The sequence below is a fragment of the Nocardia sp. NPDC051463 genome (assembly GCF_040681975.1).
Taxonomy (GTDB): domain Bacteria; phylum Actinomycetota; class Actinomycetes; order Mycobacteriales; family Mycobacteriaceae; genus Nocardia.
Window position 1 is genome coordinate 1 of the sequence record NZ_JBFBAB010000006.1, and the last position, 57,671, is coordinate 57,671.

The window sequence follows — 57,671 nt, forward strand, 5'->3', positions numbered from 1 at the left end:
ACGCGCCGAAGGCGCAAGTCTCGACGGCTCGGAAGCGAGACCAAGGGGGCCGCGAACACGCAGCGCCGAAGGCGCTGCAAAGACAACACAGTAGGATTGCTGGGTGTCTCCGGCCGATCGTGCGAACAGTCGACGCCGCCAGCCTCGGCGCCGCGGTTCGGCCGCCAACGCGGCGAAACCTCGCATGCGCACGGTCCGAGAAACCTCGGCGGGCGGGCTGGTCGTCGATGGATTGGATGGTCCGCGGGAAAAACGGAGCGCGGCACTGATCGGGCGCACCGATCGCCGCGGCAGGTTGTTGTGGTCGCTGCCCAAGGGCCATATCGAAGAGGGCGAGACCTCTGAGCAGACGGCGATCCGTGAGGTGGCCGAGGAAACCGGAATCAACGGAATAGTGGTCGCCGAACTGGGCAGCATCGATTATTGGTTCGTCACGGAGGGTCGGCGGGTACACAAGACCGTGCATCATTATCTGCTGCGTTCGGTCGGTGGCGAACTTTCCGACGCCGATGTGGAGGTCACCCAGGTGGCGTGGGTTCCGTTGAGCGAGTTGGATTCTCGATTGGCATACGCCGACGAGCGGCGTCTTGCCGAGGTGGCGAATCGGATGATCGACCGGATGGAGACCGGCAAGCGATGACGCGTGGACTGTTCCGGATCATCGTGGCGGTCCTGACCATTCTCAGTTCGGCGACGGTGGCGCCGATGTTGCTCACACAGCATGCGGCGGCACAACCGACCGGGTCGAGCGGTTCGTCGGCACCGAAATTCTTGAAGCTGTCACTGGATTCGGTGACTCCGACTGCGGTGACCACGGTCAGCGATCCACTGCTGACGGTGTCGGGCACCATCACCAATATCGGTGACCGGGTTGTCGACAATGTCATCGTCCGCATTCAGCGCGCCGCCGCGGTGACCTCGCCGAGCGTGTTGCGCTCGACGCTGCGCCTCGATCAGGTCAATTACGACGTCACGGGCCCGTTCGAGGATGTGGCCGAGCGGTTGAGCCCGGGGCAGCGCAAGCAATTCACGTTGAGTATCGCGCTGCGCCCCGGCGGTCGTGATTCGACATCATCGCTGGATATCACCGCGCCCGGCGTATATCCCTTGTTGCTGAATGTGAATGGTGAACCGGCCTACGGCAGTCAGGCTCGGCTCGACGACGCCCGTTTCTTGCTACCGGTGCTGGGTGTTCCACCGACGACGGATGCCGAATCGGGCAGCGCTGGGGCACAGGCCGTGGCTGCCGCGACGGATGCGCCGGTGGCGACGACGCTGCTGTGGCCGCTGGCCGACCGCCCCCGGCTGGTCGCGGGCGTCCCTGGTTCGGTGAACGGGAAGGTGGAGTTGACCGACGACGAGTTGGCTGCCTCGCTCGGTAAGGGCGGCCGCCTCGATCAGTTGCTCGGTGCACTGGAATCGGCGGTGAGCACGAACATCGGCCGCGATCGGTCCTTGGCTAGTGCGGTGTGCGTCGCGGTCGATCCGGATCTGCTCGGCACCGTGCAGGCAATGACCAAGGGTTATCGCGTGCTGGCGAGTCCGTCCGACCCGGATGGTGCGACCAGGCCGGGCACCGGCGCGGAGCAGGCTCAGACCTGGCTGGACCGGTTGCGTGCGCTTGCCGCGTCGGTGTGCACGGTGGCTTTGCCTTTCGCCCAGGTCGATATCACGGCGCTGGCGGCGGTGAACGACCCCGATCTGTCGGCTCGCGCGCTGGACGCGCCTGCCGACATCGTCGACTCGATCCTGGCCACCCGATCGGTGCGCGGGGTGAGCCTGCCCGATTCCGGCAGTATCGACACCAGCGCCGGGATGTTGTTGCGCAGTCACGGTTTCGGAACTGCGGTGCTGGCGGATACCGCCGCTGCCACGGTCGGTTCCGCGAGCTCGAATGACTCCTCGCCCACAACCGGTGACACGGGGCGCACCACCAACGACCAGCCCAAGTCGACGCTGAGCTCGGCGAGCCAGACGATTCCGGATTCCGCGGCGCCGGATATCGTCCGATTGCCAGAGGTCACTGCGGCATCGCCCGGGGCGAACAGCACCGAGGTCTCGGTCCCGGAGCCCGCGCCGACCGTAAGCGTGGCGCCGACCGCTGCCGCGCCATCCACCAACGGCACGAACCCGAACAACCCTGCCCCACCGGCAGGCCTGGTGCCGGACCCGGTACTGCATGCCGCGACCTTCGATATCTGGTCCGCGACGGCGCTCGCCGCGGTCGGCTCCAATCCACCAACGCCGTCGTTCACGCCCGCGAAGGTGCGCTACGACGTCACCAACGACTCACGGATGGCTCGGCTACAGGACGCACTCGGCGCCGTCTCCTGGACCGCGCTGAACCCGCAGCCGAATCGGCCGCGCTCGTTGCTGCTCGTCCCACCGCAGCAGTGGGGCGCCAGCCGGGACGAGGCCACCGCGCTGCTGCGCCAAGTGGAACTGTTGATGCGCAATAACCTCGCCACACCACGCGCGTTCCACGAGCTGCTCGCCGAACCGCCCGACGGTGAGCCCTATGAGCTGGACTATCTGCCCCAAGCAGCGCAGGACGCAGTTCCTGCCCGCTTCGTGCTGCCCACCCGCGACCAAGGGCATCGGATCAGTGAGCTGATGCGCGCGCTGGTCGAGTTGCCAGAGGCGGAGCCGACCCCGCGCCAGTTCCTGACCCCGCTGCGCGATGACCTACTGCGGGTGCTGACCCTGTCCGATCGACGGACCGGCGATGCCACGCAGCCCGACACCTTCGCGCAGCGACGGCTCGACCAGACCACGCGGACACTGGACAGTCTGTACCGATCGGTCACCGTGCTGCCGCCGGGCGGGGTGTACACCCTCGCCTCCGAGCAGAGCCCGTTGTTGCTGGTTGCCCGCAACGAACTGCCGGTCGCCATTCGCATCAAATTCCGGATCGAGGCGCCCGCGGAGACGAAAATCACCGATATCGGAGAACAGGTGCTGCCGCCGACCGGGACTCGTTCGTTCCAGATCCCGACCGAGGTCAGCGACAGCCGCAACCTGGTCATTCCCATCTTCCTTACCACGCCCGACGGAATTTCGCTCGGCAATCCCACCTCGGTTTCGGTGCGCTCGAACGCCTACGGTCAGGCGTTGGCAATAATTACCGCGTGTGCCGGAATACTGCTGTTTCTGTTGGCCGGGCGTCGGTTGTGGCGTCGGTTCCGCGGCCAGCCGGATCCGGCGGACGAGGGTTTCGATCCGCCAACCCGGCGCCGGGTGAACAGGTATCGGCGCGCGCGGCAACGAGTACTTCGGCAACAGGAGCACCAGGAGGCACCGTGAGGGACCCGAACAAAGGGCCCTCACCTGCATCGATTGGCTGTCCCGCGGTGCGGGATGGCACAGTGGTGGACAATCACGTTGCGCCCTCGGCGCGGCCGATCGGCCGCGGGCGGTCGGTAGAACTGGGGAGTCACGGTGAGCGGAACAGTCGAAATGCTGCTCACCGAACCGCCGAGATTCAGCTGTTCCGGCGGGTACAGGAGGCATGATGAGCGACGATGACTTATCCGCTCATCGGTATCGACCTGGCGATAGGTACGACGGGCCACCGGCCCGCCGCGCCCCCGCGGCGCCGTGGGAACGTCGATTGCCACAGTCCGACGAGGCTCCGGAAATGAATTCCGGCGATCCCTACCGTGACCCGGGCAGGCCGATGCCGCGGATCAGCCAACCGGGAGGCCAGCCGCCGGGACAGCGGATGGCGCCACCACCGCCTTCCGCCCCTATTCCGCGACTGCCGGGCCCGCCCCCGCCTTCCGGCCCGATCCCGCGACAGCCAGGCCCGCCGCAGCGGCCTGCGCCACGCCCGCATCCGGGTCAGCGCCAGTACCCGGTACCGCCGGCCAACCCGGTGCCACCACCGGGGCCGAGTCAGGCCCGCCCGGTGCCGCCGAACCAGGGACGTCCAGGACCGGCCCAGCCCAACCGAGTGCCACCGGAACGCTTCGCGCCGCCGCCTGCGCGGCCGCAGCCGCAGCCGTACCCACCGCAACAGCGGCAACGGCCGCCTGCGCCGCCTCAGCGCATCCCGGCGGACAACCGCCCGACCACTCGTGAGATGGCGGCCCAGAGCACGCACGCGGCGGATGACCAGCAACCGAAGCAGAGCGCGAACTCACGCCTGCTGCGGGATTCCGGTTCGATCGCGATCGCCACGCTGGTCAGTCGCATCACCGGGTTCGGCAAGCAGTTGCTGCTGCTCACCGTGCTCGGCCCGGCCATCGCCAGCTCGTTCACCTCCGCGAGCCTGATCCCGAACATGATCACGGAGCTGGTGCTCGGCGCAGTGCTCACCGCCATGGTGGTGCCAACCCTGGTCCGTGCCGAACAGGAGGATGCCGACGGCGGCACCGCCTTTGTCCGGCGGCTGGTGACCGCCGCGTTCACGGTGCTCGCCACGGCCGCGCTACTGGCTACCGCGGCAGCACCGATTCTGGCGACCCACGTCTTCGTCTCCTCCGACGGCAAGGTCAACACCGCGCTGACGACAGCGCTGACCTTCCTGCTGCTACCCGCGATCCTGTTCTACGGCATGTCGGCGCTGTTCACCGCGATGCTGAACACCCGCCAGGTGTTCAAACCCGGTGCGTGGGCGCCGGTGCTGAACAACCTCGTGGTGCTCGTCGCCCTGGGGCTCTACGCGCTGACACCGGGGGAAATCACCCTGAACCCGGTGCGGATGAGCGATCCGAAACTGCTCGTGCTCGGTTGCGGTGTCACACTCGGCGTGATCACTCAGGCGGTGAGCCTGTTGCCCGCGATCCGCAGAGAAGGCATCGACCTGCGGCCACTGTGGGGCATCGACGCCAGGCTCAAGCAGTTCGGCACCATGGGCGGCGCGATCATCCTGTACGTCCTGATCAGCCAGGTCGGCCTGATTTTCGCCAACAACATCTCCTCGCACGCGGATGTGGCGGGTCCGGCGATCTACTCGCAGGCCTGGCTACTGCTGCAACTGCCCTACGGCATTCTGGGCGTCACGCTGCTCACCGCGATCATGCCGCGCTTGAGCCGCAACGCCGCCGCGAACGACACACCAGCTGTCGTGGACGACCTCTCGGTCGCCACCAGGCTGACAATGATCGCCCTGATTCCGGTGGTCACCTTCCTCACGCTGGCGGGCCCACAGGTGGGTGAGGGGCTTTTCGGCTACGCACGCTTCGCCGAGGATGCCTCCCGCCTCGGCCACGCGGTCAGCTGGTCGGCCTTCGCACTGATCCCGTATTCGCTGGTGTTGATTCACCTACGCGTGTTCTATGCCAGGGAACAGGCCTGGACGCCGACCTGGATCATCCTCGGCATCACCGGCGTGAAGATTCTGTTCTCGGCGCTGGCGCCGGTAGTAGCGAGCAGCAGCGACGAGGTCGTCATTGTGCTCGGTGTCGCCACCGGCCTCGGTTTCACCGCGGGCGCGGTGATCGGCGGCTATCTGCTGCACCGCAGCCTCGGTGATCTACGCATGGCCAATGTCAGCCGGACGGTGACCCGCGTAGTGCTGGCGTCGGTCGCGGGTGGTGCGGTCATGCTGATCGTGGACAAGGTGCTCGGGCTGGATCGGTTGTCGGGCGGTATCGGCTCGCTCCTGCGCGTCGCGGTGTCGGCGATCGTGATGTTCGCGGTGGCGTTCGGGTTGATGCGCCTGGCCGGGATTCCGGAAATCGTCGGAATCACCGTGGCGATCTCGCGGCGGCTCGGCCTCACGCCGCCTGCCCCGGACCTCGATCTGGACAGCCCGGTCGAGGACATCTACGCCACGCAGGTGTTCCGCAGGCCTGATCCGTATGCCTACCCGCAATTCGACCCGTATATGGATGCCCAGACCATGGTGCTACCCGTGATCAGAGGCGATGCTGTTGACATCACCGGCAAGGGCGAGTTCCCGTACCCTGTTCGGCAGAGAAGCACAAGTGGCGAATTCGCCGGAACCTCGACATATCAGGGCGAAGGAGGACCGAGGGTGAGCGACGACGCGGCAGCGGGCGGCGGCGTCCCGGCCGCCGATTCTTCTGCGGCCACGGCAGGCGGGCTCTCCACAGACGTCCCGCCGAATGCCGGGGATGCGTCGGATCCCGCATACGCGAACCAGGAGGCCGACACCGGTCCGCCTGATCGCGATTCGGGACCGGCACCGGGCGAAGGCAAGTTCCACGCGCCGGAACGTGATCCGATGTACGACACCGGCATGATTCCGATCCCGCCCCAATTGCCGCCCATGGGCGGCGATCCGAGCGGTCGTCGAATTCCGCGCGGCCCCAAGCTGATTCCCGGTGCCTCCGTCGCAGGCGGACGCTACCGGCTGCTGGCAGGCCACGGCGGTTCCCGCGGGCTCGAGTTCTGGCAGGCCCTCGACATCAAGCTCGATCGCGAGGTCGCGCTGACGTTCGTCGACGCCGATCAGAAGGCGAGCGAGAATTCCGGGCACGACGGCCCGCAGGCGATCCTTTCGCGCACGCTGCGGCTGGGCCGGATCAACTCACCCGGTCTGGCGCGGGTCCTCGACGTGGTTCGCGGCAGCTCCGGCGGCATCGTGGTGGCCGAGTGGACACCGGGCCGGTCACTACGTGAGATGGCCGAGACCGTGCCGTCGCCGATCGGCGCGGCCCGGGCGGTCCGGGCGCTCGCCTCGGCCGCCGAACTCGCCCATCGGGGCGGCGGCTCGCTATCGATCGATCATCCGGATCGGATTCGGATCAGCGCATCCGGCGACGCGGTGCTCGCATTCCCGGGCACCCTCGGCGATTCCGACGCGCAATCGGACGTGCGTGGTCTCGGCGCGATGCTCTATGCGCTGATCACGGCGCGCTGGCCGATCCGTTCCGGTGGCATCACCGGCGCCGCCGCGACGATCGGTGGCCTGCGGTTGGCCGATTTCGGCCCCGACGGCACTCCCATCGAACCGAGGCAGATCCGGCCCGAAGTGCCGTTCGAGATCTCGGCGGTCGCGGTGCGCTCGCTGGAATCGAACAAGGGTGTCCGTACTGCTGCGACCGTGCAGCACGTGCTCGAGCAGGCGTCGGTAGTCGATCAGAAGACCGACTTCATACCGGTGCTCCGGCTCGGTCAGCGCCCGCCGAGCAGTGTCGACGAATCGCTTGCCGATCCCGAGCTGCTCGCCGCGGAACGGGAACGTTCGCAGCGGATGATGTGGATCATGGTCGGGCTCGGCATCCTGGCCGCGCTCGTCGTCGGCATCGTGATCTGGTGGATGGTCAGCGTCTTCGCGCCCGGCGCGTCCGAGGCGCCGCTCAACGAGCAACGCAATATCGGTCTGACCACGAACAGTTCGCCCGCGCCCGCACCCACGCCAGGATCGAATCCGACCCCTGCGGGCGGCGTTCCACTCGCGGTCACCCGGGTGTCGGTGTTCTCTCCGGAAGGCACGCCCGACGGCATCGGCAGTGTGGGGGCGGTGCTCGATCACGATCCCGCCACCCTCTGGCGGACCGATCAGTACTTCCAGCAGTTTCCGGCCCTCAAGAAGGGGATCGGACTGATGGCCACGCTACCGAGCCCGGCGAAGTTGACGAATGTGTCGATCACTTCGCCGAGCCCGGGCACCGCCGTCGAAATCCGTACGTCGCCGACCGCGTCGCCGACGCTCGACCAGACCCAGCTGATCGGCTCTGCGCGATTATCCGACGGCGACACCGATATTCCGGTGCGCACCGACCAATCCGCTCGCTATGTGCTCGTCTGGATCACCGGACTCGGCAACACCGGGGCCCAGTTCCAGACCTCGATCGCCGAGATTCGTTTCGACGCCGCGCCCTAGCTACCCTCCGCCGCTCGCCGCATGTGTTCACACCGTGCCGCCGCTGAGTGGTGTTCCGGCCTTGTCGCCGTAGGGTTTTCGCGCCGCTGTCGCGTCCCGATCGGTCTGGTTGCTGCCGAATCGTGACTGACGATATGATCTATTCCGCGCTCTCAGCAGGGGAGCTTCCGGGGTTCTGGTGTTTCGATCCTGGATGCTGCGAAATTTTCGGTTAGCGGTCGCCTGTGTCCGTTTGCCATCGTGAGCGCTGTCCAAGGGGTTGGCCTTTGTCCGAACTGAACGACGAGTCCTGTGGGGGGAGATCGCGGCCGGTGACCTATCGCGAGCGCTCGTTCATACCCGACGAGCTCACCGACATCGAACTGCTCCACGCCCATGTCCGTGGTCAGCGGCATGCCTTCGCCGAACTACTGCGCAGGCACAACGACCATCTCTGGCAGACCGCGTTGCGCACGTCCTACACCCGCGAAGATGCCGCCGACTGCCTCCAGGACGCATTGCTCTCCGCCCACCGCACCGCTGCGTCGTTCCGCGCAGAGGCAGAGGTGCGCAGCTGGCTGCATGCGATCGTGGTCAACGCCTGCCTGGACCGGATCCGCCGCAACAAGACCCGGCGCGCGATCTCGCTGTCGCCGGAGACCATGCCGGAACCGCGCGATGAGCGCGACAATATGGCCGAACTGGAGATGTCGCTCGTCATCGACCGCGCGCTGTTCTCGCTACCACCTGACCAGCGGACGGCGCTCGTCGCGATCGACCTGGAGGGGTATAGCGTGGCGGAAGCGTCGGTGATGCTCGGGGTTCCGGAAGGCACGATCAAGAGCCGGTGTGCGCGCGCCAGGCAGCGACTACAAGAACGCTTGGAATTTCTGCGGGATCCGGGGAACCGGAAGTAGCCGAGATGCGTCATTAATAGTGACGAACCGCTAGACGATGTACTTGCAATCCCCCCGCGTGGGTGGTGGGATCCGACGTCAGACGAGAGAACCGGAGGTGCGATGGCGACCCGATCCGTACCGCAGCCTCCGTTCTCGACCGAGCTGCTCGCCGATCTCCATGCCGACAACATCGCGCCCGAGCTGGGGGAGCAGTTGTGGCCCGCGGTCCGGCGCGACCCCGATGCACTACGGTATCTGGACTCGCTCGACGAGGTGAGCGCGCAGCTGCGCACCTTCGGCGAGGACGATCGCATCATCCATGCCATGCCTGCCGATATCGCCGCTCGGCTGGAACAGTTCGTCGACGGACTCGACTTCGAGGAGGAGCCCGCCGAGCAGGTGGCGACCATCCACCAGCTGCCGTTCGCTGCCCCTCCTGAATCCGGTTACGCCCCAGTGGTTTCCGACCCGCAAACGCGACCACCCGGCATCGCCACCCCGGTCTCCCTGGATGAACGGCGCGGGCGCGGACTCCGCTGGCTCGCCGCCGCGGCGGCCGCGGTCGCGGTGGTCGCCTGCGCCGCCGTGGCGGTGTCGACGTTCGGCGGCCGTGAGGTCGCCCCGACCGCCCAGCCGACCACCGGCAACGTCGAACTCGGTGACGATCTGAACGCCACCGCCGCGCTCGCCGCGCTCGGTCGACACGATGTCACCGGCGCACTCGGCAACCAGGCCGCCCTGAACCGCTGCGTGCAGGCCAACGGCCTCGACCGCACCGTCCTCGGCGCGACCAACACCACGTTCCATGGCCAGGCCTCGGTGCTGATCCTGCTCACCGGACCGCGCCCGCACAAGATCACCGCACTGGTCGTCGGGATCGGTTGCACCACCGACGATCCGCAACAACTCGCGCTCACCGACATCGGGTGACACGGTCGAGGCGTCGACCACACCCTGGCCCGGGAACAACAACGTTTAGGCTGTTGTTGACCGACACGTCCCAAGATTTCTCCCTCGGAAGGGTCACATGAGCACGCCAGTTCGCGACTTGATCATCGTCGGCTCCGGACCCGCCGGCTACACGGCCGCCGTCTACGCCGCCCGCGCCGAACTCCAGCCGCTGCTGTTCGAGGGCACCCAGTTCGGCGGCGCACTGATGACGACCACCGAGGTCGAGAACTTCCCCGGCTTCCGTGACGGCATCATGGGCCCGGACCTCATGGAAGAGATGCGCGAGCAGGCCAAGCGGTTCGGTGCTGACATCCGCACCGAGGACGTGGACGCGATCGACCTGAGCGGCCCGATCAAGACCGTGACCGTGGGCGACGAGACGCACCAGGCCTACGCCGTGATCCTGGCCATGGGTTCGGCCGCGCGCTACCTCAACGTGCCTGGTGAGCAGAAGCTGCTCGGCCGTGGCGTGAGCGCCTGCGCCACCTGTGACGGCTTCTTCTTCAAGGGCCAGGACATCGTCGTAGTCGGCGGTGGCGACTCCGCGATGGAAGAGGCCACCTTCCTGACCAAGTTCGCCGCGAGCGTGACAATCGTGCACCGCCGCGAAGAGTTCCGTGCCTCACGCATCATGCTCGAGCGAGCCAAGGCCAACGAGAAGATCAAGTTCGTGCTCAACGCCGAGGTGGCCGCCGTCAACGGTGACACCAGTGTGACGAGTCTGACGCTGCGCGACACCCGCTCCGGTGAGACCTCGGAGCTCGCCGCGACCGGTCTGTTCGTGGCGATCGGTCACGACCCGCGCAGCGAACTGGTCAAGGACCAGGTCGAACTCGACGACGAGGGCTACGTCCAGGTGCTGCACCCGTCGACGGCAACCACGGTGCCCGGCGTTTTCGCCGCCGGCGACCTGGTCGACCACACCTACCGGCAGGCGATCACCGCAGCGGGCACCGGCTGCCGCGCGGCGATCGACGCCGAGCGCTGGCTGGCCGACCAGGGCGACATCACGTCCAACACGTTGGGCCATGCCGGCACTCCGGTCGCCGTGCCCGCCAACTGATCTTCATCACTTTTTTCATCTCGAGGAGTTAACCCATGTCCAAGAGTGCCAACACGGTCACCGTCACCGACGCGTCCTTCGCCGATGACGTGCTGCTCAGCGAGAAGCCTGTGCTCGTGGACTTCTGGGCCGACTGGTGCGGTCCGTGCAAGATGGTTGCCCCGGTGCTGGAGGAGATCGCGGGCGCGCACGCGGACAAGCTGACCATCGCCAAGTTGGACGTGGACGCCAACCCGGGCACCGCCCGCGATTATCAGATCCTTTCGCTCCCAACTATGATGCTGTTTTCCGGCGGAAAGCCGGTCAAGCAGATTGTGGGAGCCAAGGGCAAAGCCGCCCTGTTGCGCGAACTCGACGGCGTCATCTGACGCGAAATCGAGTCCCCAAAGGCCGCCGTTATCCAACGACGCGCCGTTAGGATGCCTGGACTCGGGAATTGTCGAATTCCCGTCCGGGTCTGAGACAATCGACCGACCTCCGGTCGTGCGAGAGGCGTAAGCCATCGCATGAGTGGGTACCCGGGTTGACGGAAGGAAAGGGCTCTCACGCATGCACCGACTTCGTCACGGCGATACCGGTCCAGCCGTCGCCGAGGTTCGGAGCACCCTGGCAAGTCTCGGGTTTCTGCACGCTCACGCCGTCGGCACCGATCACGCCGATGCGCGAGAGTATTGGAAGGACACCGACGCCTCCTTCGACCGTCAGCTGGATTCCGCGGTTCGCGCCTTTCAGCAGCACCGCGGACTTTTGGTCGATGGCATCGTCGGGCCGGCCACCTATCGAGCCCTCAAAGAGGCGTCCTACCGTCTCGGTGCCCGCACCCTGATCTATCAACTGTCCGCACCGCTCTACGGTGACGATGTGGCAACCCTGCAGCGCAGGCTGCAGGACCTCGGTTTCTACGTACATCGGGTCGACGGCTACTTCGGCCCGCACACCCACGAAGGCTTGACCGCGTTCCAGCGGGAGATCGGGCTGTCTTCCGACGGCATCTGCGGGCCGGACACGTTGCGGTCGCTGGAACTGCTCGGTGCCCGCGTCACCGGCGGCAATCCGCATCGCATCGCCGAGGAAGAAGTGGTACACCGAGCGGGGCCACAGCTCACCGGCAAGCGCATCGTCATCGATCCCGGCCTCGGTGGTCAGGACAAGGGGCACGCGGTCCCCACGGAGTACGGCGACGTCTACGAGTCGGAGATCCTGTGGGATCTGGCCAGTCGGCTGGAGGGTCGGATGGCCGCCACCGGCATGGAGACGTTCCTGTCCCGGCCGTGGGGCGCCAATCCTTCCGATGCCGAGCGGGCCGAGACCTCCAACGCTTTCGACGCGGATCTGATGATCTCGCTGCGCTGTGCGACCAACCCGAGTCCGTCGGCGAACGGGGTGGCGAGCTTCCATTTCGGTAACTCGCACGGCTCCGTATCGATGATCGGTCAGGTGCTGGCCGGCTTCATCCAGCGTGAGGTCGTCGCACGAACGTCGTTGCAGGACTGCCGACTTCACGCCCGAACCTGGGATCTATTGCGGCTGACCAAGATGCCGACCGTGCAGGTCGATATCGGCTATCTCACCAACGAATACGACGCGACGGTGCTGACGAACCCGCGGATGCGCGACGTGATCGCCGAAGCCATCCTGATTTCGGTGAAGCGGCTGTATTTGCTCGGTCAAGACGATCAGCCAACGGGCACATACACTTTCGCCGAACTGCTGGCCGAGGAATTGGCTGCGGCCGACCGCATGTAGGGCGACTCGAACTCCGAAACACCTACGCCCCCGCCGACTTCGGTCAGCGGGGGCGTAGTCGTCTGCGCTGTCGGCAGGCTAGGGCGCACCGATTCGAAAGGGGACCGTCAGCGCCGCCGCCGCGAGCAGTTGATCAAGGGCCCGCTCCACGTCTTCCTTCCAGCCGTGGTCGGAGTCGAGCTCGAGACGCAGTCGCGGGAACCGGTGGTGCGGCGCGATCACCTCGAAACCGACGTCCTCGAGGAAGTCCGCGTCGATCATGCACGTTTCCGGCGAGCACTTGGTGGCCGCGGTCGCCGAGCCCGAATCACGGACCGGGGAGCCGATCCGCTCCATCAAGGTCATCGAACCCAACGATCGATCCGACATCGCTTTGGTCGGGGGATCGGTGCGAATGCCGAAGGCCTCCAGCGCCCGAACACCGCGGCGCACCAGATCCGCCACCACGGCCGAGATGAGCTGGTGAGCTATGTCGGCATCAGAATAGGGGAATTCGGCGCTCAGCGTGGTCAGCAAGACCGCGTCCGGGCTTACTGGTGATGTGGGGAAGAGCGCGGCACGCGGCACAGCACTGGGTGGCGAATATAACGCGCAGCCCGCCACGTTGCCGCTCACGTTGGCCACCTGGCCGCACGAACCCCATTCCAGCATCACTGTCGAGAGCCAGGCCTCCTTCTCGAAGACCGGATCACTGAACTCTCGCGAGTTCTCCGCGACAGCGGGATCGATCTCCCAGAACACACAACGCCGAGCGTGTGTGGGGAGCTTGTCCAGTCCGCCGAGGGTAAGTGCTGTGACGCTGGTCGACACCGCTCTACTCAGCCTCCAGCTGTCCGATTCATCCACGCTCACGCCGCATCAGTACTTGCTCGCCAGCAAGAATAAGCGATCAACGAGATCCCGCCTCATTCCACGTCACTGTGCTATTGGTCAGGAGCGGTACGCCGGTCCCACCGAGGGTCACGCCGACGCCGCACCCCCTCTATTTTCCGCGCCGTCACTGTGACGTTTCGGCGCCAGGCCTGTACTTATCGGAAACACAAGGCCATTTTTGCCATTCTCGTCACGTGCCGAGCTGCTGTTGCTCCATCATGCCGACGATCCGCTCGAGATCTTCGACCGAACCGAACTCGACAACAATCTTGCCCTTGCGCTTGCCGAGACTCACCGTGACCCGAGTGTCGAACGATTCCGACAACCGTTCGGCAACGTCCTGCAGACCCGGCATGTGGATCGGTTTGCGTCGGGGAGCGGTCGGGGCGGCGGCGTCCGGATCACGGTTCGCCAAGGTGACGGCTTCTTCGGTGGCACGGACCGACAACCCCTCGGCGACGATGCGCGCGGCTAGAACCTCTTGGGCATCCGCTCCAGCCTCGAGACCTAGTAGGGCACGAGCATGTCCCGCCGACAGCACGCCGGCCGCCACCCGCCGCTGCACGGGGATCGGCAGCTTCAACAGACGGATCATATTTGTCACGACCGGTCGGGACCGGCCGATTCGCGATGCCAATTCCTCGTGGGTGACATCGAACTCTTCGAGCAGCTGCTGATAGGCCGCCGCCTCTTCGAGCGGGTTGAGCTGTACTCGATGGATGTTCTCCAACAGTGCGTCGCGCAGCATGGATTCGTCTGCGGTCTCGCGGACGATCGCCGGAATCGTCGTCAAGCCGGCCTCTTGGCAGGCCCGCCAGCGGCGCTCGCCCATGACGATCTGGTATCGGTCGACCGCAGGCTCGACCCGACGCACCACGATCGGCTGCATCAGACCGAACTCCCGAATGGAGTGCACCAGCTCGGCGAGTGCCTCTTCTTCGAAGACATGCCGCGGCTGCTTGGGATTCGGCTCGATCTGCTCCGGGCTGATCTCGCGATAGATCGCGCCGCCGGGGGAGGAGAGCTCCTCCTCGGTCGGATCGGGGACCCGGTGGAGGAATGCGGAAGCCGGTTGCGGGCCGATCGGATCGAGACCGATGACCACATTCGCCGCGGCACTGCCGAGACCCGGTGTGGCCGCCGGCCCTGTCGGGATCAATGCGGCAAGGCCGCGCCCGAGCCCACCCTTCTTCGCCTGAGTCATCGGTCTACCGATCCCTTCTCTGTTCGCCACCACGCCAGTCCAACCGACCGCTGCGGGTCATTGCGCGCCTTCTGCTGCCCCACGCCGGGGCACCGAACGCGCCGCCATCTCACGACCAGCATCGAGATAGCTCATCGCACCCCGGGAGCCTGGATCATAATCGAGCACCGTCATTCCGTAGCCCGGAGCTTCGGAGACCTTCACACTGCGGGGGATCACCGACCGCAACACCACGTCGCCGAAGTGCCCACGCACCTCCTCCGCGACCTGGTCGGCCAGCTTGGTCCGGCCGTCGTACATCGTGAGAACCACGGTGGAGACGTGCAATTCGGGATTGAGATGCGCCTGCACCAAGCCGATATTGCGCAGCAGCTGACCGACACCCTCCAGCGCGTAGTACTCGCACTGGATCGGGATCAGCACCTCCTTGGCCGCGACCATCGCATTGACGGTGAGCAGCCCGAGGGATGGCGGGCAGTCGATCATCACGTAGTCGATGTCGTAGCCCGCGATGTTGGCTTCCTGGATCGCGGCCTTGAGCCGACCCTCCCGAGCCACCATCGACACCAGTTCGATCTCCGCACCGGCGAGATCGATAGTGGCCGGAATGCAGAGCAGGCGCGGACTGTGGGGGCTCTGCTGAATCGCGTCCTTGACCGAGATCTCACCGATCAGCAGTTCGTAACTCGAGGGAACACCCGAGTGATGCTCGACGCCGAGGGCAGTGCTTGCGTTGCCCTGCGGATCGAGGTCGATCACGAGAACTGTCATCCCTTGGTGCGCAAGGGCGGCCGCGAGGTTGACCGCTGTCGTCGTTTTACCGACGCCACCCTTCTGATTGGCAATGGTGATGATGCGCTGCTCGTGCGGTTTCGGCACTGTCACCTTTCCTGGATGCAATATCTGACTGGCGCGTTGCGCTTCGGCCGCGATCGGGGTCTCACTGGCGGAGATGTGCCCGAACGGTGTGCTTCCGAAGGCCTCCGCATCGAGATTGCTGGAGTCCAGCATTCCCGGCACGCGCGACGTAGTTTCCCGTGAAACATTCGCCGGACCACCGCTCGACATAGACAGCTCCTAACGCGAGAACCTCAAATCACGACCCCCCGACATGCGTCGGCGCCGTGTCATCAATAGCTGTGTCGGATCGAACATGATGCTCAATCGGAACCGCGGCGCCCGATCGACCGAGCGGAGCTCTCGCCGCTGTGACACCCTCCGTGGCACCAACGCTCACGCCCGACGGTGACTAGCTTGCCAGCACCGAGCGTGATTAGAAAGCTGAATCGCGGCAACGCACGAAGGACACGCAAATCTGCGGCGATTGATCCTGGCGCGGTCGATATTTCGACCACCCGAGCCAATGTTTCACATGAAACGTCGTGCCGAATCCGAAGTTACGCAAAGTCGATCCGACGCCGCAACGCGTCGTCAGCCGAGATCGGATCGGCCTGCATCTCACTGACAATGTTGGCGACGTCCACCTCCGCACGTCACCACGACAGACCACGCGATGCGTCAGGCCGTTGCGCGGGAGGCGGATCCCGTTGTGCCGATCAGCCGCACCGCATGGACATTCACCGGCCGTCGTCGAGTCGCGGCGCTGGACCGCACTCGGTGTAGTTCGCCCACATCGTCAAGGTGAGACGTCACAGCGTTGAGTCTGGCCGTTGCGTCGCACCGGATCACGCATCACTCTGCTGGTTCGATGCTTCGGTCCGGCCCGAACCGTCGTTCCGCTGAGCCGTGCCGTCGAGTCACCCCCGGGTCACACCGTCGAGGCTGCGTCGGTGGTACCGCGACCCTCGCTGTGAGTTGCTATTGCCGTATATATGCCTCGATGCCGTCGAGAATCCTCGCGAGGCCGAATTCGAAGCCGTCGAGTGGCGCCTCGTCGACGAGGTACGCCGGGTCTTCGAGCACCTCCGCGACCGCGTTCAGGTTGCGAGCGCGGAGCTGCTCGTCCAAGAACAGACGGGTCGCGCGGATCGCCTGCCGTTGATCGGGATTCACACGCCGCAGCGCCGCCGGGGCCGGAGTGCGGCGCTGGAGGTTGGCACCGTACCGCGCGTGGCTGTCGAGGAGGTACGCACAGTTCAGCATCTGCTGTGCCTGCATGCCGGTCGGTTTGAGGACGGTGAGGAGAGCATCCAGCCAGGCTGCGTTGTGCGGTGTCAGCGGGATGGTCGTCGGAGCGTCCAGCAGCCATGGACGCGACAAGAAGCGTTGGAAGAGCTGACGCGACCACAGCGTCGCCCCGCCTCGCCAGTCACCGTCCTGCAGCGCAGGCGGATCGCCCCAGGCGCGGTCGGCCACGAGCGTGATCAGCTCATCTCTCGAGCTGACATAGCGGTACAACGCGTTGGTGGTCACGCCGACACGACTGGCCACCTTCGGAAGCGAAGCCGCGGCGAGACCCTCCTCGTCGGCCAGCCGCGTCGCGACCGCCACGATCTCTTCGATCGTGTGCGCCGGCCTGGGACCGCGCCGCCGTCCGGTGTCGACGACACCCCATGCCGTAGCCAGACCGGGTGGTAGCGACTCGGGAACGCCGAGCTCGACCTGCCGTGCCGCATTACCATCGGCCGCCGCTCCGTGGCTCTTAGGTGGGGTCATAGCCGGAATCCTTCCAGGGGGCTTCTAGAACAGTAGACGGCATGCACAGTTCCCATTATTGTGCATGTCATGAACAGTTCACTGCATACACAGAATTTCTTCCCGGATTCCGCTCGTCGCTGGGTCGGGGTTGCCGCGATCCTCGGTGCCGTCTTCGCGATGGCCGAGCTTCCGCTCTACTTCATCGTGCCGTCCTGCGACCCGCCGAAGTGCAGCGTCGACACCGGCAGCCTCATGCCGGACTGGCTGATCCTCACCCGCACGCTGTTCAACTTTCTCGCCCTCACACTGTTCCTGGTCTTCATGACCGGCATCCGGCCACTGATCACGCGGGCAGACGCTCGCTACGAATGGTTCGGTGCGCTCGCCGGCACCGCCGGCGCGGCCTGGACGATCTTCGACATGGTCGCCAAAGGCCTGGAGGGCGGCACCGCGATCAAGACCGCCGCTCGGATCGACCCGACCCGAACCGTTCCCACCTACCTGCTCTACGGCACGATCAGCCACCTGATGCTGCTCGTCTTCGGCCTCGCCTTCGGGTACGCGGTCTTGCGCAGTCGCGCTCTTGCGCGATGGATCGGCTGGTCCTCATTCGCAATCGCAGCCCTGCATCTGGCGGGTGTGCCGTCGATGTTCTTCGGCTACAACTCGTCGCGGTTCTACGCATCCAACGGTTGGGGCGCGGTCGCGATGTTCAACGGCTACGCGGCCATCTGGCTCGCGATCGTCGGTGTCGCGATCCTGATGAAGAAGACGCCCCAGAGCGTCGAACTCCCTCTCACCGCTCGCGCATGATCGCACGCGTCGCCGTCACGACACTTCCTGACGGAAACCCCGATCCCCGCCTTCCCGCTATTCGTCCTGCCGAAGCGGCCCTCTTCCGAGTACCGCGAGGAGGCAGCCGACAAAGGTGTTCGTGGCGGCGACGAACGCGAAGAGGAGTGGGATCCACGCGCTGAAGGCCCGGGCGAACAAGACCGGTCCGATCAGTTCCGCCCCACGAAAGGTCTTGGAAGACGGCGAGATACCGCCCGAGAAGCTGGGGCTGGGTCATCTCGGCGACCAGCGCTTAGACACGGAACACCCTGCACGCCTCGACCACCGAGCGCCTCATCGCCGCCTCACGCGCCCTCGGGAGAATCCGCGTCGCCTCCGGCGCCATGCCGATCGCCCGGCCCGGCGGTGCATCGACCAAGTCGCGCGACACGAGGCGCGTGCTCTCTCGTTTCACATGAAACATCGGCCGAGAGCGTGCCGGCTAAGTCGCCTTCCGAGGCTGCCGCGCGGCGCGGCGCGGCGATCGCTCGGCTCGGGGGAGCCGCTCGGCGCTGATCACCACAGTGGGCGTCGATACTATTCCTGCTCCGCATTCGAGGACAGTCGCGTTGCCTGCACCCGCGGTGACCAATGCAGCGCCGTCGCGCTCGAGTTCCTCGGCGGCGCTGACCCCCTTGAGTGCAAGCATGCGTCCGTGATCACGGAGCAGGGGGAGCGACCATTGCGCCAGCTTCGCCAGAGGTGCGACTGCACGGGAGGTGACCACATCCGCGCCGCCCGCTTCCTTCATCACGCCCGATTGTTCGGCCCGGCCACGCACCACTGTGATGCCGAGTCCGGCCGCCTCGATGAACTCGCTGAGGAAGATGGTTCGACGCAGCAACGGCTCCACCAAAGTGATGCGGAGGTCCGGGCGCGCGATGGCCAACGGGATTCCAGGCAGGCCGGCACCGCTGCCGATGTCGACCACCGTCGCGCCTTCGGCGATCAACTCGCCGAGCACCGCACAGTTCAGGATGTGCCGATCCCAGAGCCGAGGCACCTCTCGGGGACCGATCAGGCCACGCTCCACTCCGGCGGTGGCCAGCGCCGCACAGTAGCGACGCGCGAGATCGAGACGATCACCGAACACCGTCGCGGCGATGGCGGGCGGTTCCAGCTCAGCCGGCAGTGCGGTGGCTCCACCTAGGTCTCGTTCCACGTGAAACTTCCTTCCGAGCTCGAGCCGATCGGGCAGCAGGCGGGTGGTCAGTCGACTGCTCGCACAATCGGCCGCAGGCGTTGAATCAGGCGACAGAGGTGACATGTGACATGAACACATGAATAAGGGCCCCCGGTCCGAAGACCAGAGGCCCTATCCAACCATTGCTCATCCGGCCGCCAAAAATGGCGTCCGGGAAGGCGGTTCAGGAAGGTACGACGACCACGTGCCGATTCGGCTCTACGCCTTCGCTCTCGCTGCTGACGCCATCAACCGCGGCCACCGCGTCGTGCACGATCTTCCGCTCGAACGGCGTCATCGGCGCCAATGGCTCCGGCTCACCCGACTCGAGCACCCGCTGCGCGGCGGCCGTCCCCAGCGCGCTCAACTCCGCGCGACGCTTGGCCCGCCACCCGGCTACATCCAGCATCAGCCTGCTGCGTACACCGGTCGTCTGCTGCACGGCCAGCCGAGTCAGCTCCTGAAGCGCGTCGAGCACCTCGCCGTTGCGGCCGACGAGCTTCGACAGATCGCGACCGCCATCGATGCTGACGATCGCGCGGTCACCCTCGACGTCGAGGTCGATATCACCATCGAAGTCGAGCACATCGAGCAGCTGCTCGAGGTAGTCGCCGGCGATCTCGCCCTCTTCGATCAGAGCTTCCTCGGCGTCGCTCGCGACATCACCGGGCTCCGACCCGGTCTCTGATTCACGACCCGTCGTGGTGTCCACCATCGTCGTCGTCGCCACAGTGGCGTCCCCTCCGTCGGTCTCAACAGTCATTTGATTTCCTTCATCTGCTTATCGCGCGGACCCGGCGCCGGGCGCCGGCCGGAAACGCGATCAGGGGTTGCTCAATGCGTTCAGCGCCGGCGCTTCTGGTTCGCACGGCCTCGGGTTCCCGGCCGCCGCTGGCCACCGGGCCTGCGTTGTCCGGATGCCTTGCCTGCCGCAGGTTTCGCGGTGCCGTTCGTCGACGGGGGAGCGTCGGCCGACTCGTCGTCAGTCGATTCTGCGGCGTCAACCGCGGTCTGCTTCTTCTTCATACTGACCGGCTTGGCACCCGGCTTCGGCGCGTTCTGCGCACGCAGCTCCAGCTTCGCCTGCTTCTTCGCTTCTTCTTCCTTGGCCATCCGGCCGAAGACGAGGTGCTGCTGCCCGTAGGTCCAGATGTTGTTGGACACCCAGTACAGCAGGATGGCGATCGGCAGGAATGGACCACCGACCAGCACGCCGAGCGGGAACACCCACAGCGCAAGCTTGTTCATCATCGCGGCCTGCGGGTTGGCGGCCGCCTCGGGAGTCTGGCGCTGGACAGAGGCCCGCGCGTTGAAGTGGGTGGCCAGACCGGCGATGACCATCAACGGGATCGAGACGAGGGCGATGCTCAGCTTCGACGGCACACCGCCGTAGTCGGCGAACGCCTCGAGCTGACCCATAGGGCTGGTAATAAAGGCCGAGATCGGGGCACCGAAGATACGCGCCGACAGGAACGACTGGACGTCGGTGGCGCTGAAGACATAGTTCGGCGTGTGCGCGTTGTCGTAGGCCGACATACCGAGCTGTCCGATACCGGTACCCGTGCGGTTGAAGGAGCGCAGCACATGGAACAGGCCGAGGAACACCGGCACCTGCGCCAGGATCGGCAGGCAGCCCATCACAGGGTTGAAGCCGTGGTCCTTCTGGAGCTTCTGCATCTCCACCGCCATCTTCTGGCGATCGTTCTTGTACTTCTTCTGCAGTTCCTTGATCTGCGGCTGCAGCTCCTGCATCTGCTTGGTCGTGCGGACCTGCTTGACGAATGGCTTATAGAGCAGCACCCGCAGCGTGAACACCAGGAACACCACGGCAAGGGCCCAGGTGAGTCCGTTGTCCGCGCCGAACGCGAACCCGAAGACCCGATGCCAGAACCAGAGGATCCAGGACACCGGGTAATAAATTATGTCGAGCACGGCTCTATGCACTCCCGTCGTTCGTGTCGCCGATCACCGCGCGCGGTGATCCTTTACAAGCATCTGGCGCCGGCGTCGCAGGGTCGGCGGCCGACTCGTTCCCGGCGCGTTTTCTGCGCTCCGGAACGGGGTCCCACCCACCAGGGTGCCAGGGCGCACATTTGGCCAATCGCACGACCGTCAATAAGAGGCCGACGAACAGTCCGCGCGTGCGAAGAGCGGTGACGGCGTACTCGCTGCAGGTCGGGGTGAAACGGCACACCGGCATGCGAGTGGGGGAGACGTAGGTGCGGTACAGCTCGATCACAAAGATCAGGGCGTTGGCAGGCAGTCGAACAAGGGTCGTCTTCACGACCGATCACCGGCGGCCGCGCCTTGGGGCGCTGTGGTGATGCCCAGCTTGCGTAAGGCGCCGCGGAGCTGGCGGAGCAGTTCGTCCGAGTCGGCCGCCGCCGCGCCGGGTAGCGCGCGGATCACGATATCGGTCTCGGCCGGCAGATCAGCGGTCACCTTGGCGCACATATGACGCAGGCGGCGGGCCACCCGGTGTCGAACCACCGCGGAGCCCACCGCCTTGCTGACAATCAATCCGAACCGTGGCCCGCCGACCCGAACCACCGATCCGGCTGTTGCCGGATCGTCGTGTCGTCCACTCGCGCCCATGATTCCGTCATACCCGTGCACAAGCGCGTGTACGACTAAATCTCGCCTCCCGATTCGCTGGCCGCGGCGCACCGTCCGGGAGAAGTCGGCACGATGATGCAACCGATACGGCTCAGGCAACACCCGAGCGTCCGAAAGCGAAGATCAGGCAGTGAGGGTTTTGCGGCCCTTGCCGCGACGCGCGGAAACAATGGCGCGACCCGCGCGGGTCCGCATCCGGAGACGGAAGCCGTGAACACGCGCCCGACGACGGTTGTTCGGCTGGAACGTCCGCTTGCCCTTGGCCACGGTCAACACTCCTCGAGTAAGTGGGCGCCAGTCGGCACCCGAAGTATGGGTATTACGTATTTCGCGATGAATCGCAGTCTGGTCATCATCGGCGCGCGTCGGTCCTGGCGCACAGGTCTGGCTTGACCAACCGCGGTCAGCACAGGACCGCCACCGCACCAAGGGGTGACTGTACGAGGGTACTGATCGGCTAGGAGCGGGTCAAACTCGGCCCACCCTGCGGAGTCACGCATTCGTGCGGTCCGGCGTGAGTTCGTCCACACCCCTAGCCGCAGGCCATCTCAACGAGCAGTACGTGTAACCAAAGGATTGCTGAAGAACTGCAGGTCCGGGCGTTGTCTCGGACGAATGCGAGCACGTTTCACATTTCCCCAGAGTTCTCCACATCTGTGGATAATTGTGTGGAAAGACCCCTGGAGTGGCATATTCGTAGGGCCGACGGTGCCACGTCGCCGCCCGGGATGGGGGAATCCGGGCAGCGTCCGAACCTAACGGATGTGCGCAGGATCATCAAAATCTACCTTGCCCGGTAGCTGCCCGCGTACCCCGGCCGTCTGCTCCTATCGCCTACTTCCGGGGAGGAACCTGCATGGACGACGAGCAGAACGTGTTGGCCACAGTGTGGCCAGAGGTGGTTGCCGAGCTCACCACCGGCTCACCCGATGGTGCCATCCCACCGGTGACCAGGGCGCAGCAAGCCTGGCTGAAACTGGTCAAGCCGCTGACGGTGGCCCAGGGCTTCGCCTTGCTCTCGGTGCCCTCGTCGCTGGCTCAGGAAGCCATCGAACGCGATCTGCGTGAACCCATCCTGCGCTCGCTCGCCCGGCGCCTCGGCCCTCAGGTGGAAGGACTCGGCGTCCGGATCGCGGCACCGACCAACCAGCCGTCGGAGCGGCCCGGCAATTCGGCGCGCCACGCCAGGATGACAAGCAGGCCGGAGCGGAGCAGGGACACCGGTCGCGGGCACGCCGGGTATCCGTCGGCCGACTATCCGGGTCGCAGTGACTATCAAACACCGCGCTACGCCGCCCAGGGCGACTTCCCGGCCGCGTCCAATGACTACGCACCCCAGTCGAACGACTACGCACCCCAGTCGAACGACTACGCGCCCGCGTCCAATGACTACGCCCCTGTGACCAATGACTACGCGCCGACGTCGGACTATCCGGGTGCCGACTACGAACCGGAGTACGTGCCGTCCCAGGAATACGTGCCCGCCGCCGAGTACACGCCCAACGGCGACTACCACACCGATGAGTACCCGACCCGCGGCGATTACCCGAGCCAGGGCACGCGCAGGGAAGCCCCCGGCGGACCGACACCAGAGGTAATGTCCGCGCCGCGCCGCGACTCCGGGATGCCGCCGCGCCGCGACTCGATTCCGCCGGGTCAGGAGTCACTGTTCACCCCGGAGCCGCTGCCGATGCGGGGTCCGGCCAGGGCGCCCATGCGTGAAGAGGGCCGCCCGAGCGAGGATCCCTCGATCGCCGCGGCACACGAATCGGTCCGTGAACAGATGCCGCGCGAACAGATGTCCGACAATTCGCGCGACCACGACGACGAGCCCGTCGTCAACGTACGCAACTCCTGGCCCACCTACTTCACCAAGACCCAGGAGACCCCGGCGCAGTCGAACTCCTCGGCCAGCCTCAATGCGAAGTACACCTTCGAGACGTTCGTGATCGGCGCATCCAACCGTTTCGCGCACGCCGCCGCCGTGGCCATCGCCGAGGCTCCTGCCAGGGCTTACAACCCGCTGTTCGTGTGGGGCGCTTCAGGTTTGGGCAAAACGCATCTGCTGCACGCGGCAGGCCACTACGCCCAGCGGCTGTTTCCTGGGATGCGGGTGAAGTACGTCTCGACCGAAGAGTTCACCAACGACTTCATCAACAGCCTGCGCGACGACCGCAAGGTCGCCTTCAAACGCCGCTACCGTGAGACCGACATCCTGCTTGTCGACGACATCCAGTTCATCGAGGGCAAAGAAGGTATCCAGGAGGAGTTCTTCCATACCTTCAACACCCTGCACAACGCCAACAAGCAGATCGTCGTCTCCTCGGACCGGCCGCCCAAGCAGTTGGCCACCCTCGAGGAGCGGCTGCGGACGCGGTTCGAGTGGGGCCTGATCACTGACGTCCAGCCGCCGGAGCTGGAGACGCGCATCGCGATCCTGCGCAAGAAGGCACGCATGGACCGGCTGGACGTGCCGCACGATGTGCTGGAACTCATCGCGGGCCGCGTCGAGCGCAATATCCGTGAACTGGAAGGCGCGCTGATTCGGGTGACCGCCTTCGCCTCGCTGAACGGTCAGCCACTGAATCTTCCGCTGGCCGAGGTGGTGCTACGTGATCTGATGCCCGATACGGCCGCCTTGGAGATCAATGCCGCGACGATCATGGCCGTCACCGCCGAGTACTTCAACACCACGCTCGAGGAGCTGACCGGGCCGGGCAAGGCACGGCCGCTGGCACAGGCCAGACAGATCGCGATGTATCTGTGCCGTGAGCTCACCGATCTCTCACTGCCGAAGATCGGTCAGGCCTTCGGCCGCGACCACACCACGGTCATGTACGCCGACAAAAAAGTGCGCAAGGAGATGACCGAGCGGCGGCGAGTCTACGACCAGGTGCAAGAACTAACAGCCCGGATTAAACAACGTTCGCGCTGATCGCCGCTAACACCCACTGCACCGCCCCTGAACTGGGGCGGTGCATTTTTTTGGCTTGTGGATTCCTCGAGGAATCCCTGTGGAGTCCTCGAGGAATCTCCCAGTTGTGCACCGGTTCGTGCACAGGGCGGGGGAGCAGGTACGTCGTCGGGATTAACAGGGGTGGATTCAACAGTCTCCACAGCGGTTGCTCCCCAGGCATCCTGACCAGCGCATCACTCGGTCACTGCCTTGTGGAATCCTCGAGGAATCCATGTGGAGTCCTCGAGGATTCCTCGAGTTGTCCACGAATTGGTGCACACGTGTGAACAACAGGGTGAATCTGGTGGAACAACTCGAGGAGCACTCGAGGATGGATGCTGAACAACTTCGGAGCCTCCACAGGCCCCTCCCGTTCATCCTCGAGTCACCCGATGGCCATCCCCACGGCACCACACCGCCGGACCTGCGAAAACCTCCCCAGTCCACAGATTCCACAGTGCCTACTACTACTTCAGTTCTTCTTCTTAGAGAACTCTCTTCAAAACAGGGTGTGTGGAAAGTCCGTCGGTGAGCGTCGCCGCGGTGCCACTCCCCGAAAAGCAAGCAAGGACGAAACCGCCAGACCTCTCCACAGACCGAACCGACCGGCATCGGACAACTGATGAGTTCGATCCACACGCGCATCGAGAAAGACGAGCACTCGGTTGATCGGCACGGAGGGTCGGACTAGGTTCAGGTGCCGCACGCGAGTACGGTTTGGTGTCGGTCGCCTGTGCCACAATTCTCGAGGCGGCCGATTCAGCACCCGTTCGAGAACTGACGAGCCGAGATAGATCACGGAACCGGGAGAGGACAGATCGGGCGATGGAGCTTGCAGGCATGAAGTTTCGGGTCGCACGAGAAGACTTCGCCGAATCCGTTGCATGGGTTGCTCGTAGCCTCCCGTCCCGGCCTCCCGTCCCGGTGCTCGGCGGAGTGCTGCTCGTCGCCGATGAGGGCGGGCTCACCGTCTCCGGCTTCGACTACGAGGTCTCAGCACAGATGCGGGTCGCGGCCGAGGTCGCGGGTCCTGGCCAGGTGCTCGTCTCCGGTCGATTGCTCGCGGACATCACCAAGGCACTGTCCAACAAGCCGGTCGACGTCTCGCTCGACGGCACTCGGGTGCTCATCGCGTGCGGCAGTGCGAAGTTCTCGCTGCCGACCATGCCGGTCGAGGATTATCCCCAGCTTCCCGAGGTGCCCCAGCAGACCGGCGAGCTGAGTGTCGAGGTTTTCGCCGAGGCGGTCGGCCAGGTCGCTGTCGCCGCTGGCCGCGACGACACCCTGCCGATGCTCACCGGCATCCGGGTCGAGATCGAGGGGCCCAAGGTCGTGCTGGCGGCTACCGATCGGTTCCGGCTCGCGGTCCGTCACATCGAATGGCAGCCTGCCCGAACCGATATCGAGACCTCGGTGCTCATCCCGGCACGAACACTGTCGGAATCCGCGAAGACACTTGGCCCCTCGGATGCCCCGGTTCAGCTTTCGCTCGGCACCGGTTCCGGATCGGGTTCGGACGGTCTGCTCGGGATTGTGAACGCGGGCCGTAGGACCACTACTCGGCTGCTCGATGCCGAGTTCCCCAAGTTCCGTCAGCTGCTGCCGAAGGAACACACCTCCATTGCCACCCTCCAGGTGGCGACGCTGACCGATGCCATCAAGCGCGTCGCCCTTGTCGCCGAGCGCGGTGCTCAGGTGCGTCTGGAGTTCTCCAGCGAGGGCCTGCTGCTGTCCGCGGGCGGTGACGACGCCGGACGGGCGGAGGAATGGCTCGAGGCCGATTTCCGTGGCGAATCACTCACCATCGCCTTCAACCCCGGCTATCTCATCGACGGACTGTCCGCACTGCACTCCGACCGGGTCACCTTCGGATTCACCACTCCGAGTCGGCCCGCGGTGCTGTTGCCCGCCAGCGACGACGAGCCGAAGGTGCTCGAATCCGGCGCGTTCGCCGCGCTGGAGAGTGTGTACATCTACCTGCTGATGCCGGTTCGGCTGCCGGGCTGAGCGTCTGTGCATGATCTGGTGCTGCGCGCTCCGGCGCAAGCAACAGCGCCGCGCAGCGGTTCGAAGCTTGTAGGGACGCAGCGGTATTCGTTGTCCGCGCCATCCACATGGGCGCGATCCATCCACAGTCCTTCCACAGCAGGTGGCCGGTTCGCGATTTCTTCGGCGTTCACGCGGCCACATACAGTCACGTTGCCTCTACCAGCGGCGATGACAATCGGGTCGAGGTAGGCGGATGTTCATCAGGGCGCTGTCGCTGCGTGATTTTCGGTCCTGGGAGCACGCGGAACTCGAATTGTCCCCAGGCCGAACGGTTTTCCTCGGATCCAACGGCAACGGCAAGACCAATCTGCTCGAGGCGATCGGCTATCTGGCCACACTCGGTTCGCATCGGGTCGCCGCGGACGCGCCCCTGATCCGGCTCGGGACCGAACGCGCCAGAATCGGCGCCACCGTCGTGAACGCGGGCCGGGAGCTCCGTATCGATCTGGAACTGAATCAGGGTGCTGCTAATCGCGCCCAGATCAACCGCTCTCCGGTGCGCAGGCCGCGCGAGATCCTCGGTGTCCTGCAGACGGTGCTCTTCGCGCCCGAGGATCTCGCGCTGGTGCGTGGTGATCCCGGCGAGCGCAGACGGTTCATGGACGAGTTGTGCACAGCCAGATTGCCTCGGCTCGCCGCGGTCCGTGCCGACTACGACCGGGTGCTGCGCCAGCGTTCGGCACTGCTGAAAACCGCAGGGCGACAAGGGCGATCCCGGGGATCCGGCGCCGAACTGACGACCCTCGATGTGTGGGACGGACATCTTGCGTCGCATGCCTCGGTGCTGCTCGCCGAGCGCTTGCGGCTTGTGCACGACCTGTACCCCTATCTCGCGCAGTCCTATACGTCGATCGCGCCCGAATCGCGGCCCGCCGCAATCGGTTACCGCAGTGCCACGCTGCCGACGGAATTCCTGGATCCCGGGCGGGCACCGCTGCCGGGGGACAGCGAGGCTTTGGAGGCGATCATGCTGCAGGAGCTGGCGGCGGCGCGACCGAAGGAGCTGGAGCGTGGCGTCTGCCTGGTCGGCCCGCACCGTGACGACCTCGACCTGATGCTCGGCACCGCGCCGGCCAAGGGGTTCGCCAGTCACGGCGAATCATGGTCCTTTGCCCTCGCCCTTCGCCTCGGCGCGTTCGAATTGCTGCGTGCCACCGCGGCGGAGCCGGTGTTGCTGCTGGACGACGTGTTCGCCGAACTCGACCGCCGCAGGCGCACCGCACTCGCGGCGGTGGCCGCGGGCGCGGAGCAGGTATTGATCACCGCCGCCGTCCCCGAAGACGTGCCTGCGGAACTGGCGGCGGTTGCGCTGCACGTGGAGACGAGTGGCGGATCGGACGGCCGAATCTCCCGGATCGTGGCGCCGGCAGCCGAGGCGCTCGGCCGGCCTCCAGGCGAGGGCGCAGGTGTCGGCGACGACATCGAGAACAGCCCGGATAGCGCCTCCGCGACCAACTGACGGGTTCGGCCACTCTGTCGGTGTGCTCCCGTACAGTGACCCATGCGTCGGCGGTGCTGCCACCGGCGCGGACACGTCGGCCGGACTACCAACACCTGTGGATAAATCTGGCCTGGTCAGCCGCTTCCTGGACCGGTGGATCCCGACTCGGCGTGGCATCGACCGAGACCCGGCAAACAAGAAAACAGCGAAATAGGCGCGGAATGTGGCGGCCGACACCCTTTGCGAGTGGTCTGGTCGTGGAATCCTTCGCTGTGCAACCGGCAAGCCGGGGGCTGGGGACAAAATGAACAAAACTGGGGACAAAGCAAGTGCGTGCGAACGGAGCAGGTCGATGAGCGATCAGCCTGAACAGGGCGCCTCCGCACCGCAGCCCGGTGCGGAGCCGGAACTACGTGGGATAGATCTGGCCAGGCGGGCGCTCGAGGAAGCCCGTGCCGCTGCCAAGGCCAGCGGTAAGTCGATAGGCCAGGGCCGTGCGTCACCGCGCCGAAATCTGCGGACCGGTGCCAGGCGGCGAACCGGCTGGTCGGGCGCGCGGCCGGATGAGCGTGATCCACAGCTGCTCGGCAGGTTGACCGGGTCGATCGCGAAGAATCGTGGCTGGTCGACGAAGGTCGCGGAGGGCATGGTTCTCGGCCGTTGGTCCGGCGTGGTCGGCGACGACATCGCCTCTCATGCCTCGCCGGTGACACTGAAGGACGGCGTGCTCAGCATCGCCGCCGAATCCACCGCATGGGCCACGCAACTGCGCATGCTGCAGGGACAGATCCTGGCGAAAATCAATGCCGCGGTCGGGCAGGGGGTGGTGACCTCATTGCGCATCTCCGGCCCGGCAGCGCCGAGCTGGCGCAAGGGGGAACGGCATATCAAGGGGCGCGGACCCCGGGATACGTACGGATAGTCACTGGTCGGCGGCGGGCGTTCCACGTGAAACCGTTCATCGGGATCATCGACGCGCCAACCGATTTCATACTCCGAACGGCGCGGCGAACTCGGCCGCCGGTCGAGCCGTGCCGGGATGACGCCGGTAGGCGGGTGCGCGCCCGACCATCGGTACCCAACCTCGGCGATGCCCGGCGCCCCGGGGCATACGATGGGCCGGAGGGCCCGTCACCTGCCCCGACGGTCCCGCTGCGCGCCGCCGCACGACAACCGGAATCTCCTCTCGAACGAGCCCGGCAAACGACAGCAAAGCCAGAGCGCGGGCGACAACTCTCAGGGCAGCCGAGATGGATTGAAACCCTCGGAAGGCGGAACGGACCCGTCGTCGCTCGATTTCTCGCATCCACGGAGCCGTCAGGGGTGTCGTAGGTGCATTGTGGCTTGGGTCTACCAGTAGGATGGTGACGTAACTAGCGGCGATACCTTCGGCGCGTTCGGCACAGCCCGCGCGTGGACCCCCGGAATCTCGATCAGACGAAGACCGGGTCCCACGTGTGCTATCCGACCGCTGTGCCGAGGATCAGCAAGTAAGGAGAGCTACCGACCAGTGGCTGCCAACGACTCCAATGAATCGGGCTCGACCAACGCGACATCGGGCAAGCAGGATTACGGTGCCTCCTCCATCACGGTCCTCGAGGGACTCGAGGCGGTTCGCAAACGTCCGGGTATGTACATCGGCTCCACCGGCGAGCGCGGCCTGCACCACCTGATCTGGGAAGTCGTCGACAACTCCGTCGATGAGGCGATGGCCGGATACGCCAGCAAGGTCGAGGTCACGCTGCTCGCCGACGGCGGTGTCGAGGTCGTCGACGACGGCCGCGGTATCCCGGTGGCCATGCACGCGCAGGGTGTGCCGACCATCGAGGTCGTCATGACCCAGCTGCACGCCGGCGGCAAGTTCGACTCCGATTCCTACGCGGTGTCCGGCGGTCTGCACGGTGTCGGTATCTCCGTGGTGAACGCGTTGTCATCCCGGTTGGAAGCCGAGGTCAATCGTGACGGCTACCACTGGAGCCAGAGCTACAAGGCCTCCGAGCCGGGCAAGCTGGTCCAGGGCGAACCTTCCAAGAAGACCGGAACCACGATTCGCTTCTGGGCCGATTCCGAGATCTTCGAGACCACCACCTACAACTTCGAGACGGTCGCGCGCCGCTTGCAGGAGATGGCGTTCCTGAACAAGGGCCTCACCATCATCCTCACCGACGAACGCGTCACCGACGCCGACGTCATCGATGAGGTGGTGAGCGAGACCGCCGAGGCGCCCAAGCACGCCGACCCGAACGCGCCTGCCGCGCCGGTCGAGCACAAGGTGAAGACGCGGACCTACCACTACCCGGGTGGTCTCGAGGATTTCGTCCGGCACATCAACCGGACCAAGCAGGCCATCCACAACTCTGTCGTCGGGTTCACCGGCAAGGGCACCGGGCACGAGCTCGAGGTGGCCATGCAATGGAACTCCGGTTACTCGGAGTCGGTGCACACCTTCGCCAACACCATCAACACCCACGAGGGCGGTACCCACGAAGAAGGCTTCCGTGCGGCGCTCACCACGGTGGTCAATAAGTACGCCAAAGACAAGAAGCTGATCAAGGAGAAGGACGGCAGCCTCACCGGTGACGACATCCGCGAGGGTCTCGCCGCGATCGTCAGCGTGAAGGTCAGCGAGCCGCAGTTCGAGGGCCAGACCAAGACCAAGCTCGGCAACACCGAGGTCAAGTCGTTCGTGCAGCGGACCTGCAACGAGCACCTCGCGCATTGGTTCGAGGCCAACCCGGCCGATGCGAAGACCATCGTGAACAAGGCGGTCTCCTCGGCACAGGCGCGCGTCGCCGCGCGTAAGGCGCGTGAGTTGGTGCGTCGCAAGAGCGCCACCGACCTGGGCGGACTGCCAGGCAAGCTGGCCGACTGCCGGTCCAAGGACCCGAGCAAGTCCGAAATCTACATCGTGGAGGGCGACTCCGCCGGTGGCTCGGCCAAGTCCGGCCGCGACTCGATGTACCAGGCGATCCTGCCGCTGCGCGGCAAGATCATCAATGTCGAGAAGGCCCGTATCGACCGGGTGCTCAAGAACAACGAAGTCCAGTCGATCATCACCGCCTTCGGCACCGGCATTCACGACGAGTTCGACATCGGCAAGCTGCGGTATCACAAGATCGTGCTGATGGCCGACGCCGACGTCGACGGCCAGCACATCTCGACGCTGCTGCTGACGCTGCTGTTCCGCTTCATGCGTCCCCTGGTCGAGCACGGGCACGTGTATCTCGCGCAGCCGCCGCTGTACAAGCTGAAGTGGCAGCGGTCGGACCCGGAGTTCGCCTACTCCGACCGGGAGCGCGACGGGCTGCTCGAGGCAGGTCTCGCCGCGGGCAAGAAGATCAACAAAGACGACGGTGTCCAGCGCTACAAGGGTCTCGGCGAGATGAACGCCAAGGAGCTGTGGGAGACCACCATGGATCCGGCGGTGCGGGTGTTGCGTCAGGTCACCCTCGACGATGCCGCCGCGGCCGACGAACTGTTCTCCATCCTGATGGGTGAGGACGTCGAGGCGCGTCGCAGCTTCATCACCCGCAATGCCAAGGACGTTCGCTTCCTCGACGTGTAGCCGACGTGAATTGCGCCGCGTCGAAGCGAATTCCACGTCCGGTTCCTAAGGAGACCTCCAGATGACTGAAACCACGCTGCCACCGAACGGCGGAGCGGGCGACCGGATCGAGCCGGTCGATATCCAGAACGAAATGCAGAACAGCTACATCGATTACGCCATGAGCGTGATCGTCGGCCGCGCGCTGCCCGACGTGCGTGACGGCTTGAAGCCGGTGCACCGGCGCGTGCTGTATGCGATGTACGACAACGGCTATCGGCCCGACCGCGGGTATGTGAAGTCCGCCCGCCCGGTCGCCGAGACGATGGGTAACTACCACCCGCACGGTGACGCCTCGATCTACGACACCCTGGTCCGGATGGCCCAGCCGTGGTCGCTGCGCTACCCGATGGTCGACGGCCAGGGCAACTTCGGTTCTCGAGGCAACGACGGCGCGGCCGCCATGCGGTACACCGAATGCAGGCTGACCCCGCTCGCCATGGAGATGCTGCGGGAAATCGATCACGAGACGGTCGATTTCGTCCCGAACTACGACGGTCGCTCGCAGGAGCCGACCGTGCTGCCCGCTCGGGTGCCCGCCCTGCTGATGAACGGCAGCAACGGCATCGCGGTCGGTATGGCGACCAATATCCCGCCGCACAACCTCAACGAGTTGGCCGAGGCGATCTACTGGGCGCTGGAGAACTACGAGGCCGACGAGGAGTCGACCCTCGCGGCGTGCATGGAGCGGGTCAAGGGCCCGGACTTCCCGACCTACGGCCTCATCGTCGGTGGTCAGGGTATTCACGACGCCTACACCACCGGTCGCGGTTCGATCCGGATGCGTGGTGTCGTCGAGATCGAAGAGGACAACCGCGGGCGCACCACGATTGTCATCACCGAGCTGCCGTACCAGGTGAACACCGACAACTTCATCAACTCCATTGCGGAGCAGGTGAAGGACGGCAAGATCGCCGGCATCTCCGATATCCACGACGAGTCCTCCGACCGTGCGGGTATGCGGATCGTGGTCACCATCAAGCGCGATGCCGTGGCCAAGGTGGTGCTGAACAACCTTTACAAGCACACCCAGCTGCAGACCAGCTTCGGCGCCAACATGCTCTCGATCGTCGACGGCGTGCCGCGCACGCTGCGCCTGGATCAGATGATCCGGTACTACGTCGAGCACCAGTTGGAAGTCATCGTCCGGCGCACCCGCTACCTGCTGCGCAAGGCCGAGGAACGGGCCCACATCCTGCGCGGCCTGGTCAAGGCGCTCGACGCGCTCGACGAGGTCATCGCGCTGATCCGGCGCTCGGCCAACACCGACACCGCGCGCACCGGCCTGATGCAGTTGCTCGATATCGACGAGATCCAGGCCACCGCCATCCTCGACATGCAGCTGCGCAGGCTGTCTGCCCTGGAGCGGCAGAAGATCGTCGACGAATTGGCCAAGATCGAGGCCGAAATCGCCGACCTCAAGGACATTCTCGAAAAGCCGGAGCGTCAGCGTGCGATCGTGCGCGACGAACTGGTCGAGATCGTCGAGAAGTACGGCGACGAGCGGCGCACGAAGATCGTGGCCAACGACGGCGACATGGCCGACGAGGACCTGATCGCCCGCGAGGACGTGGTTGTCACCGTCACCGAGACCGGTTACGCCAAGCGCACCAAGACCGACCTGTATCGCAGCCAGAAGCGCGGCGGCAAGGGCGTGCAGGGTGCGGGTCTCAAGCAGGACGACATCGTCAAGCACTTCTTCATCAGCTCGACCCACGATTGGCTGCTGTTCTTCACGAACAAGGGCCGGGTCTACCGCGCCAAGGCCTACGAGCTGCCCGAGGCGAGCCGGACCGCGCGCGGTCAGCACGTCGCCAACCTGCTGGCGTTCCAGCCGGATGAGAAGATCGCTCAGATCATCCAGATCAAGGGCTATGAGGATGCCCCATACCTGGTGCTGGCCACCAGGAACGGCCTGGTGAAGAAGTCCAAGCTTTCGGACTTCGACTCCAACCGCAGCGGCGGCATCGTCGCGGTGAACCTGCGCGACGAGGACGAACTGGTCGGCGCCGTGCTGTGTTCGGCCGAGGACGACCTGCTGCTGGTTTCGGCACAGGGCCAGTCGATCCGGTTCTCTGCCACCGACGAGGCGCTGCGTCCGATGGGCCGCGCTACCTCGGGTGTGCAGGGCATGCGGTTCAATGCCGACGATGAGTTGTTGTCGCTCAACGTGGTTCGCGAGGGGACCTATCTGCTGGTCGCCACCTCGGGTGGCTACGCCAAGCGCACTGCCATCGAGGAGTACACGGCCCAGGGCCGCGGTGGTAAGGGTGTATTGACTATCCAGTACGACATCAAGCGTGGCACCCTGGTCGGTGCGCTCATCGTCGACGACGAGGATGAGTTGTATGCGATCACGTCCGGAGGCGGAGTTATCCGGACGGCGGCGAAGCAGGTTCGTAAGGCTGGACGGCAGACCAAGGGCGTGCGATTGATGAACCTCGCCGATGGCGATACGTTGCTTGCTATCGCGCGCAATGCCGACGAGCCCGAATTGGTCGACGGTGACGACGACACCACCGGTTCTCCCCAGCAGTAACCCCCAGCGGCGGCAACGAACGGATCTAAGGATTCCCATTGACCACTCCGAATCAGCCAAGTGACGAGCGGCACCAGACGAACGGCGTGACCGAACGGATCGCACCGTCACCGATTCCGCCTCGGCCGATCCCTCGGCCGGTCGCTTCGGCCGAGAACGGGCAGCAGGGTGGCCCGCAGGGTGGTGCCCAGCCGCATGAAATGTCCAACCAGCAGGGCGATTTCGCCTCCCAGCAGGGTGGTCCGCAGCCAGCGGCCGCGCAGCAGGGTTCGCCGCAGCAGTCGATGCCGGAGCAGAACTCCAGCGCCGAGCGGCCGGAATCGTTCGACCAGCAGACGGCGCGGATGAACAACTCCCCAGAGCCCAAGCCGTCCAGCGGCAGCGATCAAGCATCCGGCAACGGTGGGGGCCCGTCGCCCTTCCAGCAGGAGGGCTGGGCGCAGTTGCCGCAGCGGGAGCCGCAGTCCAACCTGTACCGTCCCGGCCAGGCCCCGGTGACCGGTCGCCCCGGCACCGGGTCGGGTGGTGGTCTCGGCGGCGGTGGTGGTCTCGGTGGCAGTACGAGCAACGCCCGCACCACCGCCGACCTCGCGGCCAAGGCGGCCCGCAAGGAAGCGGCGATGGTGAAGTCGGTCGGCATCGACGGACCGACGCGCAGCATCGCGCGGCCGGAGCTGATCAAGGACATGCCGGACCTCTCCGATATCCGGCATCCGTTGCCCCCGATGGAGCCGAAGGGGCACGGTCCGCAGCCGCCCATCTCGCCCGCGGTGCCGGTCGCGGTGGCCGCGGCTGTCGCCAGCGGTGAGCCGCTACGGGCGACCGTGCAGATCCGCAGGATCGATCCGTGGTCCACCTTGAAGATCTCGCTGGTGATCAGCGTGGCGATGTTCTTCGTGTGGATGCTCGCGGTCGGTCTGCTCTACATCGTGCTCGAGGGCATGGGTGTGTGGGAGCGGCTCAACAACACCTTCACCGACATGGTGTCGCAGGACAGCGGTTCGGTGGGGATGATCGACGCGGGCACGGTCTTCGGCTACGCCGGTGTCATCGGTCTGATCAACGTGGTGCTTTTCACCGCGCTCGCGACCGTGGGCACCTTCATCTACAACCAGTGCTGCGACCTTGTCGGAGGCATCCAGATCACCCTGGCCGACCCCGACTAGGAAGCCGCTTCTGCGTCGGCCGATATCGACCCTTCTTGGGGCCGATATCGGCCGCTGTGGTTTCAGCGCCGTCCTGGTGGGCGATGGCGAGTGCGGCTCGTGGACTGCCATTGCCACCCGTGAAGGGGCGCCAGTCGCCAGGGCTACTACGTGTGCTCCGGGGCCAGGCCGGTTCACTGCACATCGCAGGGCGTCTACCAGCCGTTTTGGTTAGGTCGATAGGTGTTGTGTACTCTCTACACGTTCGCATAGCAACTATGGCTAAGACGAATTACGGGCCTATAGCTCAGGCGGTTAGAGCGCTTCGCTGATAACGAAGAGGTCGGAGGTTCAAGTCCTCCTAGGCCCACCTCACACCATTCTTGTCACCCCGATATCAACTCGCACCAGGTGTCACATTCTTTGTCACCATCTGGCTGTCGGCGTCAATCCAGCGGAACGAACAGGCCCGGAGATCACTGTCGACAACTGTTTCGACAGCGCCGAGTCGCTGTCGTGCATCGGCAACACCTCCTGCCTATGCCGCATGCGGCAATCCCTGCGATAGAACTCCAGCGACTGCCTGGCTCGCTGCCGGGTGGCCAGACGCGGACTCGGCGGCCTTCACTGTCGTGACCTCTGCATTTCGGGGAACTGGTCGGCATGGGATGGACCAGGACTCAACCTTCTCAGAACTGGGGAGTCTGACGGAGGTGTGACGGACCAGGAACCGTACCATCCACGGGAGGAGGTGGCATGCGAAAAGTGCTGGGTGTCAAGACGAACATGCATCCAATGACTCTGCGGTCCGACAGCTCTGTTCGGATGGTGTCACTGTGCTCTGCTGCCGAAGTGATGGTTCGCGACCTCTCTGAGGAGCGGTAGCCGTGGCGGATGACCTGCCCTCCCGCATGCATCCCGACACGCTGGCGGCAGTGCAATCGGGCCGAGCGGTGGTGCATGCCTTCGACGAGATGCTCGAGCGGATCGACCGGATCCGCGCTCGACGTCCCTCGCCCAGCTCCCGGGTTATACCGGAAGTGGATGGGGTAGGCAGACTCACTGCTCTCTACATCGCCCCCGGAACGATCGCGAACTCTTCGAGTAGCCAGGAGTTGGTGGCCGAACTCATGGCCGCGATTCAGGCCAGCACCTTGGACGCATTGCGACAGCACAAAATTGCCATCGAGGAGACGCCCCTGCCGAAGGTGCAGTGGCCGCGCCCGTAGCCCGTTGGCGCGGTCGACGACAACCAGGAGTGGTGTGGTGACGGATCTGGACAGGTCAGGTGGCGCCTGGAGTGAAACGCCGCCCGATTGGCGCAACCTGATCTATGAGGTATTCAACCCCGACTATTCGGTCGGTGTGGCGTGTGACCGCAACGGCATGATCGTCGGTATGCATCTCGGCGACGAAGTCTGGGACAGCACGGACAGTTGGCTGGCTGATGAGGTTGTCCGGGTGGCACGGCTCGCCTACCTCAAGTCTCAGGTCGGGCGGCGTGCGGAAATGCTGTACAACGGCGCGCTTCCGCAGTTCGCCGACTCATTGGGCCTGATTACCGAGTCGGAGTACAGATACCGAGAGAAGGCCGAGTTCGGTCGAGATCTCTGATGCCGACCCGGCCGGATCGGACCCGCGGCGCTGAGCGCGAACCCTAGCGGTGCTTCGGTCGGGAGTCGTCACTTCGCAGTTCCCAGATGTGGGGATGCGTGAGAATCGGAATACCGGTTGGAATGGAGGCGTCGTCATGGACCAGGTGTTCTCTCAAGATCCGCACGACCTGCGCAAACAAGCTACCAGCAACGCTATCGCTGCTGACGCGGCCTACGCGAAGTCAAAGGGCGATCCCGCTTGGGGGGAGTCGGTCGAGCTGCGATGGGGCAAGGCTGCCAACGAGTACAACGAGTTTGCCTTGGAGTACATGAGAGTTCGCGAAGTCGAATTGACCACGGCGGGTGACGGATATACCGCGAACCATGATGAATCGCATGTGTTTGCGACTTCATTGGAAACGGATGATGAAGCCTTCGGTGCAGCGGTACGACGGACGATGACATAAGCGTGAGACGGTAGCAGGGCTTATGGATATTTCGGTGAACGATTCGACACTGCATTCGTCGGCTTGTCGACAATGCGCCTCGACATGTGCGGTTGGGGGGGTGAACTCAAATGAGTGATGACGATAACAATAAGACCACTGTTGACGTAAAAAGTGGTGTTATAAATCCGGAACAGCGGCTGAAAAAAGGCGACTGGCTTTATTCGAAAAATGGAGAATATAAGCTAGGCATCAACGATCGCGACCAGCTTGTTATCATACGAGAAGCCGATCAGAAGCAAATCGGCGACCCCATGGGGACCGCAGAGAGCGGATCAAGTCAACTCAGGTTCGAAACCGAAGAGGGGTCCGGTACTGAGACCAGACTCGAGCTCCATGATAAAGACGATGATGAAAATGATTATATCTCGGACCCTGACAATGGATATCAGGGCCTGGGAGCCAAAAGTGACTGGGACGATGAAGACTCCGACGACGTAGGTCCCAGTCAATATGTTCTGACAGACGATGGGCAGCTTGTCGCGCTCGACAAGCCGGTAGACTCCAATTGGAATGGAAAGATCGATGTCAAGACAGACAAAAATGTAATTTGGGCTAGAGAAAAACCTGAAGAAGTTGCTAAGCGCAACACAGAATATGAAGCAAAGAAGCTAGCGGACAAGCAGGCTGCCGCCGAGAAGACATTTCTTGGCCGTGATGAAACAAATATACAACCTGGCGCCAAATTATCGGATTTTCCACTCGAAATTCGAAAGCCAGAGAACGCTTCTCCGCTCCTGAAATCGGCCATAAACCTCACCAACAGTCAGCTGAGTTGGCTGGTTGGTCAAATGGGTAAACCGGATCTGGAACTCCAGCTGCCCAAGTTCTTGATGTCGGGCGATGACAAAAATTGGCATGATGACAATCTCTCGGACGACACAGTCAATGCGCTCGCAGGCAAGGGCGTCGGCGCAGCCAACGATGGATACAATAAGGCTGTTGCAGTTGTCACGAACCTGGAGGGTCAGTGGGCGAGTTCGGATTTAAAATTCGAGACGGCGACCCTGACTCTTGATTCTAAGCATCGGCAAACTTACCAAGATATGTACAACAAGGTCCAGGATGCTCACGATACCATCTGGGCGAAATTAAAAGAGGGGGTATACGAATACAGCACGGAACAAAGCAAGCCAATACAGAAATACATGGATCCGGGTATTCAGAATGTCGCCGAAGAAAGAGTCCTTTATGAAGTACTCCGGACTGTGGTTAAAGACTGCACGGAACTGGTCGTTCAATATGTGAAGACCGTCTCAGAAATGCCATGGGTAGTCGAAGAAAAGAAGAAGGCTGCCGCCGAAAAGGAGGCCGCTGAGAAGAGGGCCGCCGAAAAGGAAGCCGCTGATAAGAGGGCCGCCGAAAAGGAAGCCGCTGAGAAGAGGGCCGCCGAAAAGAAGGCCACCCAGCAGCAGCCGGTCTATACTCAGCAGCAGCCGGTCTATACACAGCAGCAGCCGGTCAATACTCAGCAGCAGCCGGTCAATAACCAGAATCTCAGTCCTCTGTACAAGGACTTGATATCTGCCTCGTCTGACCTCTCCGCCATCAAGCCGATTGTGGACACAGGTACAGGTACAGGTACAGGTACAGGTACAGGTACAGGTACAGGCACAGGCACAGGCCGTACCGCAACGGCGGCGGATCGCAGTGCGATCGACGAGGCCATGGCGAAGATCAAAGCAGGTAACACCGGGACGGGGAGCGGTCCGGCCGCGAACACCGGCAATGTCACCGCTCCGCCGACGAGTGGCGGTATGGATCCGATGACGATGGCGGCGTTGAGTGGTGCTTTCCAGCCGCATAACCAAGGTCCGCAGAGTGGCCAAGACGGCGGCCTCAGTAGCAAAGAGCGTCGGGAATACAATGAGCTGAAAGATGAACACCGCCGCACCGCGCAAGCCGGCGGGCCCGCAGCAGCCACACCTGCGGTTCAGACCACCCCTCCTGGCGTGGCCGCACCCGCCAATGTCGGCACTCCGCCTCCGGTTGTGACACCGGGCGCAACAGTGGACTACCCGCTGCCGGACAAATCGACCGTTCAGGTTCCGTCGTCGGTCGCGGAGGCTTTGCAGAAGCAGATACAGAATCCATCCCTCGATGCGGCAGGCGCATATTCCGGTACCGCCGGTGAGAATAAGGGCAATTGGACGCCTGTCGATTCCAACTCACCCGACATGAAGTCGGGCGATGTGGCGTCCTGGACGACCAAGGACGGTCAGCAGCACTACGCGATGGTCGTCAAGAACGCGACAGGCTGGTTCATTCTGGACGGCAGTAATCTCGTTCCCTTCACTCCCCCCGATCCCCTTAATCCCGGCAGCTTCCCGCTGACCGAAAAGTACGGGGACTTCTCAGGCTTCTTCCACCCGTCCGGTTTGGATGCCGACGCACTTCCTGAACCTGAGTCCGCTAAGCCACCGCCCCCGGTGGTGAGTCAGACGCTGCCGTCTGGTCCACCACCCATCCAGCCACCGAAGCAGATCTGAGCGGCCGGAACGGATCGAAATGAAGAAAGACATCGTCATCGGCGCGGTGACGGGTTACGACTGGGCTGATATCGAGCCGTGGGCGACGAGTCTCGTAACGAGCGGATTCGCTGGGTTAGGCGTCGTCATCGTTTACGACGGGGGTCGCCGCGGCGATATCGTGGCCGCAAACCTGGAATCGCTCGGGCTGTATCCGGTACGAATGCCCCTTCGTGGCAGCATATATAGCCAGCGGTTCGGAGATATCGCCCATGTGCTGCGTACATTCGCGCATTCGCTGCGATTTGCGGTTGTCGTCGATGTGCGGGATGTGTGTTTTCAAGCAGACCCGGTCAAGTGGTTGGAAACCCATCTCGAGCGGCCCTTCCTCGCCGCGAGCGAGTCACTTCGTTACTCCGACGAATCGCGCAGTTGGGATGATCTGCAACAGAGCTTTCCGGCACATGCCGAGCGGCTGTGGGCGAAGACGATCTGCGATGTCGGAGTCTTGGCCGGCCAGGCGGGTTTCATGGCAGATCTGTGTCTGGCGCTCTCTCTGATCGTCGCCTCCGCTGGGGTGCCTGCTGCGGATCAGAGTGGGTACAACCTGTTGCTCGATATGGAACCGTACCGTTCGACGGCGCAAATTGTTGGTTCGGAAAACGGGTTCACCTGTTCTGCGGGCTCGGCGGCAGATCCCGGCAAGATCGAAACGGTGCGCCCGTTCCACCTGGGTTCGGAGCCTATGCTGACCGCGGAAGGTATCCAGACCGCTGCGGGCGAGCTGTATCCGATTGTGCATCGATATGATCGAGTGCCAGCCTGGGATCAGGCACTTCGGAGCCGGCTCGAGTCGGTGTCGGTGCGGGAAGCGCTCGCCGCTGTCGAGAATGCCCAGCGTGAACGTTTCGCCGCCCAACCCGGCCTTGCCCGTGTTCTCGGTGACGCCGACGGTGCATCGATCCAGCACACAGCAAGAATGGTAGGCGTACCGAGGGAAAGCTCGTCGATACAGCTGTATTCGCCCATGCCCGGACATTCTTCGCCCGAGGATGGCCCACCCCCGCCGCGCGTGAGCGTGGTCTGCCCGACCTATCAGCGGCCAGAATTCCTCCGAAAAGTTGTCCGCCACTACTGTGCACAGACATTCGATGGCGGAATGGAAATGATCATCGTCGATGATAGTCCGGAGCCGGTCGACTTTTTGGATGAGGAATTATGTCGCGAGCATCGAATCCGCTACTATCATATTCCGAATAGTCGCATCACTATCGGCGACAAGATCAATCTGATGACCCAGCTGGCGCACGGTGAGATCATTGTCGATTTCGACGACGACGACTATTACACTCCGCAATATATAGAGCGGATGGTTGAATTCCTCGGTGATGCCGACTTCGTCACTCTGAGCAGATGGTTCGCGTACGATCCTGCGAGTAAGATGTTCTGTTACTGGACGACTGATTCTTTGTCGCCGATACATTTTGTGCTCTCGCCGACGCAGCCATCTTTTCCGATTTCGACCAGCAGCTGGAATTCGGAATTGATTCATGAACAACTCTGGGGATACGGATTCTCCTTCGTATGGCGCAAATCAACTCATCAGCAGATAGAAGTTCGTGGGCACCCGCCGGGCGATCTTCACTGGGACTACGACTTCTCGCTCAGGCTGCAGCGGGCCGGATATAAAGCGATATGTGTGCCGGATACCGAAGGCCTCGTATTGCATATCCTGCACCCAAAAAGCACGGTTTCCATGTTTCCGCAGTATGTAATGCCCGAGTTCTTGATCGACAAGTACTTCCCTTTGTATGCGGAAGAAGAAGTGTGATAGCCGGGCTATAGGTCGCCGCTCATTGGTTCTCAGTCGGCTGGGTCGATGCGTTCATCAGTATCGTCCGGTCGCCACGATGCGTATCTGCATCGGCATCATCGTGTGGTTTGAAATTGAATTCGTAACTGCCGTAGCGATCTCGTCCGCTACCCGCATCTTCCCAGGTGAATCCATACTTGCCGAAGTGCTCCAGCCGGAATCGGGTATCGGCGTAGACGCTGAATCCGCTGCGCCGAGCGCGCTCGCAGAACGAGAAATCTTCACCGAGATACCAATGGCCCTCGCCATGTGGGACGATGAGCGGTAGGAAGTATGGCACGTTGCTATGTCCGAACTGTTCATTGCAGACCGGAAGCTTTTCGTGTTCTGCGATTTTCTCGTAGACGCTCCGCTTGGTGAGTACGAATCCGCCGGCAGCGTACATTATCTCCATCAGACCCCCGCCTTCGCCGAGTACTAACTTTTCGGTGCCGGGCAGGAGACTGCAGACGAGCGCGCGTGATCGTTTTTTGGCGTATATTCCGGAGACTATCGGCAAGTCGTGTGACCGCAACATGGCCACCGCGTTTGGATTGAAGCCGATGTCGGAATCAATCCACATCAGTTCTTCGAAACCCTCCGCCAACGCTTCTGTGGCAATTCGGCTGCGCGCTTGATCTATCGCGGAACAGCCGTATACGCGCCAAACCGGGTGACCGAGCTTTTCCAGCGCCGCTAAACCCTCTTCGCACCCTGGCTCGATGTAATCGTGTACAGGTACCAGCACGACGCAGCGGGACGGATCCACTCTTATTTCTCCATCTAGCAAGGGCTTGGATAGAAGGTCAACTGTACCGGGGAAATAGAGCCGACCGTCGGTGGGAAGCCGCATGGAATATGAATAGCAGTATGCTATGGATTGATATGCCTGGCTTTCCCGATACCGGGGCGTGGGGTCTTATGACTCGGCTGAGTCGTGCTCCAGATTCAGCACCCATGCTACAGCTGCGGACACGGCACAGCGGCGTGGTCCGATCCTGGTGGAAACAGCTCCTGGGCCGGAGCGATGTCCTTGGCGTTGCGCGGTCAGAGTGGCTCCGCCGCGCAGATGTGGAGCCTAGGGGAATCGAACCCCTAACCCCTGCCTTGCAAAGGCAGTGCTCTGCCAATTGAGCTAAGGCCCCTTCACCGCGAGTAGCGGCACGCGTTCGGTGAACACGCCCCCAGAACGTTACCTGGCAACCATTCGCAGCGTCAAAACAGCTCGTGATGGGGCGGCGGGTTCATCGAGTGATGTCGCTGACACCGACGGCGTCTGTGCAGGTCGGGCGGATTTGCTTGGTCAGGGCAGGGGCTCTGGACAATCTGGGGGATGGTATTCGCAGATGCTGGGCCGGTTAGGCTGCTGCGCTACGTTTCGCACAAGCTCGCTCGGTTTCCGGCGATGGGCCACCTGCTGTGAACGCGTATGCGCAGACAGCGGTGGGCCGATCTTCGCAGGCGCCGTGGCAGTCGACATCAACAGCGCCCTCGCCACCCAGGTCACACTCTCGACGGCAGCTGCGGGCCACCTGCCCGTGCTCCTCGGTCAACCGATCAGCACGGTGCTGAGGGAATAGCCTCGGTTCGGCCGTTCGTACCAGTAGACCCGTTGCGGCCGCGCCGGTCCGGCCGTCTAGGGGCGCAACGTCTCCTGGGCGCACACTGAACACCGCAGTACCCTGGGAGCCATGAAACTTCTTTTGACGTTCGGCGTTGTGGTCGCGGTGCTCATCGGAATCACCAAGCTGCGGAAGCGCGACGATGCAGATCTGTGGCGCGAGGTGACCACCCGCTGATCGGGGGTAACCGATCACCGAGTCCTCAGCTCGATCGACGGAGCGGTCGAGTTCAGGGTTCGGGCACCAGGCTTTGCGGCCGGAGGCGAGCGCTCTAGCGGGGTGTTCGCCTTTCTTTTTGCGTGCCGTGGTCGGCGCTGCTCATCATGTCGTTGTTGGTGTCACAGATCGTGCCGCTGTTGGGGCATGCATCGTGGCTATGTGGGGACGTTGCACAACCCATTCAGCGGGTCTGGTCCGGCAACGCGACGTCGTTCGTTGGTTTCCACGGCGTGCGGGTCGCCTTCGCGCTGCCGGCGCCGGCCGCGACCGGTTCTCCAGGGATTGCCGGCTGGATCGGGTTCGTCGATACCGAATCTGATATTCCACATTTCCGCGGGCGTGGTCGCGGACAGTTCACATCGGATCCGCACGCTGATTCGGTGCCAACAGCTCGGATTGAGCACTACCGGTGTGGACAGCCGTCGCGGCCGAATCGCCCACCATGCGTGGACTACACCGCGCTGATCGGAGTGTGCGGAGCTCCGACCTGAGTCGACCGGTCATTGTGTTGTGTGCGCCGGCCACCGTCTGACGCCGGCTTTGTTGCAGGCCGTCAATTTTTCGTCGGCGGGCCGTGGCGGTCCAGGTGCAGATAGGTGTAGCAGGTGACAAGGAGACAGACGACCGTGGCGGTGATCAGCATCGCCCAGCCTGCGACAACGAGACTGAACAGACCGCCGAGCAGTGCGCCGAGGGTGAATGCCAGGTAGAGCAGGAAGTAGCCGAGCCAGTCGGCGTAGGTGCCGCCGCTGAGGTGGCGTTCGATGCCCTGCCCCATTTTGACGAGCGTGCCGGTGACATAGCTCAGCGGAATCGACACTTCCTCGTTCTTGACGAATGAGGTGTTGAGCGCGCCGACTCCGAAGGCGACGAACAGGATCGGGACGAGGTCGATCTTGTCGGTATCCAGCGCCTGGTAGATCCAGATGTCGACGATCGAGGCGGAGGCGAGACTCGTGGTAGTGAGTAGGGTCGGGCCGTGCGGATGACCGGACCAATAGCGCCTGCGACACCAGGAGGAGACCACCACGCCGGACACGAACGACACCAGCAGCAGGCTCGCCGCGATCGCCATGTCCTTCTCGTTGTGGAAGTGACCGAGAACGGCGCGCTCGGTGTTTCCTGTCATGAAGGTGACGAAGTAGCCGGCGGTGTGCATGAATGCCGCGGCGCCGATCAGTCCGGCCAGCCCGGCGAGCACCCACGATAATCGGGATTCGGCATCGTAGAGCGCTTTTCTGTCGTCTTCGTCCGGTTTCGGCACAGGTCGAACTCCTTTCGAAGCGGTCGGGCCACTCAGTGATACCTGCTGATCCTGTGAATAGTCCGGTGCACCGCCGCACGATTTGCTGAGATGTGGCCCTGCCGAGAATGTTCGACCCGGGGGTACCGTGCAGGCGTGGATTCAGTGCTCGACTACCTGCTGACCGAAGCCGTCGATCCGGCGCCCATCGATACCGTCGCGAACGCGTGGTCCAGGCATCGAGCGGTCGCATCGCGGTTCGGCACGCCGGTAGATGTGGCGATCGCGGGCGGGTTCGGCGCCGACCGCCTGGGTTTCGCATTCCTGTCCGGTTATCAGGAGGCGCTGCGGACACTGATCGCCGACCTGCCTGCCGGCGAACTGGTCGCGGTGTCGGCGACCGAGTCGGGTGGCGCGCATCCATCGGCGATCCATACGTCGCTTGTGGAGAGCGACGGCCGCTGGTCGGTGCATGGCACCAAGTCGTTCACGACGCTCGGCGTCATGGCGCAGCGGTTGGTGGTGATCGCCAGTTCGGGTAAATCGCCGGACGGCCGCAACCGCCTGCACGCGGTGCTGGTGGATGCGCACGAGCCCGGTGTGCAGGTGACGAACCTGCCCACCGTCCCATTCGCCCCCGAGATTCCGCACGCCACAGTGACATTCACCGACGCCGCGGCGCGGATGTTGCCGGGGGATGGCTACCTGGACTACCTCAAACCATTTCGGACCATCGAGGACATTCATGTGCTCGCTGCTGCGCTCGGCTGGCTGATCCGAGTTGCCCGCGAGTCCGGGTGGCCGCAGCCGGTGGTGGGGCGGCTGCTTGTCGCGGTCGCGGCGGTGCGCGGTCTCGATATCGACCGGCCGAGTTCGCCCGGCGTCCACGTCGCACTCGGCGGCGCGTTCGAACTTCTCGACCGGCTGTTGGTAGAACTGGAACCGCTGTGGGAGAGCGCGGCCCCGGTCGTCATGGCGCGCTGGGAGCGTGATCGCCCGCTGCTTGCGACGGCCGGAAGGGTACGGGCGCAACGGTTGACGGCTGCCTGGCGTTCACTGGATGCCGAGGCGGAATACCGCAGCTCAGCGACTTGACCTGACCCGGAAATGGGGAGCGGGCCTCGGCGAAGGGGGGGAGTTAGCCGAGGCCCGCGTAAGGTCGGCCCGGGGGGGAGGGGCCGACGAGAATGATCCTACGCGATGATCCGCGATTGTGTGTGCGTGGGGATCGCCACTTTCCAAGATTTTTGGGGTTGGCTAATTGGGCTGCGCAATACGGACCGATCGCGCGGCCGGAGGGTGTCGATCGGCTCCGGGTAGGCGATGGCTTGCTGTTTGCCAAAACTGTTGTTGTACAGCAAATTACGTTGCTTCTGGTGGGTGCCGATCCGCCATTCCGGTGCGGTTTCTTAAAACATTCCGACCAGTCTCTGTATGTTGTGGATCGCACGTCGAGGACGTTCCGGGGCGGCCCCGCATCGGAGGTGCCGCGTGTCGTGACAGCGGGAAAACGGGGTGGCCGGGCACTCACTGCGACGGAGTATGTCGTACCCCGATGCGAACATGTGTTCGTGCGAATCGACGCCTGCCGTAGCGGCGGGAAAGCAGCCGAACACCGTGACCGACCGCCCTGGTTCCTCCGTCGCGTGCCGGCGGATCCGCGCCGAGACGAGTACTGCGCACCGTCGAATCGGGTAGTCGGCTACGCGCGATCGCGCAACGAGCCGGGCGGGATGATCGAACCGGTCGCATCCCGATCCGGCACCCCCGAGCATCGCCTTGGCCGGGATGCGGCCTTCTTCTTCCTCCGGTCCGACTCGGTTCGGCCGAGACGTCGACAAATCAGATGAAATTGTCGGTGCCCACGGCAATACTGACTCGAGTATCGGTCGGTTATCGGTTCAGCGAATTCGACTCGGCACCGCAGACCGGCGTCATCAGAAATCCGACATCGACATCTCACGAACGTCAGGAGAATAATGCCCGACGCAATAGTCGCCGAGGGTCTGGTCAAACGCTACGGTCGACTGGTCGCCCTCGACGGCCTCGACCTATCGGTGCCGGAGGGCACCGTGACAGCACTGCTCGGACCCAATGGTGCAGGTAAGACCACTACGGTCCGGGTGCTTACCACGCTGCTGGTACCGGATGCGGGCCGCGCGTCCGTCACAGGCATAGACGTACTGCGCAATCCGCAAGCGTTGCGATCGCGAATCGGAACGTCGGGTCAGTATGCGGCCGTCGACGAATATCTCACCGGATTCGAGAATCTGGAAATGGTGGGACGTCTCTATCACATGGGGGTGCAGCGCAGTAAGGAGCGCGCTCGCGAACTGCTCGATAGATTCCGGCTCACCGACGCGGCAGATCGGCCCGTCAAGGGCTACTCGGGCGGTATGCGGCGCAGGCTCGACCTGGCGGGTGCGCTGGTGGCTAATCCGCCGGTGTTGTTCCTCGACGAGCCCACCACCGGCCTGGATCCACGGGCCCGTCTCGACCTCTGGGATGTCATCGAGGAATTGGTCGCAGGCGGAACCACATTGCTGCTCACTACGCAGTACATGGAGGAGGCCGACCGGTTGGCCGACGCCATCGCGGTGATCGACCACGGCAAGGTCATCGCCCGCGGCACTGCCGATGAGCTGAAGACCCTGGTCGGCGGCGACCGCATCGAGCTCACCGTCGACCATGCCGACAACCTCGCGACCGCGCGAGCGGCGCTGCAAGGGCTCGCCGACGGCGAGATCCATCTCGAGCCCGGCCTGCGCCGGATTACCGTTCCGGTCAGCGACGGCTCGCAGGCCCTCGTCGACGCCATCGGCCTGCTGACCCAACACAACGTGCAGATCCACGATGTCGGCCTGCGACGTCCCTCGCTCGACGACGTCTTCCTGACCCTCACCGGGCACGAGGCCGAGGAGCTGACCAACGGCGATGGTCCCGTCGCACCAGGTAAGCGCGCGGACCGACTCGAAGCGACGGAAGGAACGATCAGATGACCGCGGCGACCACGACGCCCGACCCCAGCATCTCGATGCCGCTCGGTGAACGACTGTCGATCGTATTCAGCGACAGCGTGACCATTGCCAAACGCAATGTCATCAAGATCAAGCGCGTGCCCGATGTGCTGATCTTCTCGACGCTCTCGCCGATCATGTTCGTGTTGCTGTTCGCCTACATTTTCGGGTCGGCCATCGAGGTACCAGGCATGTCCGGCGGCTACCGAGAGTTCTTGATCGCGGGCATCTTCGCGCAGAGCGTGGTGTTCGGCGCGACCTTCACCGGACTCGGGCTTGCCGAGGATATGCAGAAGGGCATTATCGACCGATTCCGCTCGCTGCCGATGGCGCCGTCGGCGGTGCTGGTCGGCCGGACCCTCAGCGATGTCGTGATCAACGTGGTCAGCCTGGTGGTGATGTCGCTGACCGGTCTTGTCGTCGGCTGGCGGATCCGCGGTTCGTTCCTCGACGCGGTGCTGGGGTACGTGCTGTTACTGCTGTTCGCCTATGCGGTGTCGTGGATCATGGCCGTCGTCGGACTGCTGGTCCGCGCGCCGGAGGTGTTCAACAACGCCAGCTTCATGGTGATTTTCCCGCTGACATTCCTCGCCAACACCTTTGTGCCGTTGGAGAACCTGCCGACGGTGCTGCGGGTATTCGCCGAATGGAATCCGGTGTCCGCGGTCACCCAGGCCACTCGCGAACTGTTCGGTAACACCAGCCCCATGGCGCCGCAATCGGACGCCTGGTCGATGCAGCATCCGGTGGTGACGACACTGGCCTGGGTGGTGATCATCCTGCTCGTGTTCATCCCACTCGCCCTGCGTCAGTACAAGCGGACCGTGAGCCGCTGACCGAAAGTCGAGATCAGTGACCGTTTTCCGCGCCGGCTTCCGCCAGGGGAGTCGGCGCGGAACCATTGCGGGAGTATCCGATCCGCGGCGGTGCCGGGGCGGGCTCCTGGGCCTGCGGTCGCTTGCTGCGCACCAGCCAGGCCACGCCACCCGCCAGTCCGACAAAGGTCGCGACCAACAGCCGGTTACGAGTACGTGCAGATACGTGAAGGCGCCCCAAGGTCATTCGACCACTCTGGCACAAGCTCGCCATCCGCGCAGAATGTCAAGATGACGACCGGTGTCGGTTAGGCCTGGGCAACTCACCGGTGCACGTCCAGAGATCGGCCCCGCATCCAATCGCGGGCCGCCGCGAAACGGTCGGTGCGCTGGCAGATCGGCCGAAAGGCGCGCAGCGGCGAGGGAGCCCGGTTCCGTACGCAGCCGTCCGAGCGTGGCACGATGGGCGACGTGACCTCACCGAATCAAACCGCTGTCGCGACGCTGCACACCAGCCACGGTGACATCAAGATCTCGCTCTTCGGCAACCATGCTCCGAAGACGGTGCGGAACTTCGTCGGCCTCGTCGACGGCAGTGCCGAGTACACGACGCAGAACGCGAGCGGTGGGACATCCGGACCGTTCTACGACGGTACGGTCTTCCATCGGGTGATGGACGGCTTCATGATCCAGGGCGGCGACCCGACCGGCACCGGTCGCGGTGGACCCGGCTACGAATTCGGCGACGAATTCCACCCGGAGCTGCGCTTCGACCGCGGCTACCTGTTGGCGATGGCCAACGCGGGACCGGCGACCAACGGGTCACAGTTCTTCATCACCGTCGGCCCGCAGCCGCATCTGAACCGCAAGCATACGATCTTCGGAGAGGTCGTCGATCCGGATTCGCGCAAGGTTGTCGATGCCATCGCCACCACGCCGACCGATCGCAACGATCGTCCGAAAGACCCTGTCGTCATCTCGAAGATCACGATCGAATAGACCGATGAACGCTCAGCCGCCCGCACCGACGTGTGTCCGCCATCCCGATCGCCCGACGGGCCTGGCCTGCACGCGTTGTGGTCGGCCCGCTTGCCCCGAATGTCTGCGACCCGCCGCCGTCGGGCAGCACTGCGTCGACTGCCTGCGCCAGGAGCAGCGCGACGTGCGCCAGGTGCGGACAGTCGCGGGTGCGCCCGCCGCACAGAAACCGATCCCTTACGTCACCTATGCGCTGATCGCGGTGAACGTGCTGGTGTTCGCGGTGACCGCGGCCCAGTCGCGCAGCTTGGTGGACAACTACAACGGGTCTCAGCTGTTCCGGCGCTGGGTACTGGTTCCGCATCTCGTCGCCGACGGTGACTGGGTGCGCGTGATCGGATCGGGGTTCCTGCATTACGGCCCGATCCATCTGATGCTCAACATGTTCGCGCTGTATGTGGTCGGCCGGGATGCCGAGCTGGTGCTCGGACGGCTGCGCTATCTCGCGGTCTATCTGGTCTCGCTGCTGGGTGGGTCCGCGGCCGTGATGGGTCTCGCGCAGAACAGCGCGACAGCCGGTGCATCCGGTGCGGTGTACGGCCTCTTCGGTGCGATCACGGTGATCCTGATCCGATTGCGACAGAACCCGAATCAGATGTTGATTCTCATCGGCATCAACATCTTCATCAGCTTCTCGCTGCCCGGGATCTCCATGTGGGGGCACCTCGGCGGCTTGGCGGCGGGCACCCTTGCGACACTCGGCATCCTGTTCCTCCCGGCCTGGCTGCGCGCGAAATCACAGGAGACCGCGGGTCTCATCGGCTGGCTGGCGATCGCCGCGCTCGCTGTCGTCGCGCTCTCGGTTACCGGTGCCGTAGCGGCATCGCTTGCCGCCTGACAGGCCGAGCACTGTCCGGCTTCACGTGAAACAGCGCTGCTACAGAAGCGCTGCTAGTAAGCGGTCGGCTGCGCAAGCCCGTATTCGACCAGCGTGTCGAAGACGTCCACGGGACTCGCGCCGAGATCCCAACGGCCGAAGATCAGCAGTCGCTCGGCACCGTCGTGCTGCACGTCGATCTCCAGCATGGGCGTCTTGCGGCCGAGCCGGCGATAGCTGACCACGCGGGCACGCATGATCTGATCCCGGGTGTATTCGGTCGGGCCGACCAGACTGCGCACCACCATGCGCGGCTGCGGACCCGGGGTCACCGACAGCCGTGGTCGCTGGCGGAAGCCGAGCCCGGCAAGCACGAGCAGTCCCACCGCGGCCAGCCCGATGAGCAGCATGCTAGCGGCCTCATCGGCCAGGACCGCGGCGCCCGCCAAGACCACGCCGCCCACCGTGACCGCGATCAGGGCCGGGGTGGGAGTGGTCCAGGCGATGCGTGGATCAGGGGTCCTCGGCTGTGGACTTTCGGGATGCATGAGTCGCTTTCCCCAATCGTTCCTCGAGTTGTCCACAGGGTCATCCACAGGTGTGAATGAATGACACGTCTGTAATCTGGGGTTCGGCTGCCCAAACCTCAGCGCCACCGCATGGTCATGATCAGACCGACGACCATGAGGCCGAAGCCGATCAGGAAGTTCCAGGCGCCGAGTTCGGCCATCCAGCCGATCTTGTCGTTTGCCAGGTAGTAGACGAGCAGCCACACCAGCCCGGCGAGCATGAAGCCGAGCATGATGGCGACGTACCAGACCGGGGACGGCCCGGCCTTCACCTTCACCGGCGTCCGGCTGGCGGGATTGATCGTATAGTCGGTCTTCTTACGGACCTTCGACTTGGGCATGACGTCCTCGTGTTCGGCGTGCAGGTCGGTACCGGCAGGACAGCGACAGTGGAGTTGTGTCGAGCACCACCCGCCGCGACGTCCGATCCGGGGTCAGCCGGGACCGGTCCGGGCGAGGCTGAAGTTCCCTCCGGTGTGCCACTAGGCTATCCCAACTGGTAATGGATGCGACGTTGTGGCATACGGCCACGTAATCTCGATCTCATGCGTGTATTGGTCGTCGACAATTACGACAGCTTCGTATTCAACCTGGTGCAGTACCTCGGCCAGCTTGGCGTCGAGGCCGTTGTCTGGCGCAACGACGACCCACAATTGGCCGATGTGGACGCCGTTGTAGCCGAATACGACGGCATTCTGATCAGCCCGGGCCCCGGCTCGCCGGACCGCGCGGGCGCGAGCATCGACCTGGTGCACGCCTGCGCGCGCCAGCTCACTCCGTTGCTGGGAGTATGCCTCGGACATCAGGCGATCGGGGAAGCCTTCGGGGCCACCGTCACCCGTGCGCCAGAGCTGCTGCACGGAAAGACCAGTTCGGTATTCCACCTCGGTGTCGGGGTGCTCGCCGGTCTGCCGGACCCGTTCACCGCCACCAGATATCACTCGCTCACCGTCCTCGAAGCGACGATCCCCGACGACATCGAGGTGATCGGTCGCACCGAGAGCGGGATCGTGATGGCCATGCGGCATCGCACGCTGCCGATCCACGGCGTGCAGTTCCATCCCGAATCGGTGCTGACCCAGGGTGGGCATCGGATGCTGGCCAACTGGCTGGAGGTCTGCGGCCGACGTCCGTCCGAAGGCCTGGTGGAGATGCTCGAGGCGGAGGTCGCGTCCTTGGTGTCCCAGTGACGCGCCCCTATGTCCTGCTTTCGGTCGCCGTCAGCGTCGATGGTTACATCGATGACGCAGGCCCCGAGCGATTGCGGCTCTCGGACGAAGCCGACTTCGATCGGGTCGATCAGGTGCGTGCGGAATCCGACGCCATTCTGATCGGCGCCGAGACGCTGCGCCGCGACAATCCGCGCCTGCTCGTCAATGACCCGGACCGGCGGGCCGAACGGATCGCCGCTGCGGGCAAGCCCGAGTATCCGCTGAAAATCACCGTCACAGCGAGCGGCAACCTGGACCCCGAGCTGAAGTTCTGGCACCACGGTGGGGACAAACTCGTCTACACCACCGAGGCGGGTGCGGCGCGGCTCGGCGACAGGCTGCGCGGTCTCGCCGAAGTGGCCGTCCTCGGCCCCGATATCGACCTCGGCGCGCTGCTCGATGATCTCGGTCGCCGCGGGATCGCCCGCCTTATGGTGGAGGGTGGCACCCGAATCCACACCGCGTTCCTCGCGGCCGACCTAGCGGACGAGTTGCATATGGCCATCGCGCCGATTCTCGTCGGCGACCAGGCCGCACCCCGCTTCGTCAACCCCGCCGCCTATCCGGGTGGTCCGCGCAGGCGCATGCAGCTGGCGGATATCGCGAGGATCGGCGACATCGCCCTGCTCATCTATCTGCCCAAGGCGGCCACCGACCCCACACAGGACCGGTGATGCCGAAAGCTCCCAAGGCGCACGAGGACCGCCAGTTCATGCGCAGGGCAATCGAACTGGCGCGGATGTGCCCACCCAGCGACACCGCCTTCTCTGTCGGCGCGGTCATCGTGGTCGATGGTGGGGAGGTCGCTACCGGGTACTCCAGGGAGACCGATGCCAAGGTCCACGCCGAGGAGTCCGCGTTCGACAAGCTCGACGCGGATGATCCACGGCTGGCCACGGCGACGCTCTACAGCACGCTGGAACCGTGTTCCCAGCGCGCCACCCCGACGCGGCTGCCGTGCACCGACAGAATCCTGGCGGCCGGGGTGCCCCGCGTGGTCATTGCCTGGCGGGAACCGACGACCTTCGTCACCAACTGTGTCGGTGTGGAGAAATTACGGCAGCACGGCGTCGAGGTGCTCGAGCTGACCGACCTGGCCGAGGCGGCGATGTCGATGAATCAGCACCTGAATGTGCGCTAGCGGGTCAGGGCCTGCCGTAGACGGCTGTCACGAACTCGCCGAGCTGGTTGTCGTCGAGGTGCCTGGCCAGGTCGGCTTCGCTGATCATGCCGACGAGGCGCTTGCGTTCGATCACCGGCATCCGCTTGATCCGGTGGCTTTCCATTTCGTCGAGCACCTCATCGATATCGGCGTCGGCGTCGACCCAGCGTGGTGTCGATTCGCACAGTTCCTCGGCGCGGGTGGTGGCGGGCGGCCTGCCCTGAGCGATGCATTTCACGACGATGTCGCGGTCGGTGATGATCCCGCACATCCGCTCGTTCTCACCGGCGATCACCAGAGACCCGACCCCGAGTTCGGCCATGATCCGGGCGGCCTTGCCCACGGTGTCGTCCTTGGAAATCCACTGGGCCCCGGGCTTCATGATGTCCCTGGCAGTGGTCATGGGGCTACCTCCTCGTATGCGGCGTCCTATGGACGCAGCAGCTGATGGGATGAAGCAGCCTCATTCTCGCCCGAATAACACCGACCGGTCTGTGTTTTCGGGTTATCCGGGCGAGCGGAGTCATCAGGGCGGTCCGAGGACTCCGGTGCTGATCGCGACCGTGCCGTTCTTCGCGATCGAGGAACCGGCTGCGGGCTGCTGACTGAGGATGCGGCCGACACTGCTCGTGTCGAAGGTGCCCTGGGTGGACTGATTGATCTGGCTCACGGTCCCGGTCCAACCGGCTTGGCGCAATCTGTCCAGCGCCGCGGCGGGAGTCAGGCCGATCAGCGACGGCATGTTGATCTGGTCACCGGTGGAAATCTGCACAGTTACCGCGGAGCCCTTGTCGGCGGTGGTGCCGCCTGCCGGGAATGTTCCGATCACCTCGCCCTTGGGCTTCGATGACTGGACCTCCTGCACGACTACCTTGAAGCCATTGCCCTCGATGTTCGGCTGCGCGATGTCGACCGATTGGCCGATGACGTTGGGTACCCGTACCGCTTCCGGGCCGGTGCCGATGGTGATGATGACGGGCGAACCCACGTCGATCTTGGAACCCGGCGCCGTGTTCTGGTCGATGACCATATCCTTCTCGGCACTGCTCGAGGCCTTGCGTTGCACGTCGGGACTGAGCTGCAACCCGATGGAATTGAGTTTCTGCTCAGCCTGTTGCTGATTGAGTCCCGTCAGCCTCGGCACTTGCACCTGAGCCGGCCCGGTGGAGACCTGAACGGTGATGGTGCTGCCCTCGGCCACACGGGAACCGCCGAGCGGCTGGGTCGAGATGACATTGCCGGTGGCGACCTTGCCGTCCGGCTTCTGCTGGATGGCCACAGTGAAGCCGAGCCGCTGCAGCGACTCCTGGGCTTGCTGCTGCGACTTGTTCGAAAGATCGGGCACCGCAATCTGATCCGGTTTGCTTCCCGGCCCGATCAGCACCCAGAACAGGGCGAAGGCCACCGCGACCGCGGCGGCCGCGCCGACCGCTATATAGATATTGCGACGCGGGTCCGATGGCTCCGCCGGTTCCTGCTCGGCGGTGTCGTCGTTGCGCTCGACGGTGCGGAACGTCCGCGGCGGCGGTTCGTCGGCGCCGAGGATCGTGGTGCGGTCCTCGTCGGTCATCACCATCGGCGCGCTCGGCTTCTGCCCACCGAGCACCCGGATCAGGTCACCGCGCATTTCGGCGGCGGTCTGGTACCGGTTGGCCGGGTTCTTGCTCATCGCCTTGAGCACCACGGAGTCGAGTTCGCGGGGCACCCCGACGTGCACATGCGAGGGCAGCCGTGGATCCTCGCGCACGTGTTGATAGGCCACCGCGACCGGCGAGTCGCCCGTGAAAGGCGGTTCGCCGGTGAGGATCTCGAACAGCACACAGCCAACGGAATAGACATCGGAGCGCGCGTCGACGGTCTCGCCGCGCGCCTGCTCGGGTGAAAGGTATTGCGCGGTACCGATGACCGCCGCAGTTTGGGTCATCGGGTTGGCGGCATCGGCGATCGCGCGGGCGATGCCGAAGTCCATCACCTTCACCGCGCCCGCGCGGTTGATCATGATGTTGGCAGGCTTCATATCCCGGTGCACGATTCCGGCCTTGTGGCTGAAATCCAGCGCGGCGCAGACGTCGGCGACGACCTCCATCGCCCGGCGCGGCGGCATCGGACCCTTGCCGCGCACGATATCGCGCAGCGTGTCGCCGTCGACATACTCCATCACGATGTACGGCAGCGGGCCGCCGTCCACCTCGGCCTCACCGGTGTCGTACACCGCGACGATCGCCGGATGGTTCAACGCGGCCGCGTTCTGCGCTTCCCGCTTGAAGCGCAGATAGAACGTGGGGTCACGGGCCAGATCCGCGCGCAGCACCTTGATCGCCACGTCGCGGCTCAGCCGCAGATCGCGGGCCTTGTGCACCTCGGACATGCCGCCGAACCCGATGATCTCGCCAAGCTCGTAGCGCGAGGAGAGGTTCTTCGGGGTCGTCATGGCTGTCCTTGCGGAAGAGGGGCTGCGCCGGGGGTGCCCGAGGGTCCTCGCGCACCGGGACTATCCGGAAATGGTAGGTCGAGCGTGGGGAAGCGCGGCCTGGTGGTGGTGGGAGCCGTTGTCTTCGGTGGTTTCGTCGTGCTCGGCGCCGTGGTGCTCGGCGCGGGCGTCGTGGTCGGCGGTTCCGTGGTGGTGGTCGGCGGTTCTGTTGTCGTCGGTGGCACCGTGGTCGCCGCCTGAGTGGGTGGCGGCTCGACCGGCTTCGGTGTCGTGGTGACCGGTGGGGGCGGTGGTGGCAGCGGCACCGTGGTCGGCACCACCGTCGTTGTCGTCGTCTTCACCGAGTCCGGATTGGTATCCCCGCCGAACAGCAGGAAGATGGCCGCGCCACCGAGCAGTACCGCACCGATGCCGAGGCCGCCGAGCCACTTCTGCGTCGAGGTGAACCGCTGGCCGTTACCCGGTGGTGTCGTGGGACGCGAGGCCGTCGAACTCAGCACGGTCGCCGGAGCTGCCGCGGCCGCCGCGCCCACGGGCTGACCCGGGGTGGAATAACGAACCGTCGGGCCTTGGTCGTAGCTGTGTTGCCCGGACGGCAGCATCACTGTCGGCCCGGGTGGCAGCACCCTGGTCGCGCCCGTGGTGAGCGGTCCCGCGGCCGCTGCCGCGCCGCTCGGCGATGGCGGCCTACGTCCGGCACGGACGGCGGCGACCGCGTCGGCGAACTCGCCGCCGCGCGCATACCGGCGTCCCGGCTCCTTGGCCATCGTGATCTCGATGAGTTCACGCACGTTGGCGGGCAGATCGGCAGGCATGGGCGGCGGGGTATCGCGCACATGTTTCATCGCGACGGTGATCGCGCCGTCGCCGGTGAAGGGCCGCTGGCCTGCCAGTGCCTCGTAGCCGACAACACCGAGGGAGTACACGTCGCTGGCGGCGGTGGCATCCTCGCCGACCGCCTGCTCCGGCGCGATGTACTGCGCCGTGCCCATCACCATGCCGGTCTTGGTCACGGGGGAGGCATCGACCGCCTTGGCGATGCCGAAGTCGGTGATCTTCACCTGACCGGTCGGCGTGACCAAGATGTTGCCCGGCTTCACATCGCGGTGCACGACGCCGGCCTGGTGCGCGACCTCCAGCGCACGGCCGGTCTGCTCAAGCATGTCCAGCCCTTGGACGACCGAGAGCCTGCCGAGCCGGTTGAGCACCGTGTTGAGGGGTTCGCCCTGGACCAGTTCCATCACCAGATAGGCGGTCTCGCCGCCACTGGGGTCCAAGGTCTCGCCGTAGTCGTAGATTCCGGCGATACCAGGGTGATTGAGCTGGGCGGTGGTCTTCGCCTCGGTGCGAAACCGGTGCCGAAAGGTGGGGTCGGCGGAGAACTCCGACTTGAGCACCTTGACGGCCACCCGGCGATCCAAGCGCGTGTCGAGCGCCTCCCAGACCTGACCCATTCCGCCCGTGGCAATCAGGCGTTGCAGCCGGTACCGGTCGGCGATCATCGCGCCGTTGTTCAGCATCGGGGCCCCCGTACATTCACTCGCACGTTCATATCCTTCAGCTGCCTCGCAGTCCGGCGTCCAGCACCGCACGCGCGACGGGCGCGGCCACCGAGCCACCGGTGGCGGCCA

At 64.4% G+C, this 57,671-nt stretch carries 49 protein-coding genes and 2 tRNA genes (1 of these 51 running past the window's edge); 31 read left to right on the forward strand and 20 right to left on the reverse strand.

Translation table 11 applies throughout. The annotated features are described in order from the left end of the window. Positions 1-103 precede the first annotated feature (103 nt). From AB0M74_RS11210 to AB0M74_RS11245, 8 genes are all read left to right on the forward strand, one after another. Positions 104-640: an NUDIX hydrolase gene (locus AB0M74_RS11210; protein WP_328407709.1), complete on the forward strand. Its 537-nt coding sequence runs from the start codon at positions 104-106 to the stop codon at positions 638-640. Beyond that, entirely contained in the window at positions 637-3,303 is a 2,667-nt protein-coding gene (locus AB0M74_RS11215; RefSeq protein WP_364904854.1) for a hypothetical protein, read from the forward strand. Before AB0M74_RS11210 ends, AB0M74_RS11215 begins: the two co-directional genes overlap by 4 nt. Positions 3,304-4,081: 778 nt before the next feature. Then, positions 4,082-7,795, forward strand: coding sequence for a murein biosynthesis integral membrane protein MurJ (locus tag AB0M74_RS11220; protein WP_364904856.1), 3,714 nt, complete (start codon positions 4,082-4,084; stop codon positions 7,793-7,795). 311 nt (positions 7,796-8,106) lie between these two features. Beyond that, positions 8,107-8,691: an RNA polymerase sigma factor SigM gene (gene sigM, locus AB0M74_RS11225; protein WP_364904858.1), complete on the forward strand. Its 585-nt coding sequence runs from the start codon at positions 8,107-8,109 to the stop codon at positions 8,689-8,691. Positions 8,692-8,793: 102 nt separating this feature from the next. Continuing rightward, entirely contained in the window at positions 8,794-9,603 is an 810-nt protein-coding gene (locus AB0M74_RS11230; protein ID WP_364904861.1) for a hypothetical protein, read from the forward strand. A 97-nt stretch (positions 9,604-9,700) separates the two neighbouring features. After that, positions 9,701-10,687 carry a thioredoxin-disulfide reductase gene (gene trxB, locus AB0M74_RS11235; RefSeq protein ID WP_364904864.1) on the forward strand — a complete coding sequence of 329 codons (987 nt, stop codon included), beginning with the start codon at positions 9,701-9,703 and terminating at the stop codon, positions 10,685-10,687. A gap of 35 nt (positions 10,688-10,722) precedes the next feature. Next, a complete protein-coding gene (gene trxA, locus AB0M74_RS11240; protein WP_328407721.1) occupies positions 10,723-11,055 on the forward strand; it encodes a thioredoxin in 333 nt (110 codons plus the stop codon). Between the two features lie 181 nt (positions 11,056-11,236). Then, positions 11,237-12,433, forward strand: coding sequence for an N-acetylmuramoyl-L-alanine amidase (locus AB0M74_RS11245; protein WP_364904868.1), 1,197 nt, complete (start codon positions 11,237-11,239; stop codon positions 12,431-12,433). A 78-nt stretch (positions 12,434-12,511) separates the two neighbouring features. Here the strand turns inward: AB0M74_RS11245 and AB0M74_RS11250 are convergent, their stop codons facing one another. The 4 genes from AB0M74_RS11250 to AB0M74_RS11265 form a co-directional block, all read right to left on the reverse strand. Continuing rightward, entirely contained in the window at positions 12,512-13,243 is a 732-nt protein-coding gene (locus AB0M74_RS11250) for a GNAT family N-acetyltransferase (protein ID WP_364905332.1), read from the reverse strand. A gap of 253 nt (positions 13,244-13,496) precedes the next feature. Further along, positions 13,497-14,510: a ParB/RepB/Spo0J family partition protein gene (locus AB0M74_RS11255; RefSeq protein ID WP_364904870.1), complete on the reverse strand. Its 1,014-nt coding sequence runs from the start codon at positions 14,508-14,510 to the stop codon at positions 13,497-13,499. 57 nt (positions 14,511-14,567) lie between these two features. Further along, positions 14,568-15,578, reverse strand: a complete 1,011-nt coding sequence (locus AB0M74_RS11260; protein WP_364904872.1) for a ParA family protein — start codon at positions 15,576-15,578, stop codon at positions 14,568-14,570. A gap of 750 nt (positions 15,579-16,328) precedes the next feature. Continuing rightward, entirely contained in the window at positions 16,329-17,126 is a 798-nt protein-coding gene (locus tag AB0M74_RS11265) for a TetR/AcrR family transcriptional regulator (RefSeq protein ID WP_364904875.1), read from the reverse strand. A gap of 69 nt (positions 17,127-17,195) precedes the next feature. Between AB0M74_RS11265 and AB0M74_RS11270 the strand changes: the two genes are divergently transcribed. Then, a complete protein-coding gene (locus AB0M74_RS11270; protein ID WP_364904877.1) occupies positions 17,196-17,921 on the forward strand; it encodes a hypothetical protein in 726 nt (241 codons plus the stop codon). Between the two features lie 463 nt (positions 17,922-18,384). Here AB0M74_RS11270 and rsmG read toward each other — a convergent pair whose 3' ends face one another. From rsmG to rpmH, 6 genes are all read right to left on the reverse strand, one after another. Continuing rightward, positions 18,385-19,104 (reverse strand): 16S rRNA (guanine(527)-N(7))-methyltransferase RsmG, encoded by a 720-nt coding sequence (gene rsmG, locus AB0M74_RS11275; protein WP_364904880.1) that lies wholly within the window; start codon positions 19,102-19,104, stop codon positions 18,385-18,387. Positions 19,105-19,309: 205 nt separating this feature from the next. Then, complete coding sequence (locus AB0M74_RS11280; RefSeq protein WP_364905335.1) at positions 19,310-19,840, reverse strand: protein jag; 531 nt, start codon at positions 19,838-19,840, stop codon at positions 19,310-19,312. A 128-nt stretch (positions 19,841-19,968) separates the two neighbouring features. After that, on the reverse strand, positions 19,969-21,057 hold the full coding sequence (yidC, locus tag AB0M74_RS11285) for a membrane protein insertase YidC (RefSeq protein WP_364904883.1): 1,089 nt from the start codon (positions 21,055-21,057) through the stop codon (positions 19,969-19,971). A 4-nt stretch (positions 21,058-21,061) separates the two neighbouring features. Further along, complete coding sequence (gene yidD / locus AB0M74_RS11290; protein WP_364904886.1) at positions 21,062-21,409, reverse strand: membrane protein insertion efficiency factor YidD; 348 nt, start codon at positions 21,407-21,409, stop codon at positions 21,062-21,064. Further along, a complete protein-coding gene (gene rnpA / locus AB0M74_RS11295) occupies positions 21,406-21,843 on the reverse strand; it encodes a ribonuclease P protein component (protein WP_364904889.1) in 438 nt (145 codons plus the stop codon). Before rnpA ends, yidD begins: the two co-directional genes overlap by 4 nt. 21 nt (positions 21,844-21,864) lie before the next feature. Continuing rightward, the gene (gene rpmH, locus AB0M74_RS11300; RefSeq protein ID WP_209885332.1) at positions 21,865-22,008 is read right to left on the reverse strand and encodes a 50S ribosomal protein L34; all 144 of its coding nucleotides are present in this window, start codon (positions 22,006-22,008) and stop codon (positions 21,865-21,867) included. Positions 22,009-22,597: 589 nt separating this feature from the next. On the opposite strand from rpmH, the gene dnaA reads away from it, so the two are divergent. From dnaA to AB0M74_RS11365, 13 genes are all read left to right on the forward strand, one after another. After that, on the forward strand, positions 22,598-24,676 hold the full coding sequence (gene dnaA / locus AB0M74_RS11305; protein WP_364904892.1) for a chromosomal replication initiator protein DnaA: 2,079 nt from the start codon (positions 22,598-22,600) through the stop codon (positions 24,674-24,676). A gap of 846 nt (positions 24,677-25,522) precedes the next feature. Further along, entirely contained in the window at positions 25,523-26,704 is a 1,182-nt protein-coding gene (gene dnaN / locus AB0M74_RS11310; protein ID WP_364904894.1) for a DNA polymerase III subunit beta, read from the forward strand. Positions 26,705-26,939: 235 nt separating this feature from the next. Continuing rightward, positions 26,940-28,205 carry a DNA replication/repair protein RecF gene (recF, locus tag AB0M74_RS11315; protein ID WP_364904897.1) on the forward strand — a complete coding sequence of 422 codons (1,266 nt, stop codon included), beginning with the start codon at positions 26,940-26,942 and terminating at the stop codon, positions 28,203-28,205. 334 nt (positions 28,206-28,539) lie between these two features. Continuing rightward, complete coding sequence (locus AB0M74_RS11320; RefSeq protein WP_364904899.1) at positions 28,540-29,109, forward strand: DUF721 family protein; 570 nt, start codon at positions 28,540-28,542, stop codon at positions 29,107-29,109. A 588-nt stretch (positions 29,110-29,697) separates the two neighbouring features. After that, positions 29,698-31,752, forward strand: a complete 2,055-nt coding sequence (gyrB, locus tag AB0M74_RS11325) for a DNA topoisomerase (ATP-hydrolyzing) subunit B (RefSeq protein WP_364904903.1) — start codon at positions 29,698-29,700, stop codon at positions 31,750-31,752. A gap of 61 nt (positions 31,753-31,813) precedes the next feature. Further along, the gene (gene gyrA, locus AB0M74_RS11330) at positions 31,814-34,330 is read left to right on the forward strand and encodes a DNA gyrase subunit A (protein ID WP_364904906.1); all 2,517 of its coding nucleotides are present in this window, start codon (positions 31,814-31,816) and stop codon (positions 34,328-34,330) included. A gap of 38 nt (positions 34,331-34,368) precedes the next feature. Next, on the forward strand, positions 34,369-35,496 hold the full coding sequence (locus tag AB0M74_RS11335; protein WP_364904907.1) for a DUF3566 domain-containing protein: 1,128 nt from the start codon (positions 34,369-34,371) through the stop codon (positions 35,494-35,496). Positions 35,497-35,771: 275 nt separating this feature from the next. Continuing rightward, positions 35,772-35,845 (forward strand) — tRNA-Ile (locus AB0M74_RS11340). Positions 35,846-36,362: 517 nt separating this feature from the next. After that, complete coding sequence (locus AB0M74_RS11345) at positions 36,363-36,704, forward strand: hypothetical protein (protein ID WP_364904910.1); 342 nt, start codon at positions 36,363-36,365, stop codon at positions 36,702-36,704. Between the two features lie 37 nt (positions 36,705-36,741). After that, positions 36,742-37,089, forward strand: coding sequence for a hypothetical protein (locus tag AB0M74_RS11350; RefSeq protein ID WP_364904913.1), 348 nt, complete (start codon positions 36,742-36,744; stop codon positions 37,087-37,089). A 136-nt stretch (positions 37,090-37,225) separates the two neighbouring features. Beyond that, positions 37,226-37,537, forward strand: a complete 312-nt coding sequence (locus AB0M74_RS11355; protein WP_364904916.1) for a hypothetical protein — start codon at positions 37,226-37,228, stop codon at positions 37,535-37,537. 110 nt (positions 37,538-37,647) lie between these two features. After that, positions 37,648-40,065, forward strand: coding sequence for a hypothetical protein (locus AB0M74_RS11360; protein ID WP_364904919.1), 2,418 nt, complete (start codon positions 37,648-37,650; stop codon positions 40,063-40,065). 19 nt (positions 40,066-40,084) lie between these two features. Continuing rightward, positions 40,085-41,875, forward strand: coding sequence for a glycosyltransferase family 2 protein (locus tag AB0M74_RS11365; protein ID WP_364904922.1), 1,791 nt, complete (start codon positions 40,085-40,087; stop codon positions 41,873-41,875). 22 nt (positions 41,876-41,897) lie between these two features. Here AB0M74_RS11365 and AB0M74_RS11370 read toward each other — a convergent pair whose 3' ends face one another. Then, positions 41,898-42,749: a hypothetical protein gene (locus tag AB0M74_RS11370; RefSeq protein ID WP_364904925.1), complete on the reverse strand. Its 852-nt coding sequence runs from the start codon at positions 42,747-42,749 to the stop codon at positions 41,898-41,900. A gap of 219 nt (positions 42,750-42,968) precedes the next feature. Then, positions 42,969-43,041: transfer RNA gene (locus AB0M74_RS11375), tRNA-Ala, on the reverse strand. Between the two features lie 546 nt (positions 43,042-43,587). Here AB0M74_RS11375 and AB0M74_RS11380 point away from each other — a divergent pair. Continuing rightward, positions 43,588-43,695: a DLW-39 family protein gene (locus AB0M74_RS11380; protein ID WP_364904928.1), complete on the forward strand. Its 108-nt coding sequence runs from the start codon at positions 43,588-43,590 to the stop codon at positions 43,693-43,695. Between the two features lie 595 nt (positions 43,696-44,290). On the opposite strand, the gene AB0M74_RS11385 is transcribed toward AB0M74_RS11380, so the two are convergent. Beyond that, positions 44,291-45,001: a YoaK family protein gene (locus AB0M74_RS11385; RefSeq protein ID WP_364904929.1), complete on the reverse strand. Its 711-nt coding sequence runs from the start codon at positions 44,999-45,001 to the stop codon at positions 44,291-44,293. 135 nt (positions 45,002-45,136) lie between these two features. On the opposite strand from AB0M74_RS11385, the gene AB0M74_RS11390 reads away from it, so the two are divergent. The 3 genes from AB0M74_RS11390 to AB0M74_RS11400 all read left to right on the forward strand — a co-directional run bounded on the left by AB0M74_RS11390 (position 45,137) and on the right by AB0M74_RS11400 (position 48,833). Continuing rightward, positions 45,137-46,075: an acyl-CoA dehydrogenase family protein gene (locus tag AB0M74_RS11390; RefSeq protein WP_364904932.1), complete on the forward strand. Its 939-nt coding sequence runs from the start codon at positions 45,137-45,139 to the stop codon at positions 46,073-46,075. 884 nt (positions 46,076-46,959) lie between these two features. Continuing rightward, positions 46,960-47,979 carry an ATP-binding cassette domain-containing protein gene (locus AB0M74_RS11395; protein ID WP_364904935.1) on the forward strand — a complete coding sequence of 340 codons (1,020 nt, stop codon included), beginning with the start codon at positions 46,960-46,962 and terminating at the stop codon, positions 47,977-47,979. A 35-nt stretch (positions 47,980-48,014) separates the two neighbouring features. Beyond that, entirely contained in the window at positions 48,015-48,833 is an 819-nt protein-coding gene (locus AB0M74_RS11400) for an ABC transporter permease (protein ID WP_364905339.1), read from the forward strand. Between the two features lie 13 nt (positions 48,834-48,846). Here AB0M74_RS11400 and AB0M74_RS11405 read toward each other — a convergent pair whose 3' ends face one another. Further along, positions 48,847-49,059, reverse strand: a complete 213-nt coding sequence (locus AB0M74_RS11405) for a hypothetical protein (protein ID WP_364904938.1) — start codon at positions 49,057-49,059, stop codon at positions 48,847-48,849. A 224-nt stretch (positions 49,060-49,283) separates the two neighbouring features. On the opposite strand from AB0M74_RS11405, the gene AB0M74_RS11410 reads away from it, so the two are divergent. Continuing rightward, positions 49,284-49,811 (forward strand): peptidylprolyl isomerase, encoded by a 528-nt coding sequence (locus tag AB0M74_RS11410; protein WP_364904941.1) that lies wholly within the window; start codon positions 49,284-49,286, stop codon positions 49,809-49,811. Between the two features lie 4 nt (positions 49,812-49,815). Then, entirely contained in the window at positions 49,816-50,688 is an 873-nt protein-coding gene (locus AB0M74_RS11415) for a rhomboid family intramembrane serine protease (RefSeq protein WP_364904944.1), read from the forward strand. 53 nt (positions 50,689-50,741) lie between these two features. On the opposite strand, the gene AB0M74_RS11420 is transcribed toward AB0M74_RS11415, so the two are convergent. Next, a complete protein-coding gene (locus AB0M74_RS11420) occupies positions 50,742-51,215 on the reverse strand; it encodes a PH domain-containing protein (protein ID WP_364905342.1) in 474 nt (157 codons plus the stop codon). A gap of 98 nt (positions 51,216-51,313) precedes the next feature. Continuing rightward, positions 51,314-51,577, reverse strand: a complete 264-nt coding sequence (gene crgA, locus AB0M74_RS11425; RefSeq protein ID WP_364904947.1) for a cell division protein CrgA — start codon at positions 51,575-51,577, stop codon at positions 51,314-51,316. Positions 51,578-51,781: 204 nt separating this feature from the next. On the opposite strand from crgA, the gene AB0M74_RS11430 reads away from it, so the two are divergent. The 3 genes from AB0M74_RS11430 to AB0M74_RS11440 are packed head-to-tail and all read left to right on the forward strand — an operon-like array spanning position 51,782 to position 53,588. Then, positions 51,782-52,426, forward strand: a complete 645-nt coding sequence (locus AB0M74_RS11430; protein WP_364904951.1) for an aminodeoxychorismate/anthranilate synthase component II — start codon at positions 51,782-51,784, stop codon at positions 52,424-52,426. After that, positions 52,423-53,121 carry a dihydrofolate reductase family protein gene (locus AB0M74_RS11435; protein WP_364904954.1) on the forward strand — a complete coding sequence of 233 codons (699 nt, stop codon included), beginning with the start codon at positions 52,423-52,425 and terminating at the stop codon, positions 53,119-53,121. Before AB0M74_RS11430 ends, AB0M74_RS11435 begins: the two co-directional genes overlap by 4 nt. Beyond that, positions 53,121-53,588 carry a deaminase gene (locus AB0M74_RS11440; protein ID WP_364904957.1) on the forward strand — a complete coding sequence of 156 codons (468 nt, stop codon included), beginning with the start codon at positions 53,121-53,123 and terminating at the stop codon, positions 53,586-53,588. The genes AB0M74_RS11435 and AB0M74_RS11440 overlap by 1 nt, the downstream gene beginning before the upstream one ends. Positions 53,589-53,592: 4 nt before the next feature. Here the strand turns inward: AB0M74_RS11440 and AB0M74_RS11445 are convergent, their stop codons facing one another. From AB0M74_RS11445 to AB0M74_RS11460, 4 genes are all read right to left on the reverse strand, one after another. After that, positions 53,593-54,012: a CBS domain-containing protein gene (locus tag AB0M74_RS11445; RefSeq protein WP_364904960.1), complete on the reverse strand. Its 420-nt coding sequence runs from the start codon at positions 54,010-54,012 to the stop codon at positions 53,593-53,595. 123 nt (positions 54,013-54,135) lie between these two features. Then, complete coding sequence (pknB, locus tag AB0M74_RS11450; protein ID WP_364904963.1) at positions 54,136-56,040, reverse strand: Stk1 family PASTA domain-containing Ser/Thr kinase; 1,905 nt, start codon at positions 56,038-56,040, stop codon at positions 54,136-54,138. Further along, positions 56,037-57,560, reverse strand: a complete 1,524-nt coding sequence (locus AB0M74_RS11455; RefSeq protein WP_364904966.1) for a protein kinase — start codon at positions 57,558-57,560, stop codon at positions 56,037-56,039. The genes pknB and AB0M74_RS11455 overlap by 4 nt, the downstream gene beginning before the upstream one ends. 37 nt (positions 57,561-57,597) lie before the next feature. After that, positions 57,598-57,671 carry the end of a penicillin-binding protein 2 gene (locus AB0M74_RS11460; RefSeq protein WP_364904968.1) on the reverse strand. Its footprint extends 1,393 nt past the window's final position, so 74 of the gene's 1,467 nt are visible here — the last part of the coding sequence; its start codon lies off the right edge, out of view; its stop codon occupies positions 57,598-57,600.

What these genes read in the sequence shown, in the direction of transcription:
- AB0M74_RS11215 (WP_364904854.1), top strand. Translation starts at nt 637, where the DNA reads ATGACGCGTGGACTGTTCCGGATCATCGTGGCGGTCCTGACCATTCTC.
- dnaN (WP_364904894.1), top strand. Translation starts at nt 25,523, where the DNA reads ATGGAGCTTGCAGGCATGAAGTTTCGGGTCGCACGAGAAGACTTCGCC.
- gyrA (WP_364904906.1), top strand. Translation starts at nt 31,814, where the DNA reads ATGACTGAAACCACGCTGCCACCGAACGGCGGAGCGGGCGACCGGATC.
- AB0M74_RS11265 (WP_364904875.1), bottom strand. Translation starts at nt 17,126, where the DNA reads ATGACCCCACCTAAGAGCCACGGAGCGGCGGCCGATGGTAATGCGGCA.
- AB0M74_RS11430 (WP_364904951.1), top strand. Translation starts at nt 51,782, where the DNA reads ATGCGTGTATTGGTCGTCGACAATTACGACAGCTTCGTATTCAACCTG.
- dnaA (WP_364904892.1), top strand. Translation starts at nt 22,598, where the DNA reads ATGGACGACGAGCAGAACGTGTTGGCCACAGTGTGGCCAGAGGTGGTT.
- AB0M74_RS11445 (WP_364904960.1), bottom strand. Translation starts at nt 54,012, where the DNA reads ATGACCACTGCCAGGGACATCATGAAGCCCGGGGCCCAGTGGATTTCC.
- AB0M74_RS11455 (WP_364904966.1), bottom strand. Translation starts at nt 57,560, where the DNA reads ATGCTGAACAACGGCGCGATGATCGCCGACCGGTACCGGCTGCAACGC.
- AB0M74_RS11405 (WP_364904938.1), bottom strand. Translation starts at nt 49,059, where the DNA reads ATGACCTTGGGGCGCCTTCACGTATCTGCACGTACTCGTAACCGGCTG.
- AB0M74_RS11365 (WP_364904922.1), top strand. Translation starts at nt 40,085, where the DNA reads ATGAAGAAAGACATCGTCATCGGCGCGGTGACGGGTTACGACTGGGCT.
- AB0M74_RS11245 (WP_364904868.1), top strand. Translation starts at nt 11,237, where the DNA reads ATGCACCGACTTCGTCACGGCGATACCGGTCCAGCCGTCGCCGAGGTT.
- AB0M74_RS11255 (WP_364904870.1), bottom strand. Translation starts at nt 14,510, where the DNA reads ATGACTCAGGCGAAGAAGGGTGGGCTCGGGCGCGGCCTTGCCGCATTG.
- AB0M74_RS11415 (WP_364904944.1), top strand. Translation starts at nt 49,816, where the DNA reads ATGAACGCTCAGCCGCCCGCACCGACGTGTGTCCGCCATCCCGATCGC.
- AB0M74_RS11420 (WP_364905342.1), bottom strand. Translation starts at nt 51,215, where the DNA reads ATGCATCCCGAAAGTCCACAGCCGAGGACCCCTGATCCACGCATCGCC.
- AB0M74_RS11355 (WP_364904916.1), top strand. Translation starts at nt 37,226, where the DNA reads ATGGACCAGGTGTTCTCTCAAGATCCGCACGACCTGCGCAAACAAGCT.
- AB0M74_RS11260 (WP_364904872.1), bottom strand. Translation starts at nt 15,578, where the DNA reads ATGTCGAGCGGTGGTCCGGCGAATGTTTCACGGGAAACTACGTCGCGC.
- AB0M74_RS11400 (WP_364905339.1), top strand. Translation starts at nt 48,015, where the DNA reads ATGCCGCTCGGTGAACGACTGTCGATCGTATTCAGCGACAGCGTGACC.
- AB0M74_RS11270 (WP_364904877.1), top strand. Translation starts at nt 17,196, where the DNA reads ATGAACAGTTCACTGCATACACAGAATTTCTTCCCGGATTCCGCTCGT.
- AB0M74_RS11440 (WP_364904957.1), top strand. Translation starts at nt 53,121, where the DNA reads ATGCCGAAAGCTCCCAAGGCGCACGAGGACCGCCAGTTCATGCGCAGG.
- AB0M74_RS11320 (WP_364904899.1), top strand. Translation starts at nt 28,540, where the DNA reads ATGAGCGATCAGCCTGAACAGGGCGCCTCCGCACCGCAGCCCGGTGCG.
- crgA (WP_364904947.1), bottom strand. Translation starts at nt 51,577, where the DNA reads ATGCCCAAGTCGAAGGTCCGTAAGAAGACCGACTATACGATCAATCCC.
- recF (WP_364904897.1), top strand. Translation starts at nt 26,940, where the DNA reads ATGTTCATCAGGGCGCTGTCGCTGCGTGATTTTCGGTCCTGGGAGCAC.
- pknB (WP_364904963.1), bottom strand. Translation starts at nt 56,040, where the DNA reads ATGACGACCCCGAAGAACCTCTCCTCGCGCTACGAGCTTGGCGAGATC.
- AB0M74_RS11220 (WP_364904856.1), top strand. Translation starts at nt 4,082, where the DNA reads ATGGCGGCCCAGAGCACGCACGCGGCGGATGACCAGCAACCGAAGCAG.
- trxA (WP_328407721.1), top strand. Translation starts at nt 10,723, where the DNA reads ATGTCCAAGAGTGCCAACACGGTCACCGTCACCGACGCGTCCTTCGCC.
- trxB (WP_364904864.1), top strand. Translation starts at nt 9,701, where the DNA reads ATGAGCACGCCAGTTCGCGACTTGATCATCGTCGGCTCCGGACCCGCC.
- AB0M74_RS11360 (WP_364904919.1), top strand. Translation starts at nt 37,648, where the DNA reads ATGAGTGATGACGATAACAATAAGACCACTGTTGACGTAAAAAGTGGT.
- AB0M74_RS11380 (WP_364904928.1), top strand. Translation starts at nt 43,588, where the DNA reads ATGAAACTTCTTTTGACGTTCGGCGTTGTGGTCGCGGTGCTCATCGGA.
- AB0M74_RS11370 (WP_364904925.1), bottom strand. Translation starts at nt 42,749, where the DNA reads ATGCGGCTTCCCACCGACGGTCGGCTCTATTTCCCCGGTACAGTTGAC.
- AB0M74_RS11230 (WP_364904861.1), top strand. Translation starts at nt 8,794, where the DNA reads ATGGCGACCCGATCCGTACCGCAGCCTCCGTTCTCGACCGAGCTGCTC.
- AB0M74_RS11280 (WP_364905335.1), bottom strand. Translation starts at nt 19,840, where the DNA reads ATGGTGGACACCACGACGGGTCGTGAATCAGAGACCGGGTCGGAGCCC.
- AB0M74_RS11395 (WP_364904935.1), top strand. Translation starts at nt 46,960, where the DNA reads ATGCCCGACGCAATAGTCGCCGAGGGTCTGGTCAAACGCTACGGTCGA.